The sequence below is a fragment of the Naasia sp. genome (genome assembly GCF_025465545.1).
GTDB lineage: Bacteria > Actinomycetota > Actinomycetes > Actinomycetales > Microbacteriaceae > Naasia.
In genome coordinates, this window is sequence record NZ_JAODMK010000042.1 from 1 (window position 1) to 48626 (window position 48626).

The 48626-nt window shown below is 70.5% G+C and carries 49 protein-coding genes; 16 read left to right on the forward strand and 33 right to left on the reverse strand.

The genetic code is table 11. The features are described 5' to 3' along the window. Nucleotides 1-166: 166 nt before the first annotated feature. The 10 genes from JWR33_RS10895 to JWR33_RS10940 form a co-directional block, all read right to left on the reverse strand. Nucleotides 167-1582 (reverse strand): FGGY-family carbohydrate kinase, encoded by a 1416-nt coding sequence (locus tag JWR33_RS10895; protein WP_297411922.1) that lies wholly within the window; start codon nucleotides 1580-1582, stop codon nucleotides 167-169. Beyond that, a complete protein-coding gene (locus JWR33_RS10900; protein ID WP_297411924.1) occupies nucleotides 1579-2271 on the reverse strand; it encodes an HAD family hydrolase in 693 nt (230 codons plus the stop codon). Before JWR33_RS10900 ends, JWR33_RS10895 begins: the two co-directional genes overlap by 4 nt. After that, nucleotides 2271-3053 (reverse strand): class II aldolase/adducin family protein, encoded by a 783-nt coding sequence (locus JWR33_RS10905; protein ID WP_297411926.1) that lies wholly within the window; start codon nucleotides 3051-3053, stop codon nucleotides 2271-2273. Before JWR33_RS10905 ends, JWR33_RS10900 begins: the two co-directional genes overlap by 1 nt. 25 nt (nucleotides 3054-3078) lie before the next feature. Further along, the gene (locus JWR33_RS10910; RefSeq protein WP_297411927.1) at nucleotides 3079-4113 is read right to left on the reverse strand and encodes a LacI family DNA-binding transcriptional regulator; all 1035 of its coding nucleotides are present in this window, start codon (nucleotides 4111-4113) and stop codon (nucleotides 3079-3081) included. Nucleotides 4114-4223: 110 nt separating this feature from the next. Further along, the gene (locus JWR33_RS10915) at nucleotides 4224-5294 is read right to left on the reverse strand and encodes a rhamnose ABC transporter substrate-binding protein (protein WP_297411928.1); all 1071 of its coding nucleotides are present in this window, start codon (nucleotides 5292-5294) and stop codon (nucleotides 4224-4226) included. A gap of 65 nt (nucleotides 5295-5359) precedes the next feature. Further along, complete coding sequence (locus tag JWR33_RS10920; protein ID WP_297411929.1) at nucleotides 5360-6418, reverse strand: ABC transporter permease; 1059 nt, start codon at nucleotides 6416-6418, stop codon at nucleotides 5360-5362. Next, nucleotides 6415-7443 carry an ABC transporter permease gene (locus JWR33_RS10925; RefSeq protein ID WP_297411930.1) on the reverse strand — a complete coding sequence of 343 codons (1029 nt, stop codon included), beginning with the start codon at nucleotides 7441-7443 and terminating at the stop codon, nucleotides 6415-6417. Before JWR33_RS10925 ends, JWR33_RS10920 begins: the two co-directional genes overlap by 4 nt. Beyond that, nucleotides 7440-8942 carry a sugar ABC transporter ATP-binding protein gene (locus tag JWR33_RS10930; protein ID WP_297411931.1) on the reverse strand — a complete coding sequence of 501 codons (1503 nt, stop codon included), beginning with the start codon at nucleotides 8940-8942 and terminating at the stop codon, nucleotides 7440-7442. The genes JWR33_RS10925 and JWR33_RS10930 overlap by 4 nt, the downstream gene beginning before the upstream one ends. Next, complete coding sequence (locus tag JWR33_RS10935; RefSeq protein ID WP_297411932.1) at nucleotides 8939-9937, reverse strand: aldose 1-epimerase family protein; 999 nt, start codon at nucleotides 9935-9937, stop codon at nucleotides 8939-8941. Before JWR33_RS10935 ends, JWR33_RS10930 begins: the two co-directional genes overlap by 4 nt. Next, nucleotides 9930-11171, reverse strand: coding sequence for a hypothetical protein (locus JWR33_RS10940; protein WP_297411933.1), 1242 nt, complete (start codon nucleotides 11169-11171; stop codon nucleotides 9930-9932). The genes JWR33_RS10935 and JWR33_RS10940 overlap by 8 nt, the downstream gene beginning before the upstream one ends. Before the next feature lie 221 nt (nucleotides 11172-11392). Here JWR33_RS10940 and JWR33_RS10945 point away from each other — a divergent pair, with 221 nt between their 5' ends. The 4 genes from JWR33_RS10945 to JWR33_RS10960 all read left to right on the forward strand — a co-directional run bounded on the left by JWR33_RS10945 (nucleotide 11393) and on the right by JWR33_RS10960 (nucleotide 17059). Further along, nucleotides 11393-12154 carry a DeoR/GlpR family DNA-binding transcription regulator gene (locus JWR33_RS10945; RefSeq protein WP_297411934.1) on the forward strand — a complete coding sequence of 254 codons (762 nt, stop codon included), beginning with the start codon at nucleotides 11393-11395 and terminating at the stop codon, nucleotides 12152-12154. Nucleotides 12155-12325: 171 nt separating this feature from the next. Then, entirely contained in the window at nucleotides 12326-13492 is a 1167-nt protein-coding gene (gene rhaI / locus JWR33_RS10950; protein ID WP_297411935.1) for an L-rhamnose isomerase, read from the forward strand. A 103-nt stretch (nucleotides 13493-13595) separates the two neighbouring features. After that, nucleotides 13596-15632: a bifunctional aldolase/short-chain dehydrogenase gene (locus tag JWR33_RS10955; RefSeq protein ID WP_297411936.1), complete on the forward strand. Its 2037-nt coding sequence runs from the start codon at nucleotides 13596-13598 to the stop codon at nucleotides 15630-15632. Next, the gene (locus JWR33_RS10960) at nucleotides 15629-17059 is read left to right on the forward strand and encodes a rhamnulokinase family protein (protein ID WP_297411937.1); all 1431 of its coding nucleotides are present in this window, start codon (nucleotides 15629-15631) and stop codon (nucleotides 17057-17059) included. Before JWR33_RS10955 ends, JWR33_RS10960 begins: the two co-directional genes overlap by 4 nt. A 29-nt stretch (nucleotides 17060-17088) precedes the next feature. Here the strand turns inward: JWR33_RS10960 and JWR33_RS10965 are convergent, their stop codons facing one another. Together JWR33_RS10965 and JWR33_RS10970 are read right to left on the reverse strand one after the other, a co-directional pair. Beyond that, nucleotides 17089-18075 carry a hypothetical protein gene (locus tag JWR33_RS10965; protein WP_297411938.1) on the reverse strand — a complete coding sequence of 329 codons (987 nt, stop codon included), beginning with the start codon at nucleotides 18073-18075 and terminating at the stop codon, nucleotides 17089-17091. A gap of 80 nt (nucleotides 18076-18155) precedes the next feature. Next, a complete protein-coding gene (locus tag JWR33_RS10970; protein ID WP_297411939.1) occupies nucleotides 18156-19505 on the reverse strand; it encodes an LssY C-terminal domain-containing protein in 1350 nt (449 codons plus the stop codon). A 285-nt stretch (nucleotides 19506-19790) separates the two neighbouring features. Between JWR33_RS10970 and JWR33_RS10975 the strand changes: the two genes are divergently transcribed. The 4 genes from JWR33_RS10975 to JWR33_RS10990 are packed head-to-tail and all read left to right on the forward strand — an operon-like array spanning nucleotide 19791 to nucleotide 22446. Beyond that, nucleotides 19791-20297 carry a sigma-70 family RNA polymerase sigma factor gene (locus JWR33_RS10975; protein WP_297411940.1) on the forward strand — a complete coding sequence of 169 codons (507 nt, stop codon included), beginning with the start codon at nucleotides 19791-19793 and terminating at the stop codon, nucleotides 20295-20297. Then, nucleotides 20294-20989 carry a zf-HC2 domain-containing protein gene (locus JWR33_RS10980; RefSeq protein ID WP_297411941.1) on the forward strand — a complete coding sequence of 232 codons (696 nt, stop codon included), beginning with the start codon at nucleotides 20294-20296 and terminating at the stop codon, nucleotides 20987-20989. The genes JWR33_RS10975 and JWR33_RS10980 overlap by 4 nt, the downstream gene beginning before the upstream one ends. A 41-nt stretch (nucleotides 20990-21030) precedes the next feature. Continuing rightward, on the forward strand, nucleotides 21031-21303 hold the full coding sequence (locus JWR33_RS10985; protein ID WP_297411942.1) for a DUF2277 domain-containing protein: 273 nt from the start codon (nucleotides 21031-21033) through the stop codon (nucleotides 21301-21303). Nucleotides 21304-21357: 54 nt separating this feature from the next. Further along, the gene (locus JWR33_RS10990; RefSeq protein WP_297411943.1) at nucleotides 21358-22446 is read left to right on the forward strand and encodes a saccharopine dehydrogenase NADP-binding domain-containing protein; all 1089 of its coding nucleotides are present in this window, start codon (nucleotides 21358-21360) and stop codon (nucleotides 22444-22446) included. A gap of 29 nt (nucleotides 22447-22475) precedes the next feature. Here the strand turns inward: JWR33_RS10990 and JWR33_RS10995 are convergent, their stop codons facing one another. The 4 genes from JWR33_RS10995 to JWR33_RS11010 form a co-directional block, all read right to left on the reverse strand. After that, nucleotides 22476-23420: a hypothetical protein gene (locus JWR33_RS10995; RefSeq protein ID WP_297411945.1), complete on the reverse strand. Its 945-nt coding sequence runs from the start codon at nucleotides 23418-23420 to the stop codon at nucleotides 22476-22478. A 135-nt stretch (nucleotides 23421-23555) separates the two neighbouring features. Next, nucleotides 23556-24161, reverse strand: coding sequence for a DUF4126 domain-containing protein (locus JWR33_RS11000; protein WP_297411947.1), 606 nt, complete (start codon nucleotides 24159-24161; stop codon nucleotides 23556-23558). A 49-nt stretch (nucleotides 24162-24210) separates the two neighbouring features. Then, nucleotides 24211-24417: a hypothetical protein gene (locus JWR33_RS11005; protein WP_297411949.1), complete on the reverse strand. Its 207-nt coding sequence runs from the start codon at nucleotides 24415-24417 to the stop codon at nucleotides 24211-24213. 7 nt (nucleotides 24418-24424) lie between these two features. Beyond that, on the reverse strand, nucleotides 24425-24715 hold the full coding sequence (locus tag JWR33_RS11010) for a hypothetical protein (protein ID WP_297411950.1): 291 nt from the start codon (nucleotides 24713-24715) through the stop codon (nucleotides 24425-24427). Between the two features lie 229 nt (nucleotides 24716-24944). Between JWR33_RS11010 and JWR33_RS11015 the strand changes: the two genes are divergently transcribed. From JWR33_RS11015 to JWR33_RS11025, 3 genes are read left to right on the forward strand one after another with little or no spacing between them, the layout of a single operon-like run. After that, on the forward strand, nucleotides 24945-25748 hold the full coding sequence (locus JWR33_RS11015) for an amino acid ABC transporter substrate-binding protein (RefSeq protein ID WP_297411951.1): 804 nt from the start codon (nucleotides 24945-24947) through the stop codon (nucleotides 25746-25748). 18 nt (nucleotides 25749-25766) lie between these two features. Further along, a complete protein-coding gene (locus JWR33_RS11020; protein ID WP_297411952.1) occupies nucleotides 25767-26435 on the forward strand; it encodes an amino acid ABC transporter permease in 669 nt (222 codons plus the stop codon). After that, entirely contained in the window at nucleotides 26422-27186 is a 765-nt protein-coding gene (locus tag JWR33_RS11025; protein ID WP_297411954.1) for an amino acid ABC transporter ATP-binding protein, read from the forward strand. Before JWR33_RS11020 ends, JWR33_RS11025 begins: the two co-directional genes overlap by 14 nt. A gap of 73 nt (nucleotides 27187-27259) precedes the next feature. Here the strand turns inward: JWR33_RS11025 and JWR33_RS11030 are convergent, their stop codons facing one another. Beyond that, nucleotides 27260-28360: a phosphotransferase gene (locus tag JWR33_RS11030; protein ID WP_297411956.1), complete on the reverse strand. Its 1101-nt coding sequence runs from the start codon at nucleotides 28358-28360 to the stop codon at nucleotides 27260-27262. 193 nt (nucleotides 28361-28553) lie between these two features. On the opposite strand from JWR33_RS11030, the gene JWR33_RS11035 reads away from it, so the two are divergent. Further along, the gene (locus JWR33_RS11035; protein WP_297411957.1) at nucleotides 28554-29342 is read left to right on the forward strand and encodes an IclR family transcriptional regulator; all 789 of its coding nucleotides are present in this window, start codon (nucleotides 28554-28556) and stop codon (nucleotides 29340-29342) included. A gap of 78 nt (nucleotides 29343-29420) precedes the next feature. Here the strand turns inward: JWR33_RS11035 and JWR33_RS11040 are convergent, their stop codons facing one another. The 8 genes from JWR33_RS11040 to JWR33_RS11080 are packed head-to-tail and all read right to left on the reverse strand — an operon-like array spanning nucleotide 29421 to nucleotide 37159. After that, the gene (locus JWR33_RS11040; RefSeq protein WP_297411959.1) at nucleotides 29421-30635 is read right to left on the reverse strand and encodes an acetyl-CoA C-acetyltransferase; all 1215 of its coding nucleotides are present in this window, start codon (nucleotides 30633-30635) and stop codon (nucleotides 29421-29423) included. Next, complete coding sequence (locus JWR33_RS11045; protein WP_297411960.1) at nucleotides 30632-31288, reverse strand: CoA transferase subunit B; 657 nt, start codon at nucleotides 31286-31288, stop codon at nucleotides 30632-30634. Before JWR33_RS11045 ends, JWR33_RS11040 begins: the two co-directional genes overlap by 4 nt. Nucleotide 31289: 1 nt before the next feature. Then, the gene (locus JWR33_RS11050) at nucleotides 31290-32069 is read right to left on the reverse strand and encodes a CoA transferase subunit A (protein ID WP_297411962.1); all 780 of its coding nucleotides are present in this window, start codon (nucleotides 32067-32069) and stop codon (nucleotides 31290-31292) included. 10 nt (nucleotides 32070-32079) lie between these two features. Continuing rightward, nucleotides 32080-33228 (reverse strand): alpha/beta fold hydrolase, encoded by a 1149-nt coding sequence (locus JWR33_RS13560; RefSeq protein WP_366074120.1) that lies wholly within the window; start codon nucleotides 33226-33228, stop codon nucleotides 32080-32082. Further along, nucleotides 33225-34562, reverse strand: coding sequence for a lyase family protein (locus JWR33_RS11065; protein WP_297411963.1), 1338 nt, complete (start codon nucleotides 34560-34562; stop codon nucleotides 33225-33227). The genes JWR33_RS13560 and JWR33_RS11065 overlap by 4 nt, the downstream gene beginning before the upstream one ends. Further along, nucleotides 34562-35215, reverse strand: a complete 654-nt coding sequence (pcaG, locus tag JWR33_RS11070) for a protocatechuate 3,4-dioxygenase subunit alpha (RefSeq protein WP_297411965.1) — start codon at nucleotides 35213-35215, stop codon at nucleotides 34562-34564. Before pcaG ends, JWR33_RS11065 begins: the two co-directional genes overlap by 1 nt. Further along, nucleotides 35202-35918: a protocatechuate 3,4-dioxygenase subunit beta gene (pcaH, locus tag JWR33_RS11075; RefSeq protein WP_297411986.1), complete on the reverse strand. Its 717-nt coding sequence runs from the start codon at nucleotides 35916-35918 to the stop codon at nucleotides 35202-35204. The genes pcaG and pcaH overlap by 14 nt, the downstream gene beginning before the upstream one ends. A gap of 53 nt (nucleotides 35919-35971) precedes the next feature. Beyond that, nucleotides 35972-37159: a 4-hydroxybenzoate 3-monooxygenase gene (locus JWR33_RS11080; protein ID WP_297411967.1), complete on the reverse strand. Its 1188-nt coding sequence runs from the start codon at nucleotides 37157-37159 to the stop codon at nucleotides 35972-35974. 152 nt (nucleotides 37160-37311) lie between these two features. Here JWR33_RS11080 and JWR33_RS11085 point away from each other — a divergent pair, with 152 nt between their 5' ends. After that, nucleotides 37312-38511 carry an acetyl-CoA C-acyltransferase gene (locus JWR33_RS11085; RefSeq protein WP_297411968.1) on the forward strand — a complete coding sequence of 400 codons (1200 nt, stop codon included), beginning with the start codon at nucleotides 37312-37314 and terminating at the stop codon, nucleotides 38509-38511. A gap of 19 nt (nucleotides 38512-38530) precedes the next feature. Here the strand turns inward: JWR33_RS11085 and JWR33_RS11090 are convergent, their stop codons facing one another. The 3 genes from JWR33_RS11090 to JWR33_RS11100 form a co-directional block, all read right to left on the reverse strand. Beyond that, nucleotides 38531-39385 carry a CoA ester lyase gene (locus tag JWR33_RS11090; RefSeq protein WP_297411970.1) on the reverse strand — a complete coding sequence of 285 codons (855 nt, stop codon included), beginning with the start codon at nucleotides 39383-39385 and terminating at the stop codon, nucleotides 38531-38533. 124 nt (nucleotides 39386-39509) lie between these two features. Next, complete coding sequence (locus tag JWR33_RS11095; RefSeq protein ID WP_297411973.1) at nucleotides 39510-39782, reverse strand: DUF6457 domain-containing protein; 273 nt, start codon at nucleotides 39780-39782, stop codon at nucleotides 39510-39512. A gap of 11 nt (nucleotides 39783-39793) precedes the next feature. Then, nucleotides 39794-40414 (reverse strand): NTP transferase domain-containing protein, encoded by a 621-nt coding sequence (locus JWR33_RS11100; RefSeq protein WP_297411974.1) that lies wholly within the window; start codon nucleotides 40412-40414, stop codon nucleotides 39794-39796. An 84-nt stretch (nucleotides 40415-40498) separates the two neighbouring features. Here JWR33_RS11100 and fdhD point away from each other — a divergent pair, with 84 nt between their 5' ends. Then, entirely contained in the window at nucleotides 40499-41371 is an 873-nt protein-coding gene (gene fdhD / locus JWR33_RS11105; protein ID WP_297411975.1) for a formate dehydrogenase accessory sulfurtransferase FdhD, read from the forward strand. Further along, complete coding sequence (locus JWR33_RS11110) at nucleotides 41371-43683, forward strand: FdhF/YdeP family oxidoreductase (RefSeq protein ID WP_297411977.1); 2313 nt, start codon at nucleotides 41371-41373, stop codon at nucleotides 43681-43683. The genes fdhD and JWR33_RS11110 overlap by 1 nt, the downstream gene beginning before the upstream one ends. Nucleotides 43684-43710: 27 nt before the next feature. Here the strand turns inward: JWR33_RS11110 and glp are convergent, their stop codons facing one another. The 5 genes from glp to JWR33_RS11135 form a co-directional block, all read right to left on the reverse strand. Then, on the reverse strand, nucleotides 43711-44937 hold the full coding sequence (glp, locus tag JWR33_RS11115; RefSeq protein WP_297411979.1) for a gephyrin-like molybdotransferase Glp: 1227 nt from the start codon (nucleotides 44935-44937) through the stop codon (nucleotides 43711-43713). 167 nt (nucleotides 44938-45104) lie between these two features. Beyond that, nucleotides 45105-45674 (reverse strand): NADPH-dependent FMN reductase, encoded by a 570-nt coding sequence (locus JWR33_RS11120; RefSeq protein WP_297411980.1) that lies wholly within the window; start codon nucleotides 45672-45674, stop codon nucleotides 45105-45107. A gap of 93 nt (nucleotides 45675-45767) precedes the next feature. Beyond that, nucleotides 45768-46211, reverse strand: a complete 444-nt coding sequence (locus JWR33_RS11125) for a hypothetical protein (RefSeq protein ID WP_297411981.1) — start codon at nucleotides 46209-46211, stop codon at nucleotides 45768-45770. 133 nt (nucleotides 46212-46344) lie between these two features. Then, entirely contained in the window at nucleotides 46345-46923 is a 579-nt protein-coding gene (locus JWR33_RS11130) for a PadR family transcriptional regulator (RefSeq protein ID WP_297411982.1), read from the reverse strand. Nucleotides 46924-47074: 151 nt separating this feature from the next. Then, a complete protein-coding gene (locus tag JWR33_RS11135; RefSeq protein WP_297411983.1) occupies nucleotides 47075-47878 on the reverse strand; it encodes a DUF4386 domain-containing protein in 804 nt (267 codons plus the stop codon). 155 nt (nucleotides 47879-48033) lie between these two features. Between JWR33_RS11135 and JWR33_RS11140 the strand changes: the two genes are divergently transcribed. Continuing rightward, nucleotides 48034-48626, forward strand: a 593-nt coding sequence (locus JWR33_RS11140; protein ID WP_297411984.1) for a TetR/AcrR family transcriptional regulator C-terminal domain-containing protein, incomplete at its 3' end; no start/stop codon positions are given.

Genomic DNA, 48626 nt, shown 5'->3' on the forward strand with positions numbered 1-48626 from the left:
CAGCGATCGCGTAGCCCCGGCGGGCGAGCTCCGCGGCGGCCGCTCTGCCGATGCCGCCCGCCGCTCCCGTGACCAGGATCGACTGCGTCGTCATAGCGCTCCGCTCGTGCCTGAACGACGCGGCATCGCCTGCCGCTTGTCGTTATCCGGTGCTGTGCTCATATCATCACAGGCCCCGCGCGAACTGCTGCCGGAGCGCCTCGAGGAACACCTGGTAGCGGTCCTCCAGGGGGCCGACAAGCGCTGAGTCCGGGTCGACGGTGACCCGCGTTCCGCCGAATCGCTGGGCCAGCACCGCGAGCGGCCCACCGCCCATTCCCGATGCGGCGAGCGCCGCGGCTCCGAGGGCGCTGCCGGCTCCCGCAGAGACGATCACGGGTCTGCCGAGAGCGGATGCACGGATCCGATTCCAGAGCCCGCTCGCCGCAGCGCCACCGGCCAGATGATGCCGCTGCCGGTCCACGCCGAGCGCCGACAGCTGCTCGAGCCCGAAGCGCTCCACGAAGGCCACGCCCTCGTACACCGTCCGGAAGCGGGCGATCGGAGTCCCCGGCTCGCGCTCCCTGCCGTCGACGCCCCGGAAGAACCCCTCGAACGTCGTCGAGACCACGGGGAAGCGCTCGCCGGTTCTGGGCAGCGGATAGGAGACGACGTCGGCCGGCCCGAATGCCTCGATCTCCGGCGTGCGGAGGGCTGGGTCCTCCCCCGCGGTGGACCCGACGCGGAGAGCGCCGGCGCCGGTGTTGGAGGCGCCCCCAGGCCAGAAGAGGCCTTCGGGACTGACGTGCGAATAGACCCCGCGCGCGCCGTCGACGATGTCGACCCGCGACACCGCCTTGAGCACCAGCGTCGTGCCGAGCACCCCCACGGTGTCGCCCGGCATGACCGCCCCCGTTGCGATCTGAGCCGTCGAACCGTCTGTCATGCCGGAGACGATGGCGACGCCGTGGGACAGACCGAGTGCCGCCGGATCCGCCACCTCGCCGATCACCCTGCCCGGCCGGACGAGCTCCGGCATGCATTCCCGCGGAAGGGCGAGGGCAGCAAGCGCCCGGGAGTCCCAGGACCCGGCGACCGGGTCTATCCCGCTCTTCAGGGCGTGCGAGGTGTCGGACGGCAGCAGGCGGCCGGCGAACGCTGCGACTGCCACGTCGGGCGTGAAGACATACCGCGCCGCCGGCGACTCGGCATGCATCCACGCCGCCCGTGACAGGGCGCCGTACGGGCGCTCCCCGAGGCCCGCTTCCGCCAGCCGTCGCTGCTCCTGGTCTCCTCGCGGATCGTCGTACAGCACCGCATCGCCGAGCGGCCTTCCCCGACCGTCCACCGGCACGACGGTGCCCGAGGTGCCGGTGATGGACAGCGCGCGGATCTCCCCTGCCCTTCCCCGGAGATCGGCCGCGACCGCGCTCACCGCCTGGAGCGCAAGCTCGCCGTGCCGCGCGGGCTGCGTCCTGCGGCCTCCTGCGCTGCTGACGGGGAGGGGCAGGCCGAATTCGCTGACGGTCTCGCCCGTCTCTACGTCGACGGCCCGCACGCGGACATCCGAGGTGGCGAGATCGATTCCGAGAACGATGGTCACGGGCGTGACCCGAACCGTTCGAACAATCGGGGCGCGAGGCCATCGAGCGTCCCCACGGCGAGATCCGCCTCGGCGAGCTGCTCATCGGTCGGCTCGTCCGGCGCCTCGCCGCGCAGCACCCAGACGGTGCCGAGCCCGAGCTCGCGTGCAGGCCGGACATCCGTGTCCAGCCGGTTGCCGATGTGCACCGCCTCCTCCGGAGCGACTCCTGCTTGATCGAGGCACCAGGAGAAGAGTTCCGCCGACGGCTTCTCGTGGCCCACGAGCGCGGAGACGCCCCAGACGTCCACGTAGGGTGCCACTCCGTCGCGCTCCAGGGCCCGGATGACGCCCTCCTCCTGGTTCGCGAGGATCCCGAATCGCACGCTCCCGGCAAGCGACTGGAGGAAGGGCAGCACGTCCGGGTACATCGTGCCGGCGGGATGAACCCAGTGCCTCCTGGTCAGCTGGTGCAGTTCGCCGCGACGCGCGCGGTCACCGAGGAACTCTTCGGCCAGTGCGGCGCGCAGCGACCCTCCCTGGGCCGCCCGGGCGCGGTCGTAGAGGAGCCGGAACCGCCCTCGATCGACCGGGGGGAGGCCGTCGGCCGCGCGCAGCTCGTCGAGGGCTGTCAGTACCGCGCGGACGAAGTTGTCGTCGTCGTAGATGGGCCCGCCGACGTCGCAGAAGACCGCTCTGAGGCGCGCCATCACACCGTGCCGGCGAGGTTCCTGCGGCGCTCCGCCATGTCGGTCCGGTCGAAGTAGTGCGAGACCGCATCGCTTCCGAGACCCTGGATTCCGCCCACCGACAGCGCGTCCAACCGGACCCGGGCCCCCTTGACGGCCATCAGGGTGATCGCCTCGGCTGCGGCAGCACTTCCCGCGATCGCGACCATTCCGTGATTGCCGAGCATCACCGCGGACGGCAGCTCGCCCTTCACGTCGACGTAGCCACGGAGGCGCTCGAGGAACAGTCGACCCAGGGCGATCCCCGGCTCGGCGTATGGCACGAAGAGCGGCACGCCGATGACGAGAGCCTCGTCGGTATAGACCCACTCCTCGAAGGCTGTCGGCGCGTGAACGCTCGCCAGCAGTCCCACCACATGGGTCGGATGGGTGTGCGCGACGAACGCGCTCGACTGCACCGACTGCACCGACTGCACCGCGGCGTGCACCAGTGTCTCGATCGAACCGCGACGGCGGACGCCGGACCACTCCCCGGCGTCGAGCAGGGCCGTGAGATCCTCCTGCGTGCTGCGAGAGTCCTCCATGAGGTCGATCAGCGGCGCGACCTCGGTGACGACGAAGTCCTCGCGGGTGGTGCTGGCCAGATAGGCGCCGGACGCCTTGACCGCGATCCGCCCGTCGTCCAATCGCTGCGATGTGTTGCCCTCCGCGAGGATGACGAGATCCTTGGCGGGTTCGCCGAGCGAGAGCGAGAGGGCGAGAAGGTCCTCGCTGATGAGTTCTGGCTGCCAGGTGGTGGCCATGATCGTTCCTTCCGGGTTTGGCGGATCAGGCGCGGGACACGCGGGGGGAGCGCCCCAGGCGGGGAGCCGCGCTCGACGAGCGCACGATGAGGGTGGGCTCGAGCAGCTCATGAGCATGCACGTGGGCGTCCCCGTGATCGATCTCGTCGAGGAGCAGGCGCACCGCACGTCTGCCGAGCACCTCGCGCGGCTGTCGCACCGTGGTCATGGGGACCGTCGCGGCCTCCGCCCACGAGTGGTCGTCGAATCCGATGATCGTGACGTCCTCGGGCACGCGGATGCCGTGCCGTGCGAACTCCGCGAGGATCCCCAGCGCGATGTAGTCATTGGCGCACATGACGGCGGTCGGTAACCGGTCGCGCGTTCGCCCAGCCAGCGCGGCACCGACCATGCGGCCGTCCGCGATCCGCCATGAGTCGGTGATGAGGCGTTCTGCTCCTCTGCCTGCTGAGCTGAGGGCTTCGGCGAAGCCGTCGTAGCGGCGGTCGACCTGCACCGTCTTCCCGAGACTGCCGGCGAACGCGATGTGCTCGTGCCCGAGGGCTCCGAGGTGCTCTCCCGCGAGCCGGCCACCTGCCACGTCATCGGTCTTCACCCAGCACCGCTCGGACCTCTCCGAGACCCGGTCGACGAAGACCAGGGGGATCCCGCGCGCGTCGAGTCGGTCGAGCAGCGATTCGTCCTCGTGCACGGGGGTGATCATGATGCCGTGCACGCGCTGCTGCACGAGCACGTCGAGATTGTCCTGCTCACGGCCGGCATCCTCGCCGCTGTGCACCATGACCACGCCCACGCCCAGCGATTTCGCCTCCTCCTCCGCCCCGATGGCGACATCGACGAAGAAGGGGTTCGCCAGATCCGCGAGCGCGAGCCCGAGAGTGCGCTGACGGCCCGGGGGGAACTTGCGGGCGACCCGGCTCGGCGTGAAGCCGAGGTCCGCGATGACCCGGAGCACCCGCTCACGGGTGTCGACGGACACATAGCCTGGTCGATTCAGCACGTTGCTGACTGTGCCTGCGGATACGCCGGCGTGACGTGCGACGTCGTGGATCGTAGCCACCGGCGTTTCCTCCTCACTTGCTTGCGGTTCCGGGAGCCGCGCGCAGACGCACGGCAGGAGAAGGGCCCGCGCCGGAGAAGACGCGGGCCCTCCTTTCCTCTAGAGCTGGGTCAGAACGAGAAGTCCCCGACGTTGCTCTTGTCGAAGACGAACAGCGGGCCGAGGACGACCTCCCCGTTCGCGCCGACCGTGTAGTCGCCGAGCTTGCCCGCGGTGAACTTGTCACCCTCCTTGCCGGTGATGTCGCCCGCGATGAGCGCGTTCGCCGCGAAGGTGGCGAGGTAGCCCAGGTCCTCGGGGTTCCAGAGGCCGAACTGCTCGACGATGCCGCTGTCCACGTACTCCTTCATCTCGCTGGGGAGACCGAGGCCCGTGACCCAGACCTTGCCCTGGTACTCCGGGGTGTCGGACAGGTAGTGCGCGGCCTCCTTCACCGAGACGGTGTCGGGGGCGATGATCGCGGCGAGGTCCGGGATGCTCTGCATGAGCCCCTGGGCCTCCTGGTACGCCTTCTCGTCCTGGTCCTCACCGTAGGCGACCTTGGCGACCTTGATGTTCGGGTGGTCGGCCGCGAGCATCGCCTGCATCGCCTCGACCCACGCGTTCAGGTTGGCCGCGTTCGCTCCACCGGAGAGGATCGCGATGGTGCCCTTGTCGCCGAGGTGCTTCGCAGTCATGTCCACGAGGCCCTTCGCGACGCCGTCGACGGTCGCCTGGTTGATGAAGACGTCGCGGCAGTCGGTGTCGGTGTCGAACGCGATGACCTTGATGCCCTGGGTGCGGGCCTGCTCGAGGTCGTTGCACACGGCGGTGGGGTCGTTGGCCGCGATGACGATCGCCTTCTGGCCGGTCTGGATGGCCGTCTGGATGAACGGCACCTGATCGGCCGAGCCGGTTGCGGTCGGTCCCTGCTCGGAGAAGGTGAGCCCGATCTCCTTGGCCGCTTCAGCAGCGCCCTTGTCCGACGCCTCGAAGTACTTGTTGCCCAGGCTCTTGGGGATGACGGTGACGCTGCCGCCGCCGCCGCCGCTGGTGCCTTCGCTCGCTCCGCTGGAGCCGCCGCTGGAGCCGCCGCTCGGGGTGCCGCCGGCACAGCCGGCGAGCAGCAGAGTCGCCGTGGCGAGGACCGCCGCCGAGGCGACGATTCCCCTTCGGGACGACTTGTTGAATGTGAACGTCATCGTTCTTCCTTTCCTGCAGTGGATTGCTGGTACGTGCTGGTGCTGAGATCGGTTCTTCTGTGTTGCTATGCGCCGACCGCGGGTGTCGCGGCGGCCTTTCCCCGTCGTCGCCGCGAGAGGAATCCCGCGACACTTGCCACGACGACGGAGAAGATGAGGGCAGCACCGGTGACGATGCTGATGGTGTCGGAGCCGATGCCGGCGAGCTGGAGCGTCTTGTTCAGCGCGGCGATCAGCAGACCGCCCGCGAGGGCGCCGAGCAGCGTGCCACGGCCACCCCAGATGGAGACGCCGCCGAGCACGATCGCGGTGACCACCTGCAGCTCGAAGCCCTGACCGTTCGTTCCGATGGCGTTGCTGTATTGGAGCGTGTAGTAGACGCCCGTCGCCCCCGCGACCACGCCGCTCATCACGAACAGGATCAGCCGGGTCCGGTTCACGCGGACCCCGGAGAACGCGGCGGCCTCCGGACTGAGCCCGATCGCGAACACGCCGCGGCCGAACGGCGTGAAGTGCAGCAGGATCCCGAACACGATCGCGAGCAGCACGATCGCGAGGGTCACGACCGGAACGGGCAGCCCGGGCAGGTTCGCCGACACCGGTCGGGTCAGCTCCTGCGGGAAGTCCGTGACGGCCGTCGTGCCCAGCAGACCGACAGCGATGCCGCGGAACAGCGCCAGGGTGCCGATCGTCACGGCGAGGCTCGGCAGGCCGACGATGGTGACCAGGACGCCGTTGAGGATGCCGACCACCGCACCCGCCACCACTCCCAGAACCGCCGCCACGGCGATCGGCACGCCGGCCTGGAAGCCGAGCCCGAAGATGGCGCTGGAGAAGCCGAGAGCGCTGCCGACGGAGAGGTCGATGTCGCCCGTGATCACGATGAGCGTGACCGGGAGCAGCATGAGCAGCACCGGCGCCGAGTTCAGGATCATCGTGGAGTAGGTGTACGGCTGAGCGAAGAACGGGACCACTGCGGTGCCGATCGCCAGCAGCAGGATGACGGCGAGGATGATCGCCGCCTCCGTGCGGAGGAGCCCCCGGCGCCACAGCGGTCTGCCGTGACGAAGGTAGCGAGCACCGCCTGTCTCGGCGATGGTTCCTGCGCTGGTCGCCGCGCTCATGATGTTCTCCCGGCTCTCTTGGCCCGTCTGGTGCGACTGAGGAACAGCACGCGATCCAGGAGGATGGCGCCGACGATGAAGATGCCGACGATGGACTGCTGCCAGAGGCTGGGCACGCCGAGCACGGGCAGCGCACTGCTGATGGTGGCGAGGAAGAACGCGCCGATGGCCACTCCCCAGATCGTGCCGGAGCCACCGATGATGGCCACGCCGCCCACGACCGCCGCCGCCACCGCCTCGAGCTCGTACCCGGTGCCCACCTGGGCGTCCCCCGTCGCGAAGATGGCGAGGTAGACCAGACCGCCGAGTCCCGCGAGGGCACCGCTGGTCACGAAGGCGTACAGGGTGAGTCGCCGCTCGCTCAGGCCGAAGAGGGTGGCGGCCTCCGGATTGGACCCGAGCGCGTACAGGTCTCGACCCGCCCTGCGGCTGGTCATGAACCAGCCGACGACCAGCACGACGACGATCGCGACGAGCAGAAGCACCGGGATGGAGAGGATCTGCATGGTGCCGAACCGGCGGTACTCCGGCGGGAGCCAGCTGGAGCGGATGAAGTGCGGACCGATCCACAGGATCGCGATGCCGCGGTACGCGTACAGGGTGCCCAGGGTGATCACCAGCGAGGGCACCCGGAGGAAGGCGACGAGGAGTCCGTTGATCAGGCCGAGGAAGGCGCCGAGCGCGACCCCGGTGAGCACGACGAGGGGGATCGGAATGCCGGGCACGTTGGCGAACAGCCAGCCCGACAGGTAGGTCGACAGGCAGAGCACCGAGCCGACCGAGAGGTCGATGTTCCTCGTGATGATGACGATCGCCTCACCGATCGCGATCAGGATGAGGATGGTCGGCTGCCGCAGCAGTTCCCGCCATCCGCCGTCGCTGAACAGGAAGGTGGGCTGAATCGCCGTCGTCACGACGATGAGGACCACGATGAGAACGAGCAGCCCGACCTCGCGTGCTCGCGTGAGTCTGCCGAAGAAGGATCGCCCCTTCTCGATGGGCGGCAGGGTGTGGGTCACGCTCATGCTGCCGCTCCGACCGCGTGCGTAGCGGCGTACATGACGTTCTCCGGCGTCGCGGCGTCGCGCGCGAACTCCGCGGTGATCCGTCCCTCGCGGACCACCAGCACGCGGTCGGCCATGCCGAGCACCTCAGGGAGCTCCGACGAGATCATCAGGACTGCGACACCCGTTCCCGCGAGTTCGGACAGGAGCCGATGCACCTCCGCCTTTGTTCCCACGTCGATGCCGCGGGTGGGCTCGTCGACGATGAGGAGCTTCGGCTGGGTGGCGAGCCACTTCCCCAGCACCACCTTCTGCTGGTTTCCGCCCGACAGCATCTGCGCCTCCGTGTCCAATGCGTGGGTCTTCACCTGGAGTCGCGACGCCCAGGTGCGGGCGCTCGGCTCCTCCAGAGACGAGGTGATGAGGCCGAAGCGGGCCAGCGAAGAGCGGATGGCCATGGTGACATTCGTCTGCACGCTGGCGGCCATCGCGAGTCCCTGCTTGCGCCGGTCCTCGGGGACGAATCCCATGCCGAGTCGCATCGAGCCGGCGGGGTTCCTGCGTGGAACCCGGGCACCGCCGACCGTCACCGAGCCCGAGTCGTAGGCGTCGACGCCGAACACGGCCCGGGCGATCTCGCTTCGTCCGGCGCCGACCAGTCCCGCGAAGCAGACGATCTCGCCGGCTCGCACCGTGAAGCTGACGTCCTCGAAGACCCCGACGCTGGTGAGCGCGCGAACCTCGAGCACCGCGGCGCCGACGGTGGTCTCCACCTTCGGGAAGAGGCTGCCCACACTGCGGCCCACCATCTGACGGATGATCTCGTCCTCGGTGGTCGCCGCAGTCTTGTTCGTGGCGATGTAGGTGCCGTCGCGCATCACGGTGATCGTGTCGCAGAGCGAGAACACCTCGTCGAAGCGGTGCGAGATGAAGATGATGCCCTTGCCCTCGTCGCGCAGCTGGCGAGCGATGCCCATCAGCCGGTCGACCTCGACGCCGGAGAGGGCCGCGGTCGGCTCGTCCATGATGATGACCTTCGCGCCCACCGAGATCGACTTCGCGATCTCGACGACCTGCTGGTCGGCGATCGACAGGCCGCGAGCCTGCCGGTCCGGGTCGATCGGGACACCGAGCCGCTGGGTGAGCTCTCGGGTATCCCTCCGCATCTTCGCCCGGTCGAGCGTCCCCACGCGGGTATAGGGCTGGCGTCCCACGAAGATGTTCTCCGCGACCGAGAGGTCGGGGAACAGCGTCGGCTCCTGGTAGATCACCGCGATGCCGGCCGCCTTGGCGTCCTTCGTGTTGTGGAAGTGCACGCTCTCGCCCTCGAGGAGGAAGTCCCCGCTGTCCCGGTGGTAGAGGCCGCCGATGATCTTCACGAGAGTGGACTTGCCGGCTCCGTTCTCCCCGATGAGGGCGTGGATGGTTCCCGCCTCCAGAGTCAGATCCGCGCTCACCAGGGCGGCGACGGCGCCGAAGGACTTGCTCACGCCGTGCAGCTGCAGAAGCGGCTCGCTCATGACGCGTTCACCTCGATCTCGATTGCGTAGGAACGGCTCTCCCCCGGTTCGAGCCGAGGCAGCGCCCCGTTCTCGCGGGCCGAGTCGCGGCCATTGATCTCCGCAGTGTTCGCCGGCTCGAGACCGAGCACGAAGTGCTTCGTGGCCGTCATCTTCCACTGGAAGATCGCGGGGAGCGTGTCGGAGTAGCGCAGGGTCAGGGTGAGCCCCCGTGCGCGGTTGATGACCCGCGCCACCCGGTCGTCACCCGCCTGATGGATGTACACCTGCTCGCGGAAGCCGACAGTGGGCTCACCGATCCGGGTGCGGTCCTCGAAGCCCTCGACGGCATCGGGGTCACGCGGATGGACGGAGGCAGCAGCGATCTCGACGACGGTCCCGGTGTCGAGCAGCGGCCAGCCGAGGTTCACGTGGTAGAGCACCATGTGGGGGCTTGACGACTCCCCTTCATTGGTCACGGTGTCCTCGATGGAGAACGCCGACGAGCCCAGCCGGGACGTGATGCGGCGGTGCAGCACCAGGTTCTCCTGGAACACCGCCGCCTGCCTCACCTCGCCCGCCACGACGATCAGCTCGGGGGTCACGCGCGCCTCCGTGATGCGGCCCGGAACTGCGCCGATCCTGCCGTGCATCCCGGCCACACCGTCCTCGTCATCCGCCGGAGGGCCGAAGCTGTCGAGTCCGCAGGTGGTCACCAGACCGCCGCCGAAGGTGCGGAGCCAGCCGCGCCCCTCTGGCTCGTACGCATCCGGACGGGTGATCCCCGTCGCCGAGAGCCAGGCCAGCGGAAGACCGTTGAAGCTGGCGGCCCCGATGTCCAGCGCGCGGTCCGGGTGAACGTCGAACTCGAGGCCGCCGCCATTGATCACGCGCAGACGGCGGGCGCCCCGTGCGGGGCCGTCGTCCTCGACGAAGCGGTCGATCCGTGCCGCCTGCTCGAGCGATCCCATCCTGAGGACGGCGCGCTCCGCTGCGGTTCCGAAGATCTCAGCCAATAGGACCGAGCTCCACGTTGCCGGGACCGAAGTGCTTGAGGACCACCAGATCGTCGGTGGCGCTGCGGTTGCTGATCGTCACGCCTTCGCGGGCCGCGCTCTCCGAGACGAAGAACTCGTCCTCGCTCAGCTGGCCGAAGCGGATCAGGGTGGCGGCCTGCGCCTGGTGGCCGCCGAAGGAGCCGCCGCCCTGCACGATGATCGCCCCGTAGGCGTCCTGGTCCTTGATGGTCACCGTCTGCCCCGGGCGGACCGTGAGCTCCTTGGCGCTGAAGGAGTTCGAGAGGTAGACGATCCAGTGCTCGCGGTAGGCCGAGCCGCCATCCGCCTCGGACGTCGCCGTCGGGTAGGGCCGCATGAAGCGGTTGGGCACGAAGTCGGGGTCGATGTTCTTGTCCCAGTCGAGCAGATCGAGCACGAAGTCGTAGTCGCCGTGGTGCTCCTGCGGCACGTCCTTCCAGAGGAGCTCCGCGGGGACCTCGCGGTTGTTGCTCCAGGACTCACACATGGCGAACACGTCGCTGGCCGACTGGGGCTCGTAGGTGCAGATGCTCGCCGGGGCGTGCAGCACGCCGGACGGGATGTCCCATCCTGTGCCGAGCTGGGTGCGGTAGCCGAGCGAGTAGTCGGTGATCCGGTTGTCGCCGCCCGCCTCGAAGCGCTTGAGCCGCTCCTTGAGCTGATCCCGCGTCGTGCCCGGCTGCAGGCCGAGGTAGGACACCGACTGGGCACCCAGGTAGTTGTTCATGTGCGGCGAGTAGTAGTAGGCCTCCGGCTTGCCCACCTTCTCGACCAGCGCGGCCTTCTCGTCGGAGTGGTGCACATGGAAGGGCAACGGCTGCAGGTTGTCGTAGAACTTGGAGTACATCGTCCAGCCGCCGAACTCCTCCCAGAGGCGGCCGCCGAGGACCTCGGATCCGTGGTGGTCGACGAACTCGTCGAATGGCAGCAGTCCGCCGTCGGGGTCGACGACGAGGCTCAGTCCCTCGTGGGCACCGGTGAGGGGACCGTTGTCTGCTCGGATGGTGGAGGCGAGCCAGCGCTCGTCCACCCCTCCCCTGGTCTGCTGGAAGGGGAAGTAGTCATCCGGGTGGAGTCGGATCCGGCGTCCAGGAGTGCAGAAGGCCCGGGGGACCCAGGTGGGGGCCAGGCGCACGACGCCGCTCCCGGCGGCCAGTGCACGATCGAACCCTTCCGTCGAGGAGGTGATGTTCTCGTATGCCTCGGAGGTCATCTGCGACGCCCAACTCTCTGTCGGCGTCGCTACATCTCCGTGGCAACGCTGCCCGTTTCGGTCTGGTTCAGTGAACCGATGGTGGGAAGCTAGCACGGCGCTCCGGGTGCGTCAACGATCCAGAACGCGACACGTTCGCGCCCCGTGGAAAGTGGGCACGACCGCTGGCTGTGTTACTTTCGACCCGGATCATCACAGGGTTATCACAGAAGGCGGGGAGCATGGCCACCACCGGGAGCACAGAGTCCGAGGAGCGCCGCAAGCAGCTTCTCGCCACGCTCGAGCGAGAGAATATCGTCAGGCTCACCGAGGCCGCCAGTGCCCTCGACGTCTCGCCGATGACCATCCGGCGCGATCTCGCGGACCTGGAGAACGAGGGCCTGCTGCGCCGCGTCCGCGGAGGCGCGATCTCGGTCAACGGCCCCAGACCCTTCGGCGAGCGCCTCTCCGTCCACTCACGCGCGAAGGAGCTGATCGCCGAGAAGGCCCTCGCCCTGGCGCCCCGCTTCGGGTCGGTGGCGCTCGACGCGTCCTCGACCGTCGGAGCGCTGGCCAACAAGCTGGGCCCGCGTTCGGGCCTCATCGTGAGCACCAATTCCTACGCGACCTACGCCGCGCTGAAAGGGACCATCGGCGTCACCCCGATCCTGATCGGGGGCGAGACCGAGGTGTCCACGGACACGTTCGTCGGGCCGCTGGCCGTGCAGGCCGCCGAGTCGCTGCGCTACAGCCGGTTCTTCGCTTCCGCGAGCGCCATCGACTCCGAGTTCGGGACCACCGAGGTGTCTCTCGCCGAGGCCCAGATGAAGCACGCCTTCGCACGGATGTCGAAGGAGATCGTGCTGTGCATCGACTCCTCCAAGCTTCAGCAGCAGTCGACGGCAGCGTGCCTGGAGCTCTCCCGCGTCGCGTTCCTCATCACGGAGCTGCCGCCGAACGACGGCCGCCTCGACCCGTTCCGCGACCTGGTGGAGCTGCGCTGAGCATAGGCACTTGCTTCAGGCGTGATTGCTCGTTACATTTCACAAATTAGGACAGATGCCATTCCCTCGGCGAAGGACCGCCGAGAAGGTGGGTGGCGGGCGACCGTCACGGGTCGAGACTGATCCCATCGAATCGCCCCATCCGGCAACGACGCCACGCAAAGGACGCGCATGACCTCCTTCTCCGACATCTCCGCTCAGCTCGCCGATCAGGCGATCGAGCTCCCGTCCTGGGCGTTCGGCAACTCCGGCACTCGCTTCCGGGTGTTCGGGCAGACAGGGGTGCCGCGTGATCCGTTCGAGAAGGTCGCAGATGCCGCACAGGTGCACGAGCTGACCGGCCTCGCGCCGAAGGTCGCCCTGCACATCCCCTGGGACAGGGTCGACGACTTCGGCGTGCTCCGTCGGCACGCGCAGGACCTGGGCGTCTCGCTCGGCACGGTCAACTCGAACACCTTCCAGGACGACGAGTACATGCTCGGCAGCCTGACCCACCCGGACGCCTCGGTGCGCCGGCGAGCGGTGGACCACCACATCGACTGCATCGACGTCATGGATGAGATCGGCTCCCGGGACCTCAAGATCTGGCTCGCCGATGGGACCAACTACCCGGGGCAGGATGACCTGCGCGCCCGCCAGGACCGCCTTGCCGAGTCGCTCGCGGCGATCTACGCGCGCATCGGCGAGGACCAGCGCCTGGTGCTCGAGTACAAGTTCTTCGAGCCGGCTTTCTACCACACCGACGTCCCGGACTGGGGCACCTCCTATGCCCAGGTGAGCGCGCTCGGCGAGAAGGCGTTCGTCTGTCTCGACACGGGGCATCACGCGCCGGGGACCAACATCGAGTTCATCGTGATGCAGCTCCTGCGGCTGGGCAAGCTGGGCTCCTTCGACTTCAACTCGCGGTTCTACGCGGACGACGACCTGATAGTGGGGGCGGCCGATCCGTTCCAGCTGTTCCGGATCCTCGTCGAGGTCATCCGGGGCGGCGGCTACGGGGCGGACAGCGGCGTCGCGTTCATGCTCGACCAGTGCCACAACATCGAGAAGAAGATCCCGGGACAGATTCGCAGCGTGCTGAACGTGCAGGAGATGACTGCGCGGGCCCTGCTCGTGGATCGGGACGCCCTGAGCACCGCCCAGCAGGCGGGGGACGTGCTGGGCGCCAATGAGGTGCTCATGGACGCCTTCTACACCGATGTCCGTCCGGCCCTCGCGGAGTGGCGTGAGTCGCGAGGTCTTCCCGCCAGCCCGATGAAGGCGTATGCCGCGAGCGGCTACCAGCAGAAGATCGAGGCCGAGCGGGTCGGTGGCGCGCAGGCCGGATGGGGCGCGTGATCTCCCTGCCGGGGGAACCGTCCCAGGAGGCCTCCCCCGGACTCCCCTCTTCCACCCTTGTGGGCGATGCCCACGAGCCCTCCCCCTCTGGAGACCCCGCACCATGACGAACCCCACTGTTGCCGCACTGATCGCTCGCTCGAATCGGCTCGGCGCCGACCCGAAGAACACCAACTACGCGGGCGGCAACACCTCCGCCAAGGGCACCGATACCGACCCCGTCACCGGCGAGCAGATCGAACTGATGTGGGTGAAGGGGTCCGGCGGAGACCTCGGCACGCTGTCCGAGCCGGGTCTGGCCGTACTGCGACTCGATCGGCTGCGCGCGCTCACCGGCGTCTACCCCGGTGTCGAGCGCGAGGACGAGATGGTGGCCGCGTTCGACTACATCCTGCATGGGAAGGGTGGCGCAGTGCCCTCGATCGACACTGCCATGCACGGGCTGGTCGATGCCGCGCACGTCGACCACCTGCATCCCGACTCCGGCATCGCCATCGCGACGGCGGCGGACGGGGAGGTGCTGACCCGGGAGATCTTCGGCGGCAAGGTCCTGTGGGTGCCCTGGCGGCGACCTGGCTTCCAGTTGGGCCTCGACATCGCCGCCCTCAAGGAGCAGCACCCGGAGGCCGTCGGAACGATCCTCGGCGGTCACGGCATCACGGCGTGGGGGGAGACCAGCGAGGAGGCCGAGGCGAACTCCCTCTGGATCATCACGACGGCGGAGCAGTACATCGCGCAGCATGGCAGGCAGGACCCGTTCGGCGCCATCGTGGACGGCTACACGCCGCTGCCCGACCAGGAGCGCCGGGCCAAGGCAGCCGCTCTCGCCCCCACCATCCGCGGACTGGCGTCACAGGATCGTCCCATGGTGGGCCACTTCACCGAGTCCGAAGGCGTTCTCGACTTCCTGTCGAGGGCCCGGGCGCCGAGGCTCGCCGCCCTCGGCACCAGCTGCCCCGACCACTTCCTGCGCACCAAGGTGAAGCCTCTGCTGCTCGACCTCCCGGCCACGGCACCGGTGGAGGAGTCGATCGCGAGACTGAAGGAGCTGCACGAGGCATACCGCGCGGACTACCGGGCCTACTACGAAGCGCACGCGACCGAGGGTTCACCCGCGATGCGCGGGGCCGACCCGCTCATCGTGCTGGTCCCCGGCGTGGGCATGTTCAGCTACGGCGCCAACAAGCAGACCGCCCGGGTGGCCGGGGAGTTCTACGTCAACGCGATCAACGTCATGCGCGGCGCGGAGTCCCTCTCGACCTACGCCCCGATCTCCGACGAAGAGAAGTTCCGGATCGAGTACTGGGCGCTCGAGGAGGCCAAGCTGCAGCGTCTGCCGAAGCCGAAATCGCACGCCACCCGCGTGGCGCTCGTCACGGGTGCCGCCTCGGGGATCGGCAAGGCGATCGCCACTCGCCTGGCGGCGGAGGGAGCGTGCGTCGTCATCGCTGACCTCGACCTGGGCAAGGCGCAGGCCGCCGCGGCCGAGCTCGGCAACGCCGATGTGGCCGTCGGGGTCCAGGCGAACGTGACCGACGAGTCGCAGGTGCAGGCGGCCGTGGATGCGACCGTGCTCGCCTTCGGCGGCCTCGACCTGGTCGTCAACAACGCGGGTCTCTCCTTGGCGAAGTCGCTGCTCGAAACCACGGCGGCCGACTGGGACCTCCAGCATGACGTGATGGCAAAGGGATCGTTCCTCGTGTCCAGGGCCGCAGCGCGCGTCCTGATCGACCAGCAGCTCGGCGGCGACGTCATCTACATCTCCTCGAAGAACTCGGTCTTCGCCGGTCCCAACAACATCGCCTACTCGGCGACCAAGGCCGATCAGGCACACCAGGTGCGACTCCTCGCGGTCGAGCTCGGCGAGCACGGGGTGAGGGTCAACGGCATCAATCCGGACGGGGTCGTACGCGGCTCGGGGATCTTCGCAGGCGGCTGGGGAGCCAATCGCGCGAAGACCTACGGCGTCCCGGAGGACGAGCTCGGCAAGTTCTATGCGCAGCGCACGATTCTCAAGCGGGAGGTGCTGCCGGAGCATGTGGCCAACGCGGTGGCGGTGCTGACGGGCCCCGACCTGAGTCTCACGACCGGCCTGAACGTTCCGGTCGACGCCGGGGTCGCGGCGGCGTTCCTGCGATGAGGTCGGTCGCGGCAGTCGATCTGGGCGCCACCAGCGGGCGGGTCATCCTCGGTTCCATCGGCAGCGACGAACTGCACCTGCGACATGTGGCGCGATTCCCCAACGTGCCGGTCCGCACCACCGACGGGCTGCACTGGGACGTGCTCTCCCTCTACTCCGCCGCCATGAACGGACTCGGCGTCGCCTCCCGCGAGGAGCCGGAGCTGGTCGGCGCAGCCGTCGACTCGTGGGCGGTCGACTATGGCTTGCTTCGGGGCGCCACCCTGCTCGGCAACCCGTTCCACTATCGAGACGACCGCACCGCCCGGGGTGTCGCGGCGGTGCACGCCGTGCTGCCGGCACCTGAGCTCTTCGAACGGAACGGCCTGCAGCACCTTCCGTTCAACACCGTCTTTCAACTCGCGGCGGAGGCACAGGACGGCCTGCTCGACATCGCGGACCGGCTCCTGCTGATCCCCGACCTCGTCGCGTACTGGGCGACCGGCCGAGCCGCAGCCGAGTACACCAACGCGACCACAACCGGGCTGGTCCGGGTCGGCACCGCAGAATGGGACGGTCCCCTCCTCACGCGGCTCGGCCTCCCCGCAGCGGTGCTGCCGGAGATCGTGCCGCCGGGCACCGAGCTGGGGCAGGTCACCGAGAGGATGCGGCAGGAGTTCGGGATCGCGCACGCGCTCGGCTTCAGCACTGTCGGCTCCCACGACACCGCGTCCGCCGTGGTCGGCGTCCCGTTCGGGGATCCGGAGTCCGTCTACATCTCCTGCGGCACCTGGTCCCTCGTCGGGGCGGAACTCGCATCGCCACTCGTGACGGAGACCGCTCGGACGGCCGGATTCACCAATGAGGGCGGCGTGGACGGCCGAACCCGCTTCCTCAAGAACGTGATGGGCCTCTGGCTCCTCAGCGAGTCCGCACGGACCTGGGCAAAGGCCGGCGAGCAGGAAGACGTCGACCACCTCCTCCGACTCGCAGCGGACGCACCGGTGGACGTTCCGACCTTCGACGCGACGGATCCTCGTCTCCTCGCCCCGGGAGACATGCCCGCGCGCATCGCGATGCTCCTCGAGGAGGGCGGACACCGCCTGCCCGACAGCCGGGGCGCCTTCGTGCGGAGCATCCTGCAGAGCCTCGCGGATGCCTACGCCGGCACCGTCCGCGACATCGAGCGCTTCACGGGCCGCCCGGTGCGGACGGTGCACGTGGTGGGCGGCGGCGCCCAGAACTCGCTGCTGTGCCAGCTCACCGCGGATGCCACCGGAGTGCCCGTGGTGGCCGGTCCCGTGGAAGCCACCGCCATCGGGAACCTTCTCGTGCAGGCCCGCACTCACGGACTCGTGCGCGGCGACCTGGAGCGTCTCCGGTCGATCGTCGCATTCTCGTTCCCGCCTCGCACTTACACCGCACGGGCCGCTCACCAGCGCCGTTGACCCCCGCCTGGCGGCGAGGAGGACTCCGCCTACTGCGGCTCCACAGAGAAGTAGGGACCCTCCAGCGGGAACCTGCTGAAGCAGTCGACGCGCGCGATCGTGAACGAGAGGGTGGTCGTGACCGCACGACTGGCCGGGTAGATGACTCCGTTGGACGCGGCCGACACCCCGTACCGGTGCAGCTGCATGCAGCGGTTCATCAGGCGGGGCCACTCGGCGGGATCCATGTTCCGCAGCTGCGCATAGGCCACCTGCCTGCGCTCCATCCTGAGGCCGCCGAGGGGACCCCACTGGAAGTAGATGCCCGCCGAGCTCGACGGGTCGATCACCTCGATCCGGATGCCCGTTGCCGCGAAGTCGGCCGGGTTGACGCAGTTGAACGCCTCGGCCGCCGCCAGACAGATCGTCTCGGCGTCCCGAAACGCGAACGCGGTGCCGGTCGCGGCGCCCAGGGGAATCCGCACGCTCGCCGTCAACGCCTCCTGGGTGCCCGCGTCGCCTGATGCCTCCTCCGCCGCCAGGAGAGCGCGCACCAGCCAGCCGGGGATGTCCCGCTCCTCCACCGTCTGTGCTCGGCTGAAGACCTCGATCGCGGGCCGCTGCTCCCCGGTCGTGATCCCCAGCGCGATGCCGGCGACGGCGGCCGCAGCGGCGACCCCCCAGAGCACGCGCGCCGCGCGTCCCGGCGAACCCCGATCATCGTCGCGAGGAGTCGCGTCCTGCTCGCCGCCTTCGCCGCCGGGGCGCGAGGTCGCGCGCGCCGAACCCGGGGCTGCGCCGTCTTCGCCGCCGGGGCGCGAGGTCGTGCGCGCCGAACCCGGGGCTGCGCCGTCTTCGGCCCTTGACGCGGTGTCGGACCCCGACGCGGATTCGATCGAGCGGCGCTCCGCCAGCGCGGCGAGTGCGACGCGCCGGTCCGCGTCGTCGGCTCCTCGACCGTAGGCCACGCGCTCCAGCGCCCGCCGCTCCGCGGCGGCCTGCTCCGAACCGGCGCGCGGCTCGACGTCCTCGTCCACCTCCCCAGCCTGGCACTTCTCCTGCCGGCGGTGCCCCGCCTTGGTGAACTGGGCGCGAGCGCAGGGGCCGAACGGTCCCCTCAGTCCCCGGACGCCGACCGCCGCGAGCGCCTCACCGGCGTGCGCACGTCGAAGTCGCGCACGTCACCGCTCGACATGGTGATCAGGATGCCGACATCGAGGGCGAGGGTGATCAGCCAGAGCTGGAGGCCGGGACCGGTCGGCTCCGGCGGCCCGCGGAACACGTCCAGGGCGGCACCCGCCACACTCAGCGCGAGGGTCAGGAAACGTGCTGCGGCGGAGCCGAGGAAGGTGAGCTGTCCCAGTCCCACGTAGACGAGCGACCCGACCAGGACACCCGCCACGATCAGCGGGACGGTCCCCGGGGTCTGAGGCAGGCCCTCCCACCAGGTGTGGGCCGACCAGTCCCTGCCCGCGCCGAACAGGCCGAGCAGACTGACGACAGAGGTGGCCGCGGCGAGCGCCGCACGACCGAGCACCAGGCCGTAGCCGACGTAGAGGGTGATCGGCCGCTTGACGCGGTTGGACGCCGACGTGTCCTGCACCGTCTCGAGCAGCGCCCGCGTCGGCCCACCGTGGTGTGCGGCCGCGCCGGTCGGCGATCCGGCACCGGAGACGTCCGCCGCCTCGACCGCCACCCGCCGCACGTCGAGCACCGGCAGGTCGCCGTCGGTCCGGATGGCGTCGCCCCCGCCGTTGCGGGAGTGGTAGCCCGAGAAGAAGTGCGGGATCACCGTCTTCGTCACGTCCGGGTTCGCGGAGTCGATAGTGCCGGCGATGTGGTCCCGCTCCTCGTCGACCGCGGCACTGATCCTGTGCGTGATCTGCAGCGTGAAGATGGACACACCCACCCGCCGGTCGTAGGTCCCGGCGGCGACCCAGTCCACCGCACGGCCACCCGGCAGGTACCAGCCGGGCGGCGTCCGCCAGAACCGCACGTGGTGGCGGCGAGCGGGGTTGCCCTCCACCTCCTGCTGATAGGTGAAGTCCTGCATGGCGCCGAAGAGGAACAGCGGGCTGACCGGCGCCGTGTCATAGCTCCTGCGGGACAGGGTGGAGGTGACGATCCGCAGCCCGCTGCGGAATCCGAGCTCGTCGGCGCGGGTCCACCCCGCTCGTCCCATCACGTGGTGCAGCTGCTCCTCGGTGCCGAGGAACGCCAGGTTCACCGGGTCGGCGAGCAGGCCCTCATACGTGCGGGTGCGCCCGATGAAGTAGTCGGGCACGTAGATGAGGGTGAGCAGAGTGTGGATCCGCGGCAGCAGCAGGTAGGCGAGCAGCAGCCAGAGCAGCACGATCAGCCAGAGGTCGCCGAGCCCGCCGACGAAGAGCTGCCGGACCATCAGCACGGCGAGCCAGGCGCCCGCGATCGCGCCGAGCAGGAAGAAGGCGCGATCGAGCGCAGCCATGGCCGGCTCGCTGAACTGCGCCGGGCCATGCCGGGCAAAGCGCCGCGCGTCGCTCAACTCTCCTCCGGCAGCTGGGAATCAGTCCCTCCATCCTTCCCCGCCCGGGGGCGCCGACCGGAGGGTTGACCGCGCGGGGACGAGTGCGATCACCGCGTGCACGAGGAGGGGCTCCAGTGGTAAGCCGTTCACCGTGAGGTGGATGAGGAAACCAGGACGCAGAACCGCCTGCGGTTCAGGTGAACCTTCGGGCCGCCTGCCTCGTGTTCCCCCTGAGGACGGAGGCGGATGAGCGAGAACGAGGCACAGCTGCTCCGCGCCTTGCGCGACGAGCACTCGGGACCGCTGTGGCGCTATGTCGTCTCTCTGACCGGCGATCGGGACCTGGCGGACGATGTGGTGCAGGAGACGCTGCTGCGGGCATGGCGGCGGCCCTCCGTCCTCGACCAATCCCAGTCCTCCGCCCGCGCCTGGCTGTTCACAGTCGCGCGCAACCTGGTGATCGACGATCGCCGGAGCGCGCACCACCGGCACGAGCTGACCGTGGAGGAGCTGCCGGACCGGATGGACGCGGACCGGATCGACGCCCTCCTGGACTCGTGGGTGGTCGCCGAGGCGCTGTCCGAGCTCTCGCTGGAGCACCGCTCGGTGCTCGTGCACGTGTACTACGGTGGCGCGTCGCTCGCGGAGGCGTCGGAGAAGCTGGGAATTCCCTCCGGCACGGTCAAGTCGAGACTGCACTACGGACTGAGAGCCCTCCGGCTCGCACTGCAGGAGAAAGGGGTGACGGGGTGACCGAGGAAAGCGATCGCTTCGCCGACTGGGACGCCGCATACGTCCTGGGTGCCCTCCCGCCGACCGAGCGCCGCGAGTTCGAGACCCATCTGCGCGGCTGCGAGGCCTGCGCGGCCGCCGTGGGCGAGCTCGCAGCCATGCCGTCGCTGCTCGGCACGGTCTCGGCGGAGCAGGCACTCCGCCTGCTCGAAGCCGAGCCGCCGCGACCCGAGCCCGTTCCCGATCTCCTTCCCCGCCTCGTGCACGCGGTGGCACGGGGCCGGCGGCGGCGGCGGTTCGCGTTGGCCGGCGCTCTCATCGCGGCGAGCGCGGCTGTTCTCCTCACGTTCGGGATCGCTCAGAGCGCGGCCAGGCCCACCGAGCACGTCACCCTCGCCTCCCTCGTCGACAGCCCGCTGAGCGCCGACGTCGAGGTGACCGCCCAGTCGTGGGGCACGCAGGTGGAGATGGACTGCTCCTACCGGAGGGGTGCTTCGGAGGGACCGCCGACCCAGCCCCCCTGGGGCTACCAACTGGCCGTGACCGACACCCGTGGCCAGGAGACGATCGTGTCCCGCTGGAAGGCGGGCCCGGGTCAGACGGTGCACACGTCGGGCTCCGTGGACCTCGCGGTCGCCGAGATCGCGAGCTTCGAGGTGCAGGCGACCGCCACCGGGGATGTGCTGCTCCAGGGCGACCTCGACCTGAACTGACGGGCCTTCCGCTCGGCGATGGGGGTGCCTAGCCTGGCTGCATGTGCCGCAACATCCACACCCTCCACAACTTCGAGCCGGCCACCACGGACGACGAGGTGCACGCCGCAGCGCTGCAGTACGTGCGCAAGGTGAGCGGCTCGACCAAGCCGTCGAAGGCGAACGCGGAGGCCTTCGAGCGGGCGGTGGCCGAGATCGCCCACATCACCCAGCACCTGCTCGAGGATCTGGTGACGACGGCGCCGCCGAAGAATCGGGAGGCGGAGGCGGAGAAGGCCAAGGAGCGGTCGATCCGCCGCTTCGCGACCGCCTGAGGCGCCTCCGACTCCGGCCGCGGGGGGCGCCGGCACGAGGGCTAACGTGAGCGCATGGCTGCTGCCGCTCCGATCGTCTCGATAGTCGGTGCGACCGGCCGCACCGCCGGTGTCCTGCTCGACTCCCCGGGCCGCATGGGGAACGTGCGTCTCCGCCTCGTCGGGCGGAACGGGGACGCGCTCCGCCGGCGCAGCGAGGCGCTCGGCGGCGACACCGAGTGGACGCAGCTCACCGCGCTCGAGCCCGCCCAGGTCGAGAAGGCCGTCGCCGGGAGCGCGCTCGTCCTGTCCCTCGCCGGCCCGTTCGCGGAGACCGCCCCGGCCGTCGCTCGTGCGGCGATCGAGACAGGCGCCTCGTACGTGGACATCGCGAATGAGCGCCCGGCACTCGAGGCGGTGTACACCCTGGGTCCGCTCGCCGCCCGCGCCGGCGTGACGCTGCTGCCCGGGGCCGGCTTCGGCACCGTCGCGACGGAGGGTCTGGCGGTGTGGCTGGCCGGCGCGGAGTTCGCCCGCCGGGTGGAGGTCGCGCTCCTGCCGGAGAGCGCGGGCACCTCCGCCGGCGTGCTGGAGACGATCCTGCTGGCGCTCGCTGCGGGCGGCGGGTACGTCACCGGCGGCCAGTACCGACCGACCCGGCTGGGGCGTGGCGCGCGGGCCCTCCTCCTGCCCGACGGGCAGCTGGTGACGATCCTCCCGGCCGACCTCGGAGATCTCGCATCTCTCCCGGTCGGATACGGCACTCCCGAGGTCTCCGCCTCGGTCGCGGTCGGCATGCCGCCTGTCGTGGCGCGGGCCCTGTTGCCCGTCGTGTCGGCGGCGATGCGCTCGACCACCCTGAGGTCCGCGACCACCGCGCTCGGCAGAAGGGCCGGCGCGCCGGCGCGGAAGCACTACCGGTCGCACAGCTGGGCGAGGGTCACCCTGCGCTCCGGCGAGGTCCGGGAGGGCTGGCTGACGGCCGGCGAGGGCTATCGCTTCACCGCGGACTCCGTGAGCGAGACGGTGAGGAGGACCCTGCTCGGAGATGCGGCTCCCGGTGCGGCCACCCCGATCCGGGCCTTCGGCTCCGCCTTCCTCGAGGGGCTTCCCGGGGTCCGGCTGGAGCGGAGCGCAACGGGCACGGCTGGCCGGCTGGGCTAGCCTCCTGCGGAGTCGGAGAGGCCGCCCGCTCAGTCGGCCGGCGAGCGCACCGGAAGGTAGTACCCGGCCAGCGGGTACCGGATCGCGCATTCCAGCCGTGCCATCGCGTAGCTCAGCGTGCGCGCCTGCGTGTCCGTCCCCACGATGACCTCGCCGCTGAGGGTCGCCGACACGGCCTGGTCGTGCTCCGCCATGCAACCGGTGAACAGCCCGGGCCAGTTTCTGCCGTCCATCGCCCTGGCGGCGACCGGCAGCTCCAGTGTGAACGGCTCGCTCTCGAGGCCACCGCGCGGCCCCCACGAATAGCGGACTCCGCCGGTGACGGCAGGACCAGTCCTGTCGATCACCTCGACCCGCAGTCCTGTGTCGCGGAAGCGCGCGGCCGGAGCGCACGCCACCGACGCCGCGGCCGCGGCAAGGCACACCGTCTGGGCATCCGCGTCGGTGAAGACGAACGCGGTTCCGGTGCCATCGGGGGTCGTCAGCCGACGCACGGTCGCGTGCAACGCGGAGCCCGCGGCAACCTCCCCGGAGGCACTCGCCCCGGTCGCGAGCGCATTGGAGAACCACATCGGGAAATCCCGGTCGTCGTCGGTCTGCGCTCGGGAGAACACGTCCAGGGAGTCCGCGCGGAGGAGGAGCGGAACGACCGTCACCACCAGGGCGAGGGTCGCCACCACGACGGCGGAGGCCACCAGAGCGCGCAACCGCAGCCTGCGCAGCTGAGGCGCGGCGCGGCGCGGCGGTTCTCCCAGCATCGGACCGGGCGTCGGCCCGAGCTGCAGCGTCTCGTCGCCCGGACCTGTCGGAAGGAGCATCGGGCGCCGGGACGCGGCGGCGATGCGGCTCAGCTCGTCCTGGGCCCTCCTGCGGTCGTCCTCGGCGATCCCCGGCCCGTACGCCGACTGCTCGAGGCGCCGTCGGGCAGCGGCGAGCGCGACCGCATCAGCGGGAATCGCCTCGCCGGAATCCACCCGCACAGCCTGACACCGGCGCCGCCGCCGATCCTGGGAGTTCCGGCCGCGTCGTGGCCGATCAGAACGGCGTGCTCCCCGGCGGAAGCACCCCTGTCATCGCGGGTCGTGAGGGCGGGTCGTGGGGGCGGCCGCTCATGGCGGGTTCGGCAGCGCCGCTCGGCGCTCGCGCGCTCGGCGGCGGCGGATCACCAGGACCATCAGGAGGGCGAGAGCGCCCAGACCGACGAGCACGAGAGCGGGCAGCAGGACCGCCGCGACCACCAGGGCGACGCTCGTGACATCCTCCACGACGCTCAGCACCGGCGCGGCGATCCCGGCGAGCGCCACGTTCGCGGCCGCCCGGGTGCCGGCCTTGCCCAGGTGCACCAGCAGCGCCACCCCGACGCCGAGAGCGACGGGCACCCAGCTGCCGGAGGTGAAGAATGCGCCGGGGTCGTGGATGGCCGCGGTCTGCGCGGCGGTGCCCGAACCGAAGACGATGCCACCCGACGCCGGACGCACCACGGTCTGCACGACGTCGTTCACGGTGTCGAGCGCCGGCACCTTGTCCGCGACGAACTCGATCGCGAGCAGCGCCCCGAGGACGCCGAGGACCCAGCCGTTCTCGAGCCACGCCCAGCCGGAGGGCAGGGCGACGATGCCGGTGAAGCGGGAGAGCAGCCCCAGCGCGAGAAGGGGGATGTAGGCGTTCAGTCCGGCCGCTGCAGCCAGGCCCGTCCCCGCCAGTGTCTCGAACATTCGCGCCTCCGTCCCGACCATCTTGTCCCAGGCGAGACGCGCGGCGCGATCAGTCCTCGCTGCGGAGCCTCGAACCGATCAGGGCGAGCACGTCTGCGTCGGCCGTGACCAGCCGCTCGAGGAGCTCACCGCCGTCGCAGCGCAGGAGCGCGAGCGTCACGCCGTTCTCGTTCCGCTCCTCCACCCGCCACGCGCCGCCCGCGTCCTCCCAGCGCACCAGGCGGGCGAGAGCGGAGTCCGTGGCCGGGTCTGCCATCCGGGCGCTAGCCTGCGGGCTGAGGAGGCTCGGTGCGCACCGTGACACTGCCGAGGGACACCTCGACGTGCTCGAGCGGCACGTGTCGCTCATCGAACGGGGCATCGGCGATCGCCAGGCCGACGGCGGTCGCGACCGTCTCATCCTCGGTCAGGTCCACGGTGCCGTTCTCGCCGACGAGGCCCGACTTGAGCTCCTCGGAGGGCTGCACCCGCACCTCGACACTGACGACGACGCTGCCGTCGTCCGCCGGATTCGTTCCCGCGGAGGTCTTCTCCAGTACGTCGTCGACACTCACGGCACCACGGTAACCCACCCGGGCGCGACCGCGAGGCGAATCGGTGCGGACGGGGCGCGCGCCGAGGCCGGCGCCTTCGCAACGCGCACATCCCGGGCGCTGCTCGTGCTCCTCGCCACCGCGCGTAACACTCGCAGGGAATGCGGCTCGCGGTTGTTACGTTCAGAACTCCTCGGGGCCCCTATTCCGCGGTCCCGCACACAGCACACAGCACCCTGGGAGCACCTTCGTGAAGTTCCGCCTATCCGCCGTCACCCTCCTCGCCGCCGCCACGGTCGCCCTGACCGGCTGCGCGGCAGGAAGCACCGCCGGCTCCGCCGCGGACCAGGACGCGCTCGCCCAGGTGAAGGCCGCGGGCGAGATCGTCTTCGGCACCGAGGGCACCTACCGCCCGTTCTCCTTCCACGAGGACGGCTCCGGCGATCTGGCCGGCTATGACGTGGAGATCGCTCAGGCCGTCGCGAAGAAGCTCGGTGTCACCGCGCGCTTCGAGGAGACCCAGTGGGACGCGATCTTCGCCGGCCTCGAAGCAGGGCGCTTCGACGCCATCTCCAACCAGGTCTCGATCACGCCGGAGCGCGAGAAGGACTACCTCTTCTCGGAGCCGTACACCGTCTCGCAGGGCGTCGTGGTGACCCCGGAGGCGACCACGGACATCTCCTCCTTCGACGACCTCGCAGGCAAGACGACCGCGCAGTCGCTGACCAGCAACTGGTACACGCTCGCTCAGGACAGCGGCGCGAAGGTCGAGTCGGTCGAGGGCTGGGCCCAGGCGGTGGCGCTCGTCGAGCAGGGGCGCGTCGATGCGACGATCAACGACGAGCTGACCTGGCTGGACTACAAGGCCACCGAGGGCGCCAACGGCCTCAAGGTCGCCGCGACGACCGAGGACAGCTCGAAGCAGGCGTTCGCGTTCGCGAAGGGCAGCGAGACCCTCGTCTCGGCGGTCGACGGTGCCCTCGACGACCTCCGCGATGACGGCACCCTCGCGAAGATCAGCGACAAGTACTTCGGGGACGATGTCACCGAGTAGCCAGCAGGCGGCGACGAGATGACGGGCGAGGACCTCTCGCTCGTCCTCTCGTCGTTCTGGCCGATCGTCTCGGGCGCGATCACGGGGACCATCCCGCTCGCCCTGTGCTCGTTCGCGATCGGCCTCGTTCTCGCCGTGGTGGTCGCGCTGATGCGGCTGTCGCGGATCCGGGTGGTCTCCGGGCTCGCGCGGTTCTACATCTCGGTGGTCCGCGGCACCCCGCTGCTCGTGCAGCTCTTCGTGATCTTCTACGGACTGCCCTCGATCGGCCTCCTCGTCGACCCGTGGCCGAGCGCGATCGCCGCGTTCTCGATCAACGTCGGCGGCTACGCGGCCGAGATCGTGCGGGCCGCGATCCTGTCGGTGCCGAAGGGCCAGTGGGAGGCGGCGCACATGATCGGCATGTCCCATTCGGTGGCGCTGCGGCGGATCATCCTGCCCCAGGCCGCCCGCGTCTCGGTTCCGCCGCTGTCGAACACGTTCATCAGCCTGGTGAAGGACACCTCGCTCGCGTCCCTCATCCTCGTGAACGAGCTGTTCCGGACGACTCAGGAGATCGCGGCGTTCAGCGGGGAGTTCATGCTCCTCTACCTCGAGGCGGCACTCGTCTACTGGATCATCTGCCTGGTGCTCTCCGCCGTGCAGAACGGCCTCGAGAAGCGATTGGACCGCTATGTCGCGCACTGAGTCGCTGCTCGCCGTCCGCTCGCTCGCCAAGAGCTTCGGCGCCGAGCAGGTGCTCCGCTCGATCGACCTCGACGTTCCGGCGGGAACCGTCACGACCCTGATCGGGCCATCGGGCTCCGGCAAGACCACGCTGCTGCGCTGCCTGAACGGACTCGAGGTCCCGGACGCCGGAACCGTCGCCGTCGCGGGCGGCCCTGCCGTCGACTTCGGCGGCAAGGTCTCGAAGAAGACGCTGGGCGAGCTGCGCGACCGCTCGGCGATGGTCTTCCAGCACTACAACCTGTTCCCTCACAAGACGGTGCTGGAGAACGTGGTCGAGGGTCCCGTCGTGGTGCAGAAGCGGCCCCGCGCGGAGGCCGCCGCGGACGCCACCCGGCTGCTCGAGCGGGTCGGGCTCGCCGCCAAGCGCGACGACTTTCCCTTCTCCCTGTCCGGTGGTCAGCAGCAGCGCGTCGGCATCGTCCGGGCCCTCGCACTCCGGCCCAAGCTGCTGCTGTTCGACGAGCCGACCTCCGCGCTCGACGCGGAGCTGGTGGGCGAGGTGCTCTCGCTCATGAAGCAGCTCGCGAGCGAAGGCTGGACGATGCTCGTCGCCACTCACGAGCTGCAGTTCGCCCGCGAGGTCGCGAACGAGGTGCTCTTCATGGACGGCGGCGTGATCGTGGAGCGCGGCGCGCCCGCCCAGGTGCTCGGCAATCCGCGGGAGGAGCGCACCCGGCGCTTCGTGCAGCGACTGACCGACCCCCTCTAGTCCGCGACCTGCCCACTTCGGTCGCACTTCGCTGCCCAGTTGCGGCAGAAGTGGGCAGGTCAGCGCGTGAGGCTCAGCCGAGCACCCGCTCCGCACTGGCGAGCAGCACGTCGATGGGTGCGCTGAGCTCCGCGAGCGCAGCCTCCGGCGTCTCGTCCGGGGCACTTCCCCGCCTCGGGGCCGTTCCTCGTGCGACCGCGTCGGCGACGTCACGCACCAGCTTCCAGCGGAGGCCGACCGCCGCGTCGAACCCTCGCCGAGCGGTGTCCGCGTCGACCCCGCTTCCTGCCGCATCGAGTCCGGACTGGTAGGCCCTCACCGCGTCCTCCAGGATCGTCGCGATGAGTGTCCCCGAGCAGTCGCCGCGGCGAGCCGAGGAGAACAGGAGGGACGCGAGGTCGGCGCCGACCGGACCTGGACCGACGGACTCCCAGTCGATCAGAACCGTGCGCCCGTCCGCCCGCATCACGTTGGCGCCGACCGCATCGTGGTGGCACAGGGTCTCCGGAAGCGATTCGAGGATCTGGCGGAGCCGACCCTGCGCGCGCACGAGCCGCTCCGCTGCCGGAATCCGGCCCCGGAGCACAGCGGCGACGGCGGGCTGCGCCGAAGCACGCGCGAGGACTTCGAGCCCCTCCTGCACCGCCTCCGGCTGGCTGTGCCGAGCGATCCAGCCAGAGAAGAGCCAGGGCTCGTCCGGCACCCTGCCGACCCAGCGACCGGCGAGGAACCCGAGGTCGCGGGCGCCGGCGAGGAGCTCCTCCGCACCGAGCGGACGGCTGCCCTCGTCGTGGATCTCCTCGAGGAGCAGGGTGATCCGCCCGTCGGGCCCGACGAATGAGCCGAAGGCGCGGGGCGCCCCCACCTGGGGCGCGAGATCGTCGAGCAGTCCTGACGCGTACGCGGCGAACTCCCGCCTGCCGTTCTCGAGCAGGTACGGCGAGGCGGTCGCGGGGCCCTCGGTGACCTTTTCGATCAGCCGCCACTCCCGGCGCCCACTCTCGACGATCGCCGTGCCGACCAGCCGGGCGACCGAGCGGTGCGCGAGGAAGGCGTCGTACTCGAGATGCTCGCGGTGCACGTCCTCGAGTGCCCGCACGGGCTCGCCGAGCGCAGCGGTCACGGCGGAGCGGAGCGCGGGCTCCTCGGCGCGGGCGTCAGCTGCGGGAGGCACCGGGTCAGGCTATTCCGTGCGGAAGGCCCCGTCCCCCCGCCTGTTTCGCGCCGGAGGCATCCGCCATAGTGAAGCATGCACAAGCCCACCTCGCCGCGGTCGCGGCAACGACCAGGCCCCGAGGTGTCGCCGGCGTGAGTGACCGGCACGGACCGGCCAGTTCCTCGCCCATCGCCCGTCGGTTCGGCCGCTCGTGACCGTGGAGCCGCCGACGCGCTCGGTGTTCACCAGAGCTCTCTCGCTGCTCACGGCGTTCACGGGAGCACCCAGCGGCGAGCGGAAGCTCTCCGAGCTCGCCCGCCTCAGCGGACTGCCGCTGACGACCACACACCGCCTCTGCGGGCAGCTCGAGCGGGAAGGCATGCTCGAGCGCACGCCGACAGGCGGCTACCGGGTCGGATTGCGACTGTGGGAGCTCGGCATGCTGGCGCCCAGGTCGCACGGCCTCCGGGAGGTCGCGCTGCCGTTCCTCGAGGACCTCTACGAGGTGACCCACCAGAACGTCCAGCTGATGGTGCTCGACGGGACCGAGGCGGTGATCGTCGAGCGACTCCGCTCCCGGGACGCGGTCCGGCTCGCGGGAGCGGCGGGTGGCCGGCTTCCGGTGCACGCGACGAGCGGCGGCGTCGCGCTCCTCGCCTACAGCGACCCCGGCACGGTGGCCGCGGTGCTCGCCAGCCCGATGGCCCGCTACTCCGAGGCGACCATCCAGTCCGAGCACGAGTTGCGCGCGGCGATGGCCCGTGTCCGCCAGCAGGGCTACCTCGAACTGCGAGCGCATCTCACGCCCGGATCGGTGTCCATCGCGGCCCCGATCCTCCTCCGTTCGCGTGGCGCGGTCGGGGCGGTCTCGGTCGTCAGCGAGCTGGGCACCGACACCCGTGTGCTCATTCCCGCGATACTCACGACGGCGCGGGCGATCGGGCGCGCCCTGGGAGCCGATCGCAGCGAGACGGCCGCCCGCCCCCACGCCCAGCCCTAGGCCGACGACGCCTCACGGGGTGGGTGACGGCGCGCACCGAAAACCTCCCCGGTGCGCTGGCCCCGGCGGTCCTCCGCGCTAGCCGACCCGCTCGAAGACCGCGGCGAGCCCCTGACCGCCGCCGATGCACATGGTCTCGAGCGCCCAGTGCGCGTCGAGGTCCTGCGCCTCACTGGCCAGGGTCGCGAGCATCCGCACCCCGGTCGCGGCAAGCGGGTGACCGATGGAGATCCCGCCGCCCCGCGGGTTGAGTCGGGGGTCCTCGTCGTCGATGCCCCACTCGTCCAGGCAGGCGAGCATCTGCACCGCGAAAGCCTCGTTGAGCTCGATGAGGTCGAGGTCGTTGAACGTGAGACCCGCCCGCTGCAGCGCCTTGTTGGCGGCGGGGACGGGTCCGATGCCGAACCGGTTGGGCTCGACCCCCGCGACGGCCCAGGTCTCCAGGCGCAGCATCGGCGTGAGGCCGAGCTCGACGGCCCTCTCCGGGGTGGTGACGATGCATGCGGCGGCCGCGTCGTTCTGGCCGCTCGCGTTGCCGGCCGTCACGGTGGCCTCGGGGTCCTTCTTGCCGAGCGGGGCGCGGAGCGCGGCGAGCGCCTCGAGGGTGGTGTCGCGGCGGGGGTGCTCGTCCCGGTCGACGATCGTGCTGCCCGTGCGGCCGGGCACCTCCACCGGCACGATCTCCCGGTCGAAGGCGCCGGCATCCTGAGCGGCGACGGCACGCTGGTGCGACTGGAGGGCATAGGCGTCCTGCCGCTCGCGGCTGATCCCGTACTCCTTGCGGAGCACCTCGGCCGAGCCGATGTTGCCGTCGGGCAGCGGATGGAAGCGGCCGCCCGCCCGCTCCCGGCCGCGGGTGAGCGCGTCCTGGAAGAGGAGAGGACCGGCGAGGCCGCGGCGGCCCTGCTCCGAGTAGTAGGGAGCGTTGCTCATCGACTCGACGCCGGCCGCGAGCACGACCTCCGACACCCCGGTCTGCACCTGCATGGCGGCGTTCACCACCGCCTGGAGGCCCGACCCGCAGCGGCGGTCGAGCTGATAGCCCGTCGCCGTGACCGGGAGGCCCGCGTCCAGTGCGGCGACCCGGCCGATGGGCGGCGCCTCCATGGTGGAGTAGCACTGCCCGAAGATGACGTCGTCGACCGAGTCACCGGGGAGCCCGGTCCGCTCGAGCAGCGCCTTGAGGACGAGCGTTGCCAGGTCGAGGGCAGACAGCGCGGAGAGCGCACCGCCGAAGCGGCCGACTGGGGTGCGCAGCGGCGAGCAGACGACGGCTTCGCGGAGCTCCCTCACGACGCGACCGGCATCAGGTCCTCGGCGACGCGGAAGCCGCAGCCGGTGAGCTCGCGGACGCCGTCGACCGTCTCGCCCGGCGCGAGTTCGATCAGCACGAGCCCGTCGTCGGTCACATCGAAGACGGCGCGGTCGGTGATGATCCTGTTCACGCAGGCGCGTCCGGTGAGCGGGAGCAGGCACTCCGTCAGGATCTTGTGCTCGCCGCTCCTGGCGACATGCTCCATCACCACGATGACGCGCTGCGCGCCGGCCACGAGGTCCATCGCGCCGCCCATGCCCTTGATGAGCTTGCCCGGAATCGCCCAGTTGGCGATGTCCCCGCGCTCCGAGACCTGCATGGCGCCGAGCACTGCGACCTCGATGCGGCCGCCGCGGATCATCCCGAAGCTCGCCGCCGAGTCGAAGTAGGAGGCTCCGGGGAGCACGGTGACCGTCTCCTTGCCCGCGTTGATGAGCTTGGGGTCCTCCTCGCCCTCCCAGGGGTAGGGCCCCACGCCGAGGATCCCGTTCTCGCTGTGCAGGACGATGGTCTTGCCCTCGGGCAGGTAGTTGGGGATGAGGGTCGGCAGCCCGATGCCCAGATTGACGTAGGAGCCGTCATCGAGCTCGAGCGCGGCGCGAGCCGCCATCTCGTCGCGGGTGAGTGTCACGTCAGGCCTCCTTGCGGGTGCGCACGGTGCGCTTCTCGATGGGCAGGTCGGCGGCTTGCTCGGGAGTGAGCCCGACGACCCGGTCGACGTAGATCCCGGGCAGGTGCACGTCGTCGGGGGCCAGGCCGCCCGGTTCGACGACCTCGTCGACCTCGGCGATCGTGATCCGGCCGGCCATCGCAACGAGCGGATTGAAGTTGCGGGCCGACTTCTCGAAGACGAGATTGCCGTGCCAGTCGGCCTTGGCGGCACGGACGAGCGCGAAGTCGGTGCGGATGGCCGTCTCCAGCACGTAGTCGGCCTCCCGTCCGAACACGCCGAAGGCCGCGGTCGGCTTCGGCGGCGAGGACACCGCGACGCTGCCGTCCGATGCGTAGCGCCAGGGCAGCCCGCCCTCGGAGACCATCGTCCCGACGCCGCTCGCGGTGTAGAACGCGGGGATTCCCACTCCACCCGCTCGGAGCCGCTCGGCGAGAGTCCCCTGCGGCGTCAGCTCGAGCTCGATCTCGCCCCCGAGGTATTGGCGGGCGAACTCCTTGTTCTCGCCGACGTAGGAGCCGATGGCGCGGCGGATCCGTCCCGCGGCGAGCAGCAGTCCGAGCCCCCAGCCATCGACGCCGAGGTTGTTGGAGACGATCTCGAGGTCGGCGGTCCCCTGCCCCAGCAGGGCGCGGATCAGCTCGATCGGCACCCCGTTGAGGCCGAAGCCTCCCACCGCTATGGAGGCGCCGTTCGGGATGTCGGCGACGGCCTCCGCCGCCGAGGCGACCCTCTTGTCCATGATTCTCCTTCTATTCCCTGTCCTGCTCGGCGAAGACGCGCGTGGCGATGCCGAAGGCGGTGTTCGCGGCCGGGACTCCAGCGTAGATCGCGGTCTGCAGGAGGATCTCGGTGAGCTCCGCGCGAGCCAGCCCGTTGCGCCGCGCCGCATGCAGGTGCAGCTCGAGCTCATGCCAGTGCCGCGCTGTGACGAGGCTGGCGATCGTGACGGCACTGCGCATCCGGCGATCCAGCCCGGGCCTCGTCCACACGCTCCCCCACGCGTATTCGGTGATGAAGCGCTGGAAGTCCGCGGTCTCGGGAGTGATGCCGGCCAGGGACGCCTCCACGTGCGCCTCGCCGAGAACCGCTCGGCGCACGGTCATGCCCGCGTCGTAGCGGGAGGCGCCGAGCGTGGCCCTGATCAGCTCCGCGAGCAGCCGGGGCCGTTCGATCTGGGCCTGATGGCCCGTCTCGGCCAGCGCCTCGAACCGGGCGCCCGGCGCAGTGTCGGCCAGCCGCGCGGCCGCGTCGGGCGTCACGACGGGATCGGATTCGCCGGCGACGACGAGGACCCGTCCCGCGAGCGAACCGGTGTCAGCCGTCCGGTCGAAGGCGGCGAGGGCCTCACAGCAGAGTGCATACGATTCGTCGTCGATGTCGAGCAGGTCCCCGAGGACGCGGCCGCTCAGGTCGGGCTCCCGCGCAAGGAACCCCGGGTCGAACCAGCGCGCGCTGGTCGCGGCGACGAGAGACGCCGTTCCCTGACGTCGCACCTGCTCGGCGCGCGCGAGCCAGGCGTCCGTCTCGCCGATCTTCGCGTTCGAGCAGACGACGGCCAGCCCGTCGACCCGCTCCTTCGCGGCACCGAGAGCCAGCTCGATGCCGACCGTGCCGCCGAAGGACGCCCCGGCATAGCTGAATCTCCCGTCGCCGAGGGAGTCGACGAGAGCGAGAACGCCGGCTGCGAGCTCCGCGACGGTGAACGCAGCCGAGGCGGCGGGGCTCACGCCGTGCCCCGGAAGGTCGAAGCGCAGCACCCGGAAGGAGGCTGCCAAGAGCTGCGCGGCCGGCGCCCAGGCGTCCGACGTCGTCCCGAGCGACGGTCCGAGGACCAGCAGCGGCACCGCCGGATCGGCAGAGCGGGTGGGGTCGACGATCCCACGAAGGACCGGGATCATGCGCTTCCCTCCGCGGCCGCGCGGGCGGCGTCGATGATCGAATCGGACAGTCCGATCGCGCCTTCGGTTGCCGCGACCTCGCGAATCCGGGCGGCCGCGTCCGGTCCCCCGTTCGGCTCGGCCTGCACGGCGGCGGTCAGCGCGTCGACGAAGGCCCCGTGTGCGAGCGCCTCGCGAACGAGGGCCGACGCCCGCGCCCGTCCGACGTAGGGCACGAGCGCCCACTGCGCGCGCTCGGCGTGGACTGCTCCGCCGGACAGCTCGAGATTGCGCAGCGCGCGTTCCGGCCGGACCGCGAGTCCGTCGACGGCGTGCTGCGCCAGCTCAGCGCTCTCGACGGCGAGCCGCAGCAGCTCGCGCAGCGGCTGCCACTCGGCGTGCCAGTCGCCCGCCGGCCGGTCGTCCAATGCGAGCTGCGCGGCGAGCAGCGTCGAGGCCAGGCCGGGCGCTCGCCGTCCGGCGGCGACCAGGAGGACGGCGGCCACCGGATTGCGCTTCTGCGGCATCGCCGACGAGCCTCCTTCGCCCTCCCCGACCACGACGTCGAGCTCGCCGATCTCGGTGCGGGCGCCGTGCGCGAGCTCGAGCCCGAGGCGGCCAAGGGCGCCGATCAGCACGGCGAGGGCCGCACCGAGCTCCGCGACCGGGCCGCGCTGAACGTGCCACGGCACAGGGCGGAAGGTGAGCCCCAGCGTCTCGGCGTAGGCGCGCCGAAGCCGGTCGGTGGCGTCGGGACCCAGCTGGTCGGTGAGTACGGCGAGCGTGCCGACCGAGCCGCCGAGCTGCGCGGGAAGCTCGAGGACCCGCAGGTGCTCCCAGGCTCGGGCGATCCCGTCGAGCAGCACCGCGATGCGGAGCCCGACGGTGGTGGGGGCCGCCTGCTGCCCGAGTGTGCGCCCGGCCACCACGGCGGCCCGATGCTCGTCGGCGAGCGCAGACAGGCGCGAGAGCACGCCGGGAAGGGCGTCGCCGATCTCGCGCCGGGCCCGGTCGGCGACGAGCATCGCGGCGGTGTCCAGGATGTCCTGGCTGGTGGCACCGAGATGCAGGAGGTCCCGGACCTCGGGGCTCGCGCCCTTCCTCAGGGCGGCGAGGAGGGGGATCACCGGGTTGCCGCTCGCCCGGCCGCCCGACGCGATCTCGGCGAGGTCGAGAGGGATGTCGGCCAGTGTCGGAGTCGAGCCCTGAGGGCCCGCTCCGGCTGCCGCGAGCGCGGTGAGCAGCGCCTGCTCTGCGTCGACCATCGCCCGTACGTACGCTTCGTCGCCGACCACCGCGGCGCGCCCGCCCGAAGCGGGATCGAGCAGTCCGGCGTCGATGGGCCCCGAAGCCATCAGGACGATGCCGGGAAGTCGAGGAACACGGTCTCGCCCTCGCCCTGCAGGCGGATGTCGAACCGGTAGGAGTCGGGGCCGTCCTGACGGGCGAGCAGAGTGCTCCGCCGGTCCTCGGGAAGCCCGGTCAGCAGGGCGTCGAGCGCGACTTGCTCGCCCGCGGCCACGAAGTAGGCGCGCGTGAAGAGGTGGTGGCTCAGCCCTCGGCCGAAGACGGCGAGAGCGGCGAATCGCGCTTCCCCCTCCCCCAGGGCGCCGGGCAGTAGCGTGACGAATTCGTACGACCCGTCCACCTCGACGGCCGCCCGCCCGAAGCCGGTGAACCGTCCGCGCTGACGGGCGCGGCTTCCCGGCTCCTGCACGATGCGGCCCTGCTCGTCCGGCTGCCACAGCTCCAGCAGCGCGTCCGGAACGGGGACCCCCTGACCGTCGTAGACGGTGCCGTGCAGCCGGACGGCACCGGGCATGGTGCCGGGGACGAGCTGCGCGCCGCCGTCGAAGGGCAGCGCGAAGCCGTAGAAGGGCCCGATCGTCTGAGACGGGGTCTGCACGAGCGGCGGGGTGCCGGTCAGCTCCTCCTCCAGCGCGAGCCGCTCCGGCGCGGTGAGGTGCTCCTGACCGGTCAGCACGCCGTTCTTGTCAGTGGTCGCCATGCTCGTGCTCCATCCAGGTCGCGGTGGCGCCGGTGAGCACGATGTCCCAGCGGTAGCCGGTGGCCCGTTCCGGTTCCGTCAGGCTGTGATCGTAGGCGCCGATGAGGCGGTCGCGGGCGGCCTGGTCGGGTATGGCCTGATAGATCGGATCGAGGGCGAACAGCGGGTCGCCCGGGAAGTACATCTGGGTGACGAGGCGCTCGGTGAACGCGTTGCCGAAGAGGGAGAAGTGGATGTGCGCGGGCCGCCACGCGTTGCGGTGATTGCGCCAGGGGTAGGGGCCGGGCTTGATGGTGACGAAGCGATAGCTGCCGTCGTCCCCGGTGATGGCGCGGCCGACCCCAGTGAAGTTGCGGTCGAGGGGCGCCGGGTGCTGGTCGCGCTTGTGCACGTAGCGGCCGGAGGCGTTGGCCTGCCACACCTCGATCAGCTGGTTCCGCACGGGGCGTCCCTCGCCGTCGAGGACCCGGCCCGCCACGATGATCCGCTCGCCGAGAGGGTCGCCGCTGTGCTGGATGGTGAGGTCGCTCTCGTACGGGTCCACGTCGACGTGGCCGAATGCCGGCGCGACGCGCTCGATCTCCTCCGGGTCCGTGCGAACGAGCGCATGAGTCGGGTGGCGGAACGTGCTGGAGCGGTACGGGGCGAAGTCGCGGAGGGCGTGACGCGCGGGAACTCCGCGATCGGCCGCCGCTGCGTGCATCTGCGCGATCTCGCGGGAGATCTGCTCCTGGGGCTCGTCGCCGGGAGTCGTGCTCATGCGATCACCAATCCTGTGTACTGCTCGGCCAGGGCCTGCTGGGCGAAGCGGGATCCCGTCACGTAGGCGACCTGGCCGACCCGGCTGCGATACCGGAAGCGCCGCTCGTCCTCGGGCGTCGCCGTGCCCGGCGTATGCAGCAGGTCGGTCATCCACTGTGAGAAGGACTGTATCTTCCACTGGCGCTCGAGCGCGCGGTCGCTGTAATCGGCCAGCGCACCGTCGCTCCCCCGCACGGCTGCGGCGAGCGCCTCCCCCAGCATCGCCACATCGGCGATCGCAGCATTGAGCCCCTTCGCGCCGGTCGGCGGCACGATGTGGCCGGCATCGCCGGCGAGGAACAGCCGTCCGTGGGCGAGCGTCGAGGCGACCGACGAGCGCATCGGGGTGATGGACTTCTCGGTGATGGGGCCCTCGGTGAGGCTCCACCCGGGGGCACCGAGCCGCTCCTGCAGGGCCGCCCAGATCCTCGCGTCGCTCCAGTCGGCGATGTCCTCTGCGGGGTCCACCTGCAGGTACAGGCGGGAGACGGTGAGGCTGCGCATGGAGTGCATGGCGAAGCCATCGGGGTGCAGCGAATAGATCAGCTCGTCGGTGCTCGGGGCCACGTCGGCCAGGATCCCGAGCCAGGCGGCGTCGTAGGTGCGCTCGACCACGTCGAGCAGGTTCGAGGGGAGAAGGGTGCGGCACACCCCGTGGTACCCGTCGGTCCCGACGACGAAGTCGGCCTCGACGGCGTGGTCCTCGCCGTCGTGACGGAACTCCACCCGGGGGCTGGAGCCATCGATGCCGGACGGGGTCACCTCGCTCCCGTCGTAGTAGACCGCGGTGCCGAGCTCGTCGTGCCGCTCCATGAGGTCGGCGACCACGCGCTGCTGGCCGTACACGGTTACCGTGCGGCCGACGAGTCCGGCGAAGTCGATGTGCGTCCGCCGGCCTTCCACCTGCAGGTGGATCCCGCCGTGCACGAGGCCCTCCTCATGCAGCCGGGTGGCGAGCGCGTACCGGTCGAGCACATCGACCGACGCCTGCTCCAGCACGCCGGCCCGGATGCGGGAGAGGACGTGTTCGCGGGACCGGTGCTCGACGAGGACGAAGTCGATGTCGCGCGCATGCAGGATCAGGCCGAGCAGCAGGCCGGCCGGACCCGCACCGACGATCGCCACCGAGGCGCGGTGCTTCATGTCGTCCCCTTCGTCGACGCGTCCTCCCACCGTGGCAGGTGCCGGTTCCAATCCTCCCCGGCTCTTCCGCTGAGCGGAAGGCGAGTCTTTCTCCTCCGCACGGGGCGGCCGTATCCTCGGATGTCCGCCCTGCCGCGGAAGAAGGAGCAACGATGCCCGATCCAGCCCCCGGGGCCCCGTCCCGCACCGTCGTCCTCGGGTATGCCCGCACGGCGTTCACCCGCTTCGGCGGACAGTTCGCCGGGGTGCCGGCAGTCCGGCTCGGCGCCGAAGCCGCACGGGCCGCGATCGCGCGTGCGGCGATCTCCCCTGAGGACATCGACGAGGTGATCGTCGGTCAGGTCCTGCAGGCGGGAGCGGGGCAGAATCCCGCTCGCCAGACCGCCGTCGCGGCCGGCGTGCCGATGACCCGCCCCGCGCTCACACTCAACGCCGTGTGCCTCTCCGGCATCGAGGCGGTCACCGACGGCCACCGGCGGATCGCACTGGGCGAGGCCGACGTGGTGCTGATCGTCGGCCAGGAGTCGATGACGGAGGCACCGCGCCTGCTCGGCGGTTCCCGTGCCGGAAGCAAGTACGGGCCCGTGACCCTGCAGGACTCCGCAGATCTCGACGGCCTCACCGACGCCTTCGAGAAGCGCAGCATGGGCGCCTCCACGGAGGACTTCTCGGCCGCGCGCGGGATCAGCCGCGAGGACCAGGACGCGTGGGCGCTCCGGTCGCACCGGATGGCCTCCGCAGCGAGGGGTGCGCTGGCCCGGGAGATCGTTCCCGTCGAGGTGCCCGCGGGCCGGACGACGACGGTCGTGAGCGCCGACGACGGCATCCGGGACGACGCCACGCCGGAAGCACTGGCCAGGCTGCGGCCGTCCTTCTCCCCGACCGGAACGATCACGGCAGGGAACGCCTCGCCCCTCACCGACGGTGCGGCGGCTCTCGTCCTGGCGAGCGCCGCCTGGGCCGCGGAACGCGGTCTGACCCCGTTGTGCGCGCTGCGGAGCACGGCCATGGTGGCGGGTCCCGACGTGTCGCTGCTCAGCCGCCCCGCGGAGGCGATCCGCCTCGCCGCCGATCGCGCCGGCATCGCGGTCCAGGACATCGCGGCGATCGAGATCAATGAGGCGTTCGCCTCGGTGGCCGTGCAGTCGGTGCGCGAGCTCGGTGTCGACCCGGAGATCGTCAACCGGGATGGCGGGGCGATCGCTCTCGGTCATCCCATCGGCGCTTCGGGAGCGCGCATCGTGGGCCACCTGGCCCTCGGGCTGGCGACCGCTGACCAGGGCACGCTCGCCGCGGCCGGGATCTGCGGCGGAGGCGGTCAGGGCTCCGCGGTCATCCTCGAGGCGCTCTGACCGAGTCCCGTCCGCGAACTCAGAGGCCGTCGAAGCTGTCGCCGGCGACCCCGAGCTCGGTCGCGAGGTTCTGGATCTTGCGCGCGCGACCCAGTCGCGGCAGGTCGCTGCCGTCGATCACCTCGCGCCCGCGCGACTCGAACTCGCGGAGGAACTGGGCGGCCCACTCGATGTCCGACGACGTCGGGCTGATCACCTCGTTGACGACCGGGATCTGCTCGATCCGAAGGCACAGCTTGCCGGTGAGGCCGAGGGCGACGGAGAGCGCCGACTGCTCGCGCAGCACAGGATGACTGTTCCCGACGGTGGGACCGTCGATCGGACCGGGCAGCCCGCCCACCCGGCTCGCCACCACGAGCCGCGAGCGCGGATACGCCATGGCGAGGTCGTCGGAGCTGGTGCCGGTGTCACGGCGGTAGTCGCCGCTGCCGAAGGCGAGCCGGAAGGCGCCGCGCGCCCGTGCGATGGAGACGGCGGACTCGATGCCGAGGGCGGACTCGACGAGGGGAAGAACGGGCGTGCCTCCGCCCAGCCGGTCGAACGTCTCCGTCACGTGCTCGCCGGCCTCCGACTTCGCCAGCATCACGCCCACGAGCCCGGGGAGGCCCTTGAGCTGGTCGACGTCGTCCGCCCAGAACGGCGTGGTCCTGTCGTTGATGCGCACCCACGCCCGGTTCCCGTCGTCGCCGAGCCAGGCGGCGACGTCCTCGCGCGCCTGCGACTTCCGCTTCACGTCGACCGCGTCCTCGATGTCGAGGATGATCTGGTCTGCGCGGGACGCGCTGGCCGCCTCGAACGCCGCGGGCTGGCTCCCGTTGACCAGCAGCCAGGACCGGGAGATGGCGGGATCGACGGGGCGGGCGGGCCTGATCACGGCGCCTCGAGATTCAACACGGTTCCTACAATCGCAGGTCGCCGAACGTGTCGCGAGTCAGCGGGCCGCCAGGGCTCCCAGCAGAGCGACGGAATCCTCTCGTCCGGCGATGCCGCGGATCGGGTCAGAGCCGCGCGGCGAGGAGAAGCGCGGTCGCCATCCGTGCGCGGATCTCGTCCTCCGGCACCGATCCGGCCTGTGACCCGACGGCCAGCCCTGCCGCGTAGCCGACCAGGAAGGTGCTGACGGGCGCCGCCGGCCGGACGACCGCGTGCGCCACCCGGCCTGCCAGGCCGAGCACGGCGTCGATGTCGATCGGCACTTCGGACATGCCGAGCTCGGCGGCGAGCCGTTCCGCCCAGTCCCGCAGCCGTCGCTCGTCCTCTTCGCGATCCATGCCCGCCTCCGTCATTCCTGCTCGGCCGCCCTGTGGACCCCGAGCCGCGCTGCATCCTCCCAGGTATCGACATCGTCGGTCGACCCCGGGGGCGCGTGCACCGAGGCGAGCCGCAGGCCGCCGGTCAGGGCGCGGACCGGGAGCCCGGTCACGTCCTCCGGCCGCGGATAGCGGGCGAGGGCTTCCGTCAGCGAGGTCCAGCGGTAGACGGCGGCCAAGGGCTGCCGGACGCCGGCCGCATCGACCGCGACCGCGCCCGACCAGCCGCCCGGATCGGCACTCCCGGCCCAGCCGAGGAGCGCGTCGACAAGCGGCCGAACGGAAGGCATGTCACAGGCGAGGACCAGGACGAAGTCGCATACGGGCCCGCCTGCGGCGTCGAGGGCTGCCCAGCCCGCCCGGATTCCGGCCGCCGGCCCCCCGAACGGCGGGCTCTCGCGAGCGCGAAGCACCGCATCCGGGAGCTCGAGGTTCGCCGGGATCGATCCGACGACGACGGTCCTGCGCGCGTCCTCGACCGCCTCGACGGTGCTCGCCAGCAGCGTCCGGCCCTCTCGCACGAGCGCCGCCTTCGGCTCGCCGCCCAACCGCGCCGACCGCCCGCCGGCGAGCACGATCGCATCGAGGAGCACTGATCTAGGCTAGGACCAGCAGCCTCCGCCCGCCCGAAGCGCCAGAGCGGGGGCCTTCGCAGAGCGGCGCGAGAGGGGCTCTCAATGGGGAGAATCACGCAGCGCCGCCGCGTCACGCGCATCACCGTCGGGGAGCCGCCCCGCGTGCGTGAGGACTTCCTCGCCGTCGAAGAGCCCATGGAAGTCCGGGTCGGCGGCGCGCCGCTGGCGATCACCATGCGCACCCCGGGGCACGACTTCGAGCTCGCCGCCGGCTTCCTCGTCTCGGAGGGAGTGATCTCGTCCGGCCAGCAGGTGCGCGCGGCCCGCTACTGCGCCGGGGCGACCGAGGAGGGACTGAACACCTACAACGTGGTGGACGTCACGCTCGCACCCGGCGTCGCCCCGCCCGACCCGAGCCTCGCGCGCTCCTTCTACACGACCAGCTCCTGCGGGCTCTGCGGAAAGGCCAGCATCGACGCGGTCCGGACCCAGTCGGCACATGACGTGGCGAGCGATCCGCTCCTCATCTCGCCGGAGCTGCTCGCCGAGTTCCCCGAGCGCCTGCGGGCGGAGCAGGCCGCGTTCGAGAAGACCGGGGGCCTGCACGCCGCGGCACTGTTCGACGGGCGCACCGGCGAGATGCTCGTGCTGCGGGAGGACGTGGGGCGCCACAACGCCGTGGACAAGGTGGTCGGCTGGGCGATCCTGCAGGACCTGCTTCCCCTCCGGGGAATGGTCCTGATGGTGTCCGGCCGCGCCAGCTTCGAGCTGACCCAGAAGGCGTCCATGGCCGGGATCCCGCTGCTGGCAGCGGTCTCGGCGCCCTCCTCGCTGGCGATCGAGCTGGCGAAGGAGGTCGGCCTGACCGTGGTCGGCTTCCTCCGAGGCAATTCGATGGTGGCCTACACCGGGGCGGAGCGCCTGGACTTCTCCGCCCCGGCCGGCATCGCCGCACCCGAGAGGATTCGCGCCTGATGAGCGACAAGCCCGTAGCCAACGATCGCCCGGACGACAGCATCGAGATCGGGTCGCCGAAGACGTGGGCGGCGGGAGTGCCCGGAGTGCTGCACTCGATGGAGCCGGCGCTCAAGCACATGGGGGTCGGCCGCACCGTGAAGCTGCTCACGGCGTTGAATCAGAAGGACGGATTCGACTGCATGAGCTGCGCGTGGCCGGATCCCTCGCATCGCAAGATCGCCGAGTTCTGTGAGAACGGCGCGAAGGCGGTCACCTGGGAAGCGACGCCGGTCACCATTTCCTCGAGCTTCTGGGCCGAGCACTCCGTGACCGACCTGCTCACCCACGACGAGTACTGGCTCGGCATGCAGGGCCGGCTCGTGGAGCCCGTCTATAAGCCAGCGGACAGCGATCACTACCGGCCCGTCGGCTGGGACCAGGCGTTCCGGCTGATCGCCGACAAGCTGAACAGCCTGGCGTCCCCCGACGAGGCGGCGTTCTACACGAGCGGTCGCGCCTCCAACGAAGCAGCCTTCCTCTACCAGCTCTTCGTGCGCGCGTTCGGCACCAACAATCTCCCCGACTGCTCGAACATGTGCCACGAGTCGACCGGCGCCGCCATGGTCGAGACAGTCGGCATCGGCAAGGCCACGGTGGCCTACGAGGACTTCGAGAAGGCCGATCTCATCCTCATCCTGGGCCAGAACCCGGGCACCAACCACCCGCGGATGCTCACGGCACTCGAGGAGGCCAAGCGCAAGGGCGCCCAGATCGTCGCGGTGAACCCCGTCCGCGAAGCCGGCCTGATCCGCTACAAGAACCCGCAGACTGTGCGCGGGATCGTGGGGAAGGGCACGACCCTTGCGGATCAGTACGTGCAGATCCGGCTCGGCGGCGACATGGCGCTGCTGCAGGCCGTCTCCAAGCGGGTGCTCGACGCCGAGGCCGCCCATCCCGGAACTGTGCTCGACAGCGACTTCCTGCTCAAGCACACGAGCGGGCTGGACGCCCTCGCGAAGCATCTCGCCGACCTGGACGAGGACGCAGTGCTCGCCGCCACCGGCGTGACGAGCAGAGAGATCGACGAGCTGGCCGAGCGCTACATCGCGGCCGATCGGGTGATCATCACCTGGGCCATGGGGATCACCCAGCACAAGAAGGCAGTGTCGACGATCCGCGAGATCATCAACCTGCTGCTCCTCCGCGGCAACATCGGCAAGCCCGGCGCCGGTGCCTGCCCCATGCGTGGCCACAGCAACGTGCAGGGCGACCGAACGATGGGCATCTGGGAGAAGATGCCCGCACCGTTCCTCGACGGCATCAGGCGCGAGTTCGGCTTCGACCCTCCCCGCGAGGACGGCGTCGACTCGATCGACGGGATCCGGGCGATGCAGCAGGGCCGCATCAAGTTCTGGATGGGCCTGGGCGGAAACCTCGTCGCCGCGATCTCCGACACCGGCGCGGCCGAGGCCGCCATGCGCGGAACCGAGATGACAGTCCAGGTCTCCACCAAGCTCAATCGATCCCACGCCGTCATCGGCGCCGAGGCGCTCATCCTGCCGACGATGGGCCGCACGGAGATCGATCGCCAGGCCTCCGGCGTGCAGTTCGTCACCGTCGAAGACACGGTGTCGGCTGTGCACTCGTCGTTCGGCAAGGTCGACCCGGTCGGGCCCGAGCTGCTCTCCGAGATCTCGATAATCACCCGGCTGGCGCGGGCGGTGCTCGGCACCAAGGTGCCTGTCGACTGGAAGGCGTTCGAGGACGACTACGACGTCATCCGGGACTCCATCAGCCGCATCGTCCCCGGCTTCGAGGACTTCAACCGGCGGATCCGCGCCAAGGACGGCTTCATCCTGCCGAACGGCCCCCGCGACTCGCGCACCTTCGCAACGCCGACCGGCAAGGCGATGCTGACGGTCAACGAGCTCGAGCACGTCGAGCGCCCGAAGGGCCGGCTGCTGCTGCAGACCTTCCGCTCGCACGACCAGTTCAACACCACCATCTACGGCCTGAACGACCGGTACCGGGGGGTGAAGGGCGGCCGCAACGTGGTGTTCATCAGCCCGGAGGACCTGCGCGAACTCGGCCTCCACGACGGCCAGTCCGTCGACGTGTTCAGCGAGTGGAAGGACGAGCCGGACCGGGTGCTGCGGGGGTTCCGGGTGGTCTCCTACCCCATTGCGAAGGGGTGCGCGGCGGCGTACTTCCCCGAGGCCAATGTCCTCGTCCCGCTCGACAGCGCCTCGGAGGTGAGCAACACGCCGGTCTCCAAGGCCGTCGTGGTCCGCGTCGAGCCGGCGCGAACGCCCGCCCTGCTCGGCGGCTGACTGCTCGGCACCGTCCGGAGCGCGCGATCAGCGGCGCCAGAGCAGCACGTCGACGACATCGCCCGCTTCCACCCGCGTGACGTCCTCGTCGACGACGGCGAGACCATCGGCGCCCGCGAGACCCGCGACCAGATGGGAAGCGGAGCCGCCGCGAGAAGCCGGCCGGACGGACAGTCCCGGGTACGCGGTGTCGTGGCCGCGCCCGACCGTGATCGGGAGGTACTGACGCCGACCCGGCGGCGAGTTCCAGCCCTCGATGACCGCAGCGCGTGCGATCGGGCGCTCGAGCTCGGCACAGCCCTGCATCCGCAGAAGTGCGGGCCGCACGAATGCCTCGAAGGAGACGGCGGCGCTCACCGGATTGCCGGGCAGGGCGAAGATCGGGACCCCGTTGCTCCACCGCCCGAAGCCCTGCGGCTTGCCGGGCTGCATCCGCACGGATTCGAAGCGGCCGCCACGCGGGGCGAGCACGGCCTTGACCACGTCGAAGGCGCCAACGCTGACGCCGCCGGACAGGACGAAGGCGTCCACCGTGCCCGCGTGCTCGTCGAGCGCGGCCTCCAGGAGGCGCGGGTCGTCGGCGACGATGCCGATCCGGTGGGGCAGCGCCCCGCACTCCCCGACCGCAGCCGCCAGCAGGTAGGAATTCGAGTCCGGGATCCGGCCCCTCGTCAACTCCTCACCCGGCGGGACGAGCTCACTTCCGGTGGAGACCACTCCGACGCGCGGACGACCGCCGACCCGGAGCCTGGCCGCGCCCGAGCTGGCCGCTGCAGCCAGGTGCCGGGGGCCGAGCACCGTTCCGGCTGCCAGCACGGCCGCTCCGGCGTGCACATCGTCGCCCGCGCGGCGGATGTGCGCGCCCGGCTCGGCCGGCGTGCTGATCCGAATTCGGTCCTGCTCGACGAGCACACGCTCGATCGGCACGACGGCGTCGGCCCCGGGCGGGATCGGAGCCCCGGTCATGATCCTTGCTGCCGTGCCGCGCTCCAGCTGCGGCCGCAGCCCCGTTCCGGCGGGAAGGTCGGCGACAACGCGGAGCCCGACCGGCGCCTCCTCGGAAGCGCCGCGAAGATCGCCCGACAGCACCGCATAGCCGTCCATTGCCGAGTTGTCGAAGGGCGGGATCGCTGTCGCCGACGCAACCCCCTCCGCGAGCGCCCGACCCAGTGCGTGGTCGAGGTCGACGGTCTCCGCCGGCAGGGGCTCCACGTTCGACAGGACCAGTCGACGGTACTCCGCGACGCTCAGCATGACGGCCTCCCTCATCCGGACCTCGCGGAGGTGGGTCCGACCAGGTAGACCGACCGGGGACCACTCGCGATGGGGACTCCTTCAGCTGACCGTTCGGTGGAGCAACCAGGACGGACCTGTGGCCCCAGCGCGCACTCATCGTAGGGGCGGCCGCCCCGCGTCGGAGGTCAGGACCGGGGAAGGACCGTGAGGACCATCCGGATGTAGTCCCGGAACTCAGCCATGTATCCGGTGAGGAACTGGCGCGTGCTGTCCACCGTGATCTCGCCATCGGCGGTGATCGTGTCGGCGCCGAGCTGGATGTAGGCCTCCGGCGAGGTCATCTGCCGTGCGTTGCAGAAGCTGAGCACCGCCCGCAGGCTCTGCTGGGCGAGGGCGGTGCCGATCGAGCCGATCGAAGCGCCGATGACCGCGGCGGGGATGTGGTCGAAGGAGTTCTGGCCCCACGGGCGGGACGCCCAGTCGATGGCGTTCTTGAGAGCGCCCGGGATGGACCGGTTGTACTCGGGAGTCACGAAGAGCACGGCGTCCGACGCTGCGATCGCCTGCTTGAGCGCCACCGCCTCGGGCGGATAGTCGGCGTCGTGGTCCGGGCTGTAGAGCGGGAGGCTCCCGATGGGGATCTCGGTGAACTCGAGATCGTCGGGCGCCACTCGGATCAGCGCCTTCGAGAGAGTCCGGTTGATCGACGTGGAGGAGAGGCTCCCCACGAAGTACCCCACCTGGTATGCGGTCATCGTTGCTCCTTCGGCCGCAGCCTGCGGCGATCTCCCCACAGGCACGGTACTTCGGCGGCCGGCCCGAAACAGGGGCTTGATTTGCGGGGGGCTTCAGGCCTGGCCGCTCCCGAACGCGACGGAAGACCGTGATGCCCGCGAGAGCGAGCCGTGCCGAGCCGCGTGCCAAAGGGCGACGACCAGCGCGACGGTGACCGGCGTCCAGATCATCCGCTCCACGAACGACGGCGATGCGAGGTTCACGATCGACCCGACCACCATCACTCCGGCCGCGCCGGTCAGCACGCGCCGACGGACGGCCGGCCCGGCCCACCGCGTGCCTGCAACCGCGGCGAGCAGGAGATATGCGACAGCCGCGATCGCGCTGCTGACTCGAAGCGTGTCCGGAAGCACTCCGGGCCTCGCTCCGCCGAACGCGGCCTCCCCGAGGGGTGCGCCGGCGGCGAGCGCAGCCTGGAAGGCCGCCACGACGAGAAGGAGTGCAGCGGCAACCCTTCCTGCCGCGCTGGGAGAGGGCGAATTCGTCGTTCGGCTCATCGGGGTACCTCACCTGGCAGCGCGCATACGCGGTCGCGTCGCTCCTCGCTGTATATCTGTCAGATACACTAGCGCGAGATGGCGAGACATATCTAGTAGCAATAGTGCCGATCGTCGACCGCATGCGGGCGCGCTACGGCAGCGGCAGGCCTGAAGCCGAGCGAGCCGCCGAGAACTCGAGTCTGGAGAGCTCCGCGAGCGTCTCGTCGGCCCAGGCGATGGTGGCTCGGGCGGAGTGCTCACCCGCGGCAATGGTGAGGCCGATGTAGGGAGCGGCCTCCGCGAGCGCGGAATCGCCGGCGAGCTGGCGGCGAGCGTCGGCCATCTGGGTCAGGGCGCCTTCCGCTTGCTCCCGGGCCTCGAGCACGAGTTCACGGCAAGCCCCGGGTCCCAGCTGCGCGCCGAAGAACAGACGAAGCAGGAGTCCGTTCCGCGGCTTCGACGCTTGCGGCGGTTCAGCGAGGAGCTCACGGAGGCGAGCGGTTCCGGCCGCGGTGATGCCGAACTTCCCGGCACCCCCACTCGCAACCTCTCGCCGCTCGATGAGACCGTTCCTCTCCAGCTCGGCCAGAGCCGGGTAGATCTGCCCGAAGCTCTCGCTCCAGAAGTGGCCGAGCGTGTCGCGAATCGCCTCTCGCAACGCATACCCGGTCATCGGCGCGATGCTGAGCGCTCCGAGGATCGCCGTCTGCGACTGATCCGAGCGTGGCACGCCGCCCCTTCCTATCTGCGAGATACACAACCTAGGGACTGGCGGCTCCGCTGTCCAACCCAAAGGCAGGGCGGCGTCCGATCGCACGAAGAGTGCCGACGCCATCCTCATGGATGACGCCGGCAGTTCGGGTCCTGGGGTCATCCCCCGGCTAGACGGTGACGGCCGCGCTCTCGTCGAGCGGGAGGGGAGCGTCACCGCGTGCCGTCGGGCGAGGACTCCGGCGCGGGGAGCGCACACCGATCACCAGCAGGTAGAGCACCATCCAGATCTCGGCGACGCCGGGGGCGATGCCGAGGAAGCCGTGGAGCTGGCCGGCGAGTTCGGGCAGCAGGAAGGCCACGACGACGTCCACCAGGTAGCTGACCGTCGCGATGACAAGGACGATGCCGAGCGGCTTCGGGAAGAGCCGCGACCGGTAGGCGAGGTAGCCGAGGGGTGCGAGCCACAGGCCGAAGAACACCTGGGCGGCCAGTACGCCGTAGTGCTCGACGTCGAGCAGGAGCAGAACCAGCGCATTCGAGCCGCCGACACCGAACGCCTCCGTGTAGGAGGGATCCGTTGCCACCTGCAGGGCGGCGAAGGTGAAGACGGCACTCACCGAGATGATCCCGGCCGCGATCACCACTGCCGTCACCATCAAGCGGGCGGCGTGCTTTCCCACGTGCTTGAGCAGCAGGTAGAGAGTCATCGCTGTGAGAACGAAGAACACGGCGTCGGTCAGATGGGCGACGACGGCAAGGCGGACGAGGCCGACATCAGCGAGGAGGTTCCCGGCGGACGCCGCTCCGTCCCCGGCGACGTACATGGAAGGGTCGAAGACACCCTCGGCGAAGCCCCCGGCGATCCCGACCACCAGGTAGAAGACCCCAGCGATCCTTGCCAGCCGCTTGAGCAAGGGCGGGGCGAGCCCCGAGGGCTGCTCGGAGAACATTCCGTCGGTCGACTTCATCATGATCGGTTCCTTCGCAGTTGGGGTGACGACATCTATGATTGTGTACGTTGTACGGTATAGTCCGTACGGTGTACGTGCCGGACTGTACGCCGTACAGAAGCCCGGAGTCAACCCACTGAGGCGAATCAAGCCCCGATCACGAAGGAGCACGCCGGATGGTTCCCCCCGCGGCGGAGGCGGCGATGCCGCGATCACCTCTGACGAGGCAGCGCGTGCTGCTGGCTGCCATCGCGCAGGCCGACGCAGTCGGGCTCGAAGCGCTGAGCATGCGACAGCTGGCCGGCATCCTCGGCGTCGCGCCCATGGCGCTCTACCATCACGTCGCGAGCAAGGACGACCTCATCGATTCGATGATCGACGTGGTCTTCGGTGAGATCGGTCTGCCCTCGGGCGGCGCCGACTGGAAGACCGCGATGCGCGAGCGCGGCATCTCGCTCCGGGATGTCCTCGCGCGCCACCGCTGGGCGATCGGCCTGATGGAGTCGAGACGCCGGCCGGGGCCGGCGAACCTCCGACACCATGACGCCGTGATCGGCAGGCTCCGCGCGGCGGGCTTCGATGTGTCGATGGTCGCCCACGCCTACTCGCTGCTGGACGGCTACATCTACGGATTCGCCATGACCAACCTGAGCATGCCGTTCGACAGCACCGCCGAGATGGCCGCCATGGCGGAGGACATGTTCGAGCCGTTCCCCGCCAACGAGTACCCGAACCTGGCCGAGTTCGTGGCCGAGCACGTGATGCAGCC

Excerpts from the sequence above, each read along its gene's own strand:
- JWR33_RS10900 (WP_297411924.1), bottom strand. The coding sequence starts at position 2,271 with ATGGCGCGCCTCAGAGCGGTCTTCTGCGACGTCGGCGGGCCCATCTAC.
- JWR33_RS10905 (WP_297411926.1), bottom strand. The coding sequence starts at position 3,053 with ATGGCCACCACCTGGCAGCCAGAACTCATCAGCGAGGACCTTCTCGCC.
- JWR33_RS10915 (WP_297411928.1), bottom strand. The coding sequence starts at position 5,294 with ATGACGTTCACATTCAACAAGTCGTCCCGAAGGGGAATCGTCGCCTCG.
- JWR33_RS10920 (WP_297411929.1), bottom strand. The coding sequence starts at position 6,418 with ATGAGCGCGGCGACCAGCGCAGGAACCATCGCCGAGACAGGCGGTGCT.
- JWR33_RS10925 (WP_297411930.1), bottom strand. The coding sequence starts at position 7,443 with ATGAGCGTGACCCACACCCTGCCGCCCATCGAGAAGGGGCGATCCTTC.
- JWR33_RS10930 (WP_297411931.1), bottom strand. The coding sequence starts at position 8,942 with ATGAGCGAGCCGCTTCTGCAGCTGCACGGCGTGAGCAAGTCCTTCGGC.
- JWR33_RS10940 (WP_297411933.1), bottom strand. The coding sequence starts at position 11,171 with ATGACCTCCGAGGCATACGAGAACATCACCTCCTCGACGGAAGGGTTC.
- JWR33_RS10945 (WP_297411934.1), top strand. The coding sequence starts at position 11,393 with ATGGCCACCACCGGGAGCACAGAGTCCGAGGAGCGCCGCAAGCAGCTT.
- rhaI (WP_297411935.1), top strand. The coding sequence starts at position 12,326 with ATGACCTCCTTCTCCGACATCTCCGCTCAGCTCGCCGATCAGGCGATC.
- JWR33_RS10955 (WP_297411936.1), top strand. The coding sequence starts at position 13,596 with ATGACGAACCCCACTGTTGCCGCACTGATCGCTCGCTCGAATCGGCTC.
- JWR33_RS10960 (WP_297411937.1), top strand. The coding sequence starts at position 15,629 with ATGAGGTCGGTCGCGGCAGTCGATCTGGGCGCCACCAGCGGGCGGGTC.
- JWR33_RS10970 (WP_297411939.1), bottom strand. The coding sequence starts at position 19,505 with ATGGCTGCGCTCGATCGCGCCTTCTTCCTGCTCGGCGCGATCGCGGGC.
- JWR33_RS10975 (WP_297411940.1), top strand. The coding sequence starts at position 19,791 with ATGAGCGAGAACGAGGCACAGCTGCTCCGCGCCTTGCGCGACGAGCAC.
- JWR33_RS10985 (WP_297411942.1), top strand. The coding sequence starts at position 21,031 with ATGTGCCGCAACATCCACACCCTCCACAACTTCGAGCCGGCCACCACG.
- JWR33_RS10990 (WP_297411943.1), top strand. The coding sequence starts at position 21,358 with ATGGCTGCTGCCGCTCCGATCGTCTCGATAGTCGGTGCGACCGGCCGC.
- JWR33_RS11000 (WP_297411947.1), bottom strand. The coding sequence starts at position 24,161 with ATGTTCGAGACACTGGCGGGGACGGGCCTGGCTGCAGCGGCCGGACTG.
- JWR33_RS11005 (WP_297411949.1), bottom strand. The coding sequence starts at position 24,417 with ATGGCAGACCCGGCCACGGACTCCGCTCTCGCCCGCCTGGTGCGCTGG.
- JWR33_RS11020 (WP_297411952.1), top strand. The coding sequence starts at position 25,767 with ATGACGGGCGAGGACCTCTCGCTCGTCCTCTCGTCGTTCTGGCCGATC.
- JWR33_RS11025 (WP_297411954.1), top strand. The coding sequence starts at position 26,422 with ATGTCGCGCACTGAGTCGCTGCTCGCCGTCCGCTCGCTCGCCAAGAGC.
- JWR33_RS11050 (WP_297411962.1), bottom strand. The coding sequence starts at position 32,069 with ATGGACAAGAGGGTCGCCTCGGCGGCGGAGGCCGTCGCCGACATCCCG.
- JWR33_RS13560 (WP_366074120.1), bottom strand. The coding sequence starts at position 33,228 with ATGATCCCGGTCCTTCGTGGGATCGTCGACCCCACCCGCTCTGCCGAT.
- JWR33_RS11065 (WP_297411963.1), bottom strand. The coding sequence starts at position 34,562 with ATGGCTTCGGGGCCCATCGACGCCGGACTGCTCGATCCCGCTTCGGGC.
- pcaG (WP_297411965.1), bottom strand. The coding sequence starts at position 35,215 with ATGGCGACCACTGACAAGAACGGCGTGCTGACCGGTCAGGAGCACCTC.
- pcaH (WP_297411986.1), bottom strand. The coding sequence starts at position 35,918 with ATGCACGCAGCGGCGGCCGATCGCGGAGTTCCCGCGCGTCACGCCCTC.
- JWR33_RS11080 (WP_297411967.1), bottom strand. The coding sequence starts at position 37,159 with ATGAAGCACCGCGCCTCGGTGGCGATCGTCGGTGCGGGTCCGGCCGGC.
- JWR33_RS11085 (WP_297411968.1), top strand. The coding sequence starts at position 37,312 with ATGCCCGATCCAGCCCCCGGGGCCCCGTCCCGCACCGTCGTCCTCGGG.
- JWR33_RS11095 (WP_297411973.1), bottom strand. The coding sequence starts at position 39,782 with ATGGATCGCGAAGAGGACGAGCGACGGCTGCGGGACTGGGCGGAACGG.
- fdhD (WP_297411975.1), top strand. The coding sequence starts at position 40,499 with ATGGGGAGAATCACGCAGCGCCGCCGCGTCACGCGCATCACCGTCGGG.
- JWR33_RS11110 (WP_297411977.1), top strand. The coding sequence starts at position 41,371 with ATGAGCGACAAGCCCGTAGCCAACGATCGCCCGGACGACAGCATCGAG.
- glp (WP_297411979.1), bottom strand. The coding sequence starts at position 44,937 with ATGCTGAGCGTCGCGGAGTACCGTCGACTGGTCCTGTCGAACGTGGAG.
- JWR33_RS11120 (WP_297411980.1), bottom strand. The coding sequence starts at position 45,674 with ATGACCGCATACCAGGTGGGGTACTTCGTGGGGAGCCTCTCCTCCACG.
- JWR33_RS11125 (WP_297411981.1), bottom strand. The coding sequence starts at position 46,211 with ATGAGCCGAACGACGAATTCGCCCTCTCCCAGCGCGGCAGGAAGGGTT.
- JWR33_RS11135 (WP_297411983.1), bottom strand. The coding sequence starts at position 47,878 with ATGATGAAGTCGACCGACGGAATGTTCTCCGAGCAGCCCTCGGGGCTC.